Origin of the sequence: Segatella copri DSM 18205 (genome assembly GCF_025151535.1) — a bacterium.
GTDB lineage: Bacteria > Bacteroidota > Bacteroidia > Bacteroidales > Bacteroidaceae > Prevotella > Prevotella copri.
Map to the genome: position 1 here is coordinate 1,856,201 of NZ_CP102288.1, position 57,671 is coordinate 1,913,871.

Genomic DNA, 57,671 nt, shown 5'->3' on the forward strand with positions numbered 1-57,671 from the left:
AAGGATGCTAATGGTAATGAATATCTCTGGGATGGCGACGAGAAATACTGGAACCGCCACTCTCCTATCCTCTTCCCTATCGTATGCGGATTGTGGAAAGACACTTATCGCACAGAGGGCAAGGAGTATCACCTTCCTCGCCATGGTTTCGCACGCGATACAGAGTTCAAACTCGTTGGCAAGACTGCCGACCGCCTCACCTTCGCGCTCATCGACAACGAAGAGACTCAGAAGAACTATCCTTACCACTTCAACCTTGCCATCTCTTACCGCCTGCAGGGCAACGAGATTCATGTCATCTGGCACGTAGAGAATACCGACGACAAGGAAATCTTCTTCCAGATTGGCGGTCACCCAGCATTCATGGTTCCTGGCTGCAAGAAGGGCGAAGAAATGAAGGCTACCCTGAAACTCGACAACGAGGCTCCTGTTCGTCTCTATGGTAACGTAGGCGGATGCATCGACCGTCAGGCTAAGGAAACCGTAGAAACCGACAAGGGTATCTGGGAAGTAAACGAGGAGACTTTCGCTGAAGATGCTGTTATCTTCGACAAGAGTCAGGTTAAGCAGGTGAGCATTCTCAACGAGCAGGGCGAACCTCATGTAACCCTCGAGTTCAAGACTCCAGCCGTAGGTATCTGGAACCCAGCAGGCAAGCACGCTCCATTCATCTGCATCGAGCCATGGTATGGTTTGAACGACTGGGCTGAATATGATGGCGAGTTTAAGGACAAGTATCTGATGAACCGTCTGCAGCCAGGTGCAAGTTTCATGAGTGAGTATATCATCAGAATTGAGAAATAATGGAAGAAAAAGACAATTTGCAACTCCCCGAGAACGCATTCCGCGAACTGAAAGACGGGGAGGAATATAAGCCGCTGATGTCGCCTGACAAGGTTTATCCTGAGGTGAACGGATGGTCAGTTACATGGGGAATCGTGATGGCAGTCATCTTCTCTGCCGCCGCAGCCTATCTGGGCTTGAAGGTGGGTCAGGTGTTCGAAGCAGCCATCCCTATCGCCATCATCGCCGTGGGCGTAAGTACCGCTACCAAGCGTAGCAAGGCGCTGGGCGAGAATGTCATTATCCAGAGCATCGGAGCCTGTTCGGGTGCTGTGGTGGCAGGAGCCATCTTTACCCTGCCAGCCATCTACATCCTGCAGGCTAAATATCCGGAGATGACTACTTCGTTTATGAAGATCTTCATGGCTTCGGCCTTGGGAGGAGTCTTGGGAATTCTTTTCCTTATTCCTTTCCGCAAGTACTTCGTAAGCGATATGCACGGCAAATATCCGTTCCCTGAGGCTACGGCTACCACGCAGGTACTGGTGAGCGGAGCCAAGGGAGGCGACCAGGCTAAGCCGCTGCTCATAGCCGGACTGGTGGGTGGTCTTTACGACTTTATCGTAGCCAGCCTGGGATGGTGGAACGAGAATTTCACATCGCGTGTGGTAAGTCTGGGATGCGACCTGGCTGACAAGGCTAAACTCGTATTCAAGGTAAACACAGGTGCAGCCGTATTAGGTCTGGGTTACATCATCGGTCTGAAGTATGCCTTCTTCACCTGTCTGGGGTCGCTCGTAGTATGGTGGCTGATTGTTCCGGGCATGAGCGTTATCTTCCATGATAGCGTGCTGAGCGCCTGGGATCCTAGCATCGTGAAGACCGTGGGTGCGATGAGTCCGGAGGAAATCTTCCGTGCCTACGCCCGCAGCATCGGTATCGGCGGTATCGCCATGGCAGGTATCATCGGCATCATCAAGAGCTGGGGCATCATCAAGAGTGCCGTAGGTCTGGCTGCCAAGGAGCTGAAGGGCAAGAGCGATGTGGATGAGAACGTGAAGCGCACCCAGCGCGACATCTCTTTCAAGATTATCGCTATCGGTTCGCTTGTTACCATCCTCGTAACCTTCCTCTTCTTCTGGTTTGGCGTGATGGAGGGCAACCTTCTCTTCGCCATTATCGCCATTCTGCTCGTGGCTGCCATCGCCTTCCTCTTTACTACCGTAGCGGCTAATGCCATCGCTATCGTGGGTTCAAACCCTGTTTCGGGAATGACCCTGATGACGCTCATCTTCGCCTCTGTGGTGATGGTGGCTGTCGGTCTGAAAGGTCCTGGCGGCATGCTGGCTGCCCTGATTATGGGTGGTGTGGTTTGTACAGCCCTCTCGGTAGCAGGTTCGTTTATTACCGACCTGAAGATTGGTTACTGGCTGGGAACAACTCCTAAGAAACAGGAGGGATGGAAATTCCTCGGTACCCTGGTGAGTGCGGCTACCGTGGGCGGCGTGATGATGCTGCTCAACGAGACTTACGGTTTCGCATCGGGTTCGCTTGCAGCTCCTCAGGCTAATGCGATGGCTGCGGTTATCGACCCTTTGATGAATGGCGTGGGAGCTCCTTGGGTGCTCTATGGCATCGGAGCCGTAATAGCCATCGTGCTGACTTATTTCAAAATTCCTGCCCTGGCTTTCGCTCTGGGTATGTTTATTCCGCTGGAACTGAACGTTCCTCTGCTCGTGGGTGGAGCCATCAACTGGTATGTTACTTCGCGCAGCAAGGATGCCAAGGTGAACAGCGAACGTGGTGAGAAGGGAACGCTCATCGCCAGCGGCTTCATCGCCGGTGGAGCCCTGATGGGTGTGGTTAGCGCCCTTCTGAAGTTTGGCGGCATCGAGGTAAGTATCGCCGACAGCTGGTGGGTTAATCCGATGTCTGAGGTTTGTTCGCTCCTGGCTTACATCTGCCTCATAGGTTTCTTTATCAGAGCCACAAAGAAATAAAGAATAGGCTTTTTACAAATAAGACAATCGCCTGGATGCATCTGAGCACCCAGGCGATTTTTTATTCTATCCGAATATTTTTTCTATCCTACGATTCCGCAGCTACGAAATCCATCGGCTTGACGCCAAACTGCTTCTGGAAGCACTTGGCAAAATAGCTAGGACTGCTGAAACCTACCATATAGCTGATTTCGCTGATGCGGTAGTTTCCTTCTTTCAGGAGCTTTGCGCCCTTCTTAAGTTTCACGAGCTGGATCATCTCGTTTGGCGTAACATCGGCAAGACCGCGAATCTTATTAAAGAGCGAAGAGCGGCTTATGCCCATCTTCTCAGCAAGGAACGCCACGTTGAGTTCCGGATTCGCCACATTCTCTTCGATGATGCGAGACATTCGTTCCAGGAACGCATTATCAACCTGAGTTGGAGCAATCTCTGCTATCGGCTCAAGCGGAGTATGAGAGAACTTACTCCTCAACAGACGGCGCATCTCAAGAAGCTGTCTTACGCTTGCCTCAAGATACTTCATCGAGAACGGCTTTTCTATGTAGACATCGGCTCCACAGTTCATACTCTCCGTCTTCGCCGCATCATCGGTCTTTGCCGTGAGCATCACGAACGGGAGATGAGAATATTCAGAATTTTCACGCACCCTACGGCAGAACTCCGGACCGTCCATCTCCGGCATCATCCAGTCGCTTATGATGAGCGAAACCGGATGTTTCTCCAGTTTACGGAGCGCATCCTTTCCGTTGTCGGCGGTATAAACCGTATACATCTTTTCGAAATGAGCCTTCACAAACTGGCGCATGTCTTCATCATCATCCACAATCAGCATCGTCGGTTTTGCCGGTTCACGAAGCGGACTGGCAACAGCAACGCCTGCCTTTTGAGAACCTTGCGCAACTGTAGTTTCATCTGTCAGCAGATTTTCCTCAGCAACAGTTTCTTCTTCCTTCACCATCTCATCCGCCTTCTCAACCACAGCATCCAACTGGTTGAGCGGCAAGGTTACGATAAAGGTAGATCCCTTACCTACTGCAGATTCTACTTCAACCATACCATGATGAGCCTCAACGAGATTCTTCACGATGTTGAGACCGATTCCGGTTCCCGGTTTGTTGTCGCGTGCCTGATAGAAGGCTCCGAAAATTTTCTCCTTTTCGTCAGGACTGATTCCCAATCCGTTGTCTTCCACCTCTATGCGGAAATGGTTTCCATCCTCCAGCAAGCGGCAGGACAAGCGTACATAATCCTCGGTATATTTTAAGGCGTTGGTCATCAGATTGCTGATAACCTTGGTAATGGCCTCCTGGTCAATCATCGCCACGAGCTCATCGGCTGGATAATCTACATCAAGACGGATGCTTTTCTGCTCGAAGGTAGGAGCAAAGCGCTCTGCCACAGCATGCATCAGCTTCGAAATGTTATTCAAACGGAAATGAACCTGCATGCCCTTCTGCTGCACTTTGTTGAAATCGAGCAGCTGATTTACTAGCAGGAGCAAACGCTGGGCGTTACGGTCGATAACAGAAAGCGTCTGCGTGATAGTCTCACCATCGGAAAGTTTTCCGGCAACCTGTTTCCAATACTCTTTCAGGCTCTCCAAAGGTCCGATGATAAGCGTTACCGGCGTACGGATTTCATGGGCAATCATCGTGAAGAACTGCAGGCGGGCATCTCTCATCTCCTGATCCTGCTTGAGTTCCAACTGGTCGAGTTCTTCCTGATGACGGCGTTTCTCACGTTTCAACCGGCTCTGCATGAACCAGTAGATTGCGTAACCGATGAGCAGAAGATACAGAATCTTGGCTGGCAAAGACCACCAGAACGGCGGATGAACCACAATCTTCAGTTTTGCCTCATTCTTCGACCATACACCATCATTATTGGTTGCCTTAACCAGGAAGGTATAGGTTCCGGCAGGAAGATTGGTATAGTTGGCACGATGCTCGTGGGTATAAATCCAATCCTTGTCTACTCCCTCAAGTTTGTAAGCATACTGGTTCTTCTCAGGCGATACATAGCTCAGGGCGGCAAACGAGATATTGATGGTATTCTCGTTATGAGACAGATTGAGTTCTGCTGCATGACTCAGAGATTTCTCCAACTGGTCGCTCCCCGCCTCTATCGGCTTTCCGAAGAGTTCTACCGAGGTGATTGCTACAGGAGGAGCTACCTGGTTGATCTTGACGAGATATGGATAGAAGCAGTTGAAACCTCTTGTAGAACCGAAATAGATTCTGCCATCAGAAGCCAGGAGTCCGGCGTTTGGCATAAACTGGTCGCAAGTGAGTCCGTCATATTTATTGAACAGCTGGACAGGTTCACCCGGCGTATATTTCACAATTCCCTTGCTGGTAGAAATCCACATTACTCCCTGCGAAATGACAAGACTCGTGAAATCCTGACTAGGCGCATCGATGGAGATGCGTCGGAATATACCTTTCGAAGGCAGAAATTCGCAAAGTCCTTCGCCGGTTGCGGCATAGAGCTGCCCCTTTTCGCCAATAACCAGACAGTTTATCTGATCACTCACCAGCGAAGTAGAATCATTCTCTACATGTTTATACTGTTTCCAGGCATTATTCTTGTCCAAGCGCCACAAGCCGCCTCCCTGGGTAGCAAACCATACGTTGCCCTGAGGATCTTCCTTGATATCGATGGTAAGCGACTTGAACAACTTGATTTTGCTGAACTTCTGCTGTCCTTCATCGAAGAGGTTGGCACCATCCATCGTAGCCGCCCAGAGCCGGTTCTTCCGGTCGCGATAAATACAATAGGCATTACTGCCAGAAACCATTCCATCGGTAGAGAAAACCTGCTGCGCTCCGGTAGCCATATTCATTCTGATGACACCATTGCCATAGGTTCCTACCCACAGATCATTTTCATCAGCAAAGAGCGCATGAACATTATACTTGCCCATATCCGCCTTGCCCGGATAAGAAACAAAACTGTTGGTCTGGGGATTAAAGCAGTCGAGTCCCGCATCATCCGTAGCTATCCAGATGCGATGCTGACGGTCTTCGAAGAATCTTCCTACCACATTACCGCGCAATCCGCCCAGACGGGCAGAATAAGCATGGAAACGCTCTTCAAAACTCGTAGAAGGAAGATAATTCACACCACCATAGAAAGTAGTTACCCAAATGCCACCTTCATTATCATCCGCAATACCATAAACAAAGCGCTCGCTCGTACTCCGGCTCGGATTGTTGACTTCCGACAACATGTGCCAGATACGGTTCTGGATATCATACTGCACCAATCCATCATCGCTGGCTATGAGAAGAGACTTGTTGTCGTTGCAGTAAAGCTGATGGATATGATGAACAGCATTACTCAAGGTTCCGCTGATGAGCTGCTCGGCACTACCATCGGCGTTGAGCTTGTAAAGTCCGTTTTCCCAGGTTCCGACATAAACATTGCCATCGGGAGTAGCCAGCATCGCCATGCCGTGAAACATGGTTGCATCGCCCTTCAGAGGGAATGCTTCAAACTGGTCGGTCGACTTGTTGAGATGATAGATGCTGGCTTCACCCTGGTTACAGAGCATCCATACCTGGTTGTTGGCATCAACCAGCGTACTTTGCACTTTACCCTGAATATTCTTCATCGGATACTGATGCAGTTCGTGAGTAGTCCGATTGTATCTGAACACGCCCTGTCCGTTGGTAGAAATCCAAACATTCTGATCGCCGTCAAGCGAAAAATTAAGGACAGGTGCCGTAATCTTATCACTCAGTTTCTGGAATCGGTCGGTTGCATTACAGAACAGATAGGCTCCATTATTGCAACCTACCAGCAGTCCTTCTTCGCAAGCAGTAAGGGCGCTCACAAACTGGTCTACAGTCGTAAAGGGATTATAATAGGTTTTGACATCGTATCCGTCAAAACGGCACAATCCGTTGTCTGTACCAAACCACATGTATCCCTTGGAACCTTGAACCACGCTACGCACAGCATTACTCGGCAAACCATTATCCATCGTGATAGAGCGCACCATAGGGTCGATAGCAGCCAATTGTGCACCCGAGTTGGTTTGCGTTACCGAATGTGGCTGCGCCTGAATATCCGTAGCCCCCTTCGAGACGAAGGCTGTCGGCACCTGCGCCTCAGCCCCTACAGGCATCATCATGCAGAGCACAGAAACCATTAGAGTAGATATCTTTCTCATTATATGAGTCTTTATTTTCTGTTGTTAGATAATTTAATGCCGCAAAATTACAAAAATATAACGAGAAATACAACAAAAAGAACAAAAAAAGCCCCGAAACAAGCAAATAGCTACTTTTTTAAAGTCCTTAATTCCGCAACACTATAATTTAATATTTTTTATAAGCACCTGAGCAACAAAAAGTTGCTCAGGATTTTGCCATGTCAGAAATTTCACTTATCTTAGTGTTGCAAATAAAAAACAAATAAAACTCTGAATGACATGGCAAAAGTACAAATAAAATCTGAGAAACTCACTCCTTTTGGAGGAATTTTTTCTATTATGGAGCAATTTGATGCTCTTTTAGCTCAAACCATAGATTCCACCTTGGGATTGAGATGCACTATGTTTGGTTATCAATATAGCGAAATTCTACGCTCTCTGATGTGCGTATATCTTTGTGGCGGCTCATGTATTGAGGATGTTACAACTCACTTGATGAAACATTTGTCTCTTCATCCAACTCTTCGCACTTGCAGCGCAGACACCATATTGCGTGCTATCGAAGAACTGACTTGTAAGAACATCACCTATAAATCTGCTTCTGGCAACTCCTATGATTTCAATACTGCAGACAAGATGAACTGCTTATTGATCAAAGCCCTGCTTGCTACTGGTCAATTGAAATCCGGTCAAGAGTATGATTTTGACTTTGACCATCAGTTCATTGAAACAGAGAAGCATGATGCAAAACCAACCTACAAGAAGTTCCTGGGCTATAGTCCAGGTGTGGCAGTCATTAACGACATGATTGTCGGTATTGAAAATAGAGACGGCAACACAAACGTGCGCTTCAACCAAAGAGAGACTTTGGAAAGAATCTTCAAGCGACTGGAGGCATCAGAAGTATATATATCCCGTGCCCGCATGGATTGCGGCTCATGCTCGGAGGAAATCGTAGATATGGTAGAGGCTCATTGCAGGCATTTTTATATTCGTGCCAACAGATGCTCTTCCTTCTACGATTCCATGTTTGCCTTGACTGGATGGAAAACTGTTGAAATCAACGGTATTGAATTTGAGCTGAATTCCATCCTTGTTGAGAAATGGAAAGGAAAACCGTATCGTCTTGTCATACAGAGACAAAGGCGAATAGAGGGAGACCTTGACATTTGGGAAGGCGAATATACCTACAGATGTATACTGACTAACGATTACAAGTCGAGTGCAAGAGACATTGTGGAATTCTACAATCTTCGTGGTGGCAAGGAACGCATCTTCGATGACATGAACAATGGCTTTGGCTGGAATCGGTTGCCAAAATCGTTCATGGCACAGAATACTGTATTCCTGCTTATGACAGCTCTCATCAGAAACTTCTACAAAGCTATTATGCAGAGATTGAAAACCCATGAATTTGGATTGCGTGCCACCAGCAGAATCAAGACCTTTGTGTTCAAGTTCATCTCTGTTCCTGCAAAATGGATTAAGACGTCACGTAGGCATGTATTGAACATTTATTCAGACAACTATGCTTATGCCAACCTGTTCAAGACAGACTTTGGTTAAAGGCAATGCTTTTCTGGTTAAACCGGTGTATTACCTCAAGTCGCTTTATGGGGTAAGGGAATTTTGTGTTTACGACGTTTCTGTTATGCCCAAGGAATATGTACAATAAAAGAATTTTTGTCGTTTTACAAGTAAATTCCCACGAAACCCTATAGGTTGCGGATTTGAGGTATAAATGGAATAGCTAATAACCCAAAAGTATTTGCAAATTACTTTTGCTTTTCGGACGAACATCCTAACAAAATCGTCTTCCGTTTGAATTCCTTTAAGGATAATATGCCAATAGATTCTGTTGTCATCGAGGATCCGCAAAAAGAAGGCAAAGCTTTCCTGAACAACTTTGCGTATGATTTAAATAATGACAATGCTGTCTTGGCGTACCAATATAAAGACAAATTTGAGGTTTACAAAATCTTATCCAACAACAAGTTAGATTTAATATGCTCAGTTCAAGGAAATGAACTAGTTAATGAAAATGAAATTATGTATTTTTCAGATGCAACTATTGTCGGAAATAGAATATACCTTCTTTCACAACGTCATGTAGACCTAGCTCAAGAAAAAGGATATTCTTCTGTTGAAGTATACGATTTAGCAGGAAAAGCATTGAAAAATTACAAGTTAAACTTTATTGCTTCTCAAATGAGGATAGATAAATCTAACGAAACAATATATTTGCTGTCTGCTACAGATGGGATGTTAGAAAAAATTAGGGTTCCACAATCTGCTTCATTTTAATATTTTTCTTTCAAGAATTGCCATATTGCCATGCCAGCCAGTAATCTATCTGATTACAAAGCTGTTAGGGGTATGGCAATTCTTTATTTTAAGGGATTATCTGCTATATATTGCTATGAAATCTGCCATATTCGGGCGTTTTTGAGGCATTTTTGGGGAAAAACACAGAAAGTATTGAGCAAAAAAGCATTTTTTCGGTTCAAAGTTTGGGGATTTCAATCTTTTTTCGTAACTTCGCCATCGATGCGGAAGAAATTACGTCCCGACGTAGCATCAGATACGTCCCGACGTAACAACAACTGCGTCGCGACGCAGCATCAGATACGTCGCGACGCAATTTCAGATACATCCTGGCTTAGCAAGTAATGCTTTCCGAAATCCAAGTGAGCCTCTTTTGAACTCCAAGTAAGCCCTACTCAAACATTACGTAAGCCTCACTCGAAAAAGACATAACTTTAATAACAGGACAGATGAGAATAACAGTCATCAGAACCAACCGGCAACACCAGCTTTGCGTTACCAACAGAAGTATCGGACACCTTTTGGAGCGTATGCTCAAAGATGATTCCAAGTTTACCATCCAGAAATTCAGAGATATGGTTCCTTCCATGAATTTCGGTTACGATGGGTATAAAGACATGCCCACCTGGCACAGGGTATACCCTGCCGCCGAGTTTCAGAAAGATGAGAACGGGAATCTCAGGATGAAGGCATTCAACGGCCTCTTGCTCCTATCGTTCAGAAACATACTGAAACCAGAAGACGTTCAGCTCGTGAAGAAACAAGCTGCCTTCCTCCCCTCCACTCTCATCGCCGTGACCGGAGCGGATGGCAGAAGCGTGGAAATACTGGTGAAATTCTCCGATGAAAAGGGTGAACTGCCTACAGATGAAGAACATGCCGACCGACTCTACCAAAGTGCCTACCGACACATCCTGCCCATCTACCAGTCTGTCATCCATGCCGAGATAGCCAGCCAAAAGCCTTCGATAAGAAGCTATTTCCTCCTTACGCTCGATACCCTGCCTTATTATAATCCTCAGGCTGTCGCCATGAAAGTAGATGAGAAACTGATGCTTCAGGAACCAACCCCATCCATACCTGAGGCTAAAAGCGACCCGACTGACAAGAAAGAAAAAGGCATGAAAGGCTCGAAAGAGAACATCGAGAAAATGATGAAATATCTGAACGAGAAGTATGACCTGAGATACAACATGGTGATGAAATATACCGAATATGTACCAAAGGACAAGGAATGGATTGGATTTCAAGCCGTGGAACCGAGAGTGCAGAAGAGTCTGACGCTAGAAGTGCAACTGGCAGGTATCAACGTCAGCATCAAGGACGTCAGAAATTTCCTGGAATCCAATTTCATCAAGAACTATAATCCCGTAGAGGAATTCCTGTTCACCTGTTATGACAACTGGGACGGCAAGGACCATATACGCGCCTTGGCACGTACCGTGCCTACCAACAACCCTCACTGGGAGGACTGGTTCTACACCTGGTTTCTAGCCATGGTGGAGCAATGGCACAACCGCACCGGCAGACAGTATGGCAACAGCGTGGCTCCTCTGCTCATTTCCAAACAGGGCTACAACAAGAGTACTTTCTGCCGCCGGCTGATTCCACCCCAACTGCAATGGGGCTACACCGACAATCTGATTCTCTCGGAGAAGAGACAGGTGTTGCAGGCTATGAGCCAGTGCCTGCTCATCAATCTGGATGAATTCAACCAGATTTCAGCCAGGGGACAACAGGGATTCCTGAAAAATCTCATCCAGTTGCCAAACGTGAAATACAAGCCACCCTATGGCAGCCATGTACAGGAGTTCCCCCGCACCGCCTCCTTCATCGCCACAAGCAATATGGATGACATCCTGACCGACCCTTCCGGCAACCGCCGATTCATCGGCATTGAACTGACGGGTCCTATCGATGTAAGTGTGCGCCCCAACTATCAGCAACTCTTTGCTCAAGCAGAAAAGGCAATCTGGAATGGAGAAAAGACCTATTTTGATGCAGAACAGACGGCTCTCATCATGGAAAACAACAGGCGATACCAGCAAATAGATCCAGTCATGCAATGCTTCAGCGAGAGTTTTACGCCAACAGAAGACGAAAATGAGGGTACTTTCATGACTGCCGCCGCCATTTTTAGCGAATTAAAGGCAAAATATGGGGCATCACTGGAAGCAAAAAGCCTACTTTCGTTCGGTCGATGCCTGAAGAATATTGATGGATTGAAGAGAAAAAGAACGATGAAAGGTACTGATTATCTGGTTATTAGGCGAAAATAGCATTAAATTCTCACTATGGCTATATATGGCAATTCCCGGCGCTTTTCCGAGAATTGCCATACGTACTTTTACGCTGAGTATCAACCATTTGCACATACAATATGGCAATATGGCAATTAAAACAACGCATTCAAACTTTTTTTATTTTCTGAGTCCACTTTAAAAAGGGGCATATTTTAAATTCAGCATGACCAGTGTGGTCATTCTGAGTGAAACATAGCAATCGGCTCCGCTGGTGAATATCTTTCGAGAAATCGCCTTGAAAGAGCCGAAAGCTTCTCTGATAGGCCCGAAAAGGGCAAATATCGATCTTTGTCATCCTTTAGTAATTTTATTCACAGAAGTGCATTCTTACTCATCTATAGTATCGTCAATTAGTTATATCGTGTTAAAGAATCAACCAACATGACTTCTTTTTCGAAATAAATCATTATATTTGCATTAAAATCAATAAATTGATAGAATGGAAGATTTCGTATTTGCCAATACAGGTACCAATGTGTCCGTGCTATTCTTTGACGACTCAAAGAAAAGGGTTACAGTCTTCCAGCCGGTCAATATTTTGACATCAAGATAGACTATGTTGACATCACGGAAGAGGAGTTCAATAAGCGAATGACTGATTACAAGAATACATTGGCAGAGCAATTCGAGGAAAGCCATCGCTTAGAGAATGAGATTATGCGACAGCTTAACAGCATCAACTTTAATGATAACGCAAAAAAGGAATAACAAGATGAGTAACGAAATACAATTTTTACTGTATAGTATGCCTGACTCTGAAGGCAAGGTACAGGTGGTTATCAAGAACGAGACGATTTGGTGTACACAAAAAGCTATGGCACAGCTATTTGGTGTTGGTGTACCAGCTATCAGTAAGCACTTGAAGAATATTTTTGAGGAAGGGGAATTGGATAAAGAAGTGGTTGTTTCCAAAATGGAAATAACCACTCAGCATGGAGCCATGGCCAATAAGTCGCAGACACATAGTGTGGACTTCTATCACCTCGATGCCATCATTGCGGTTGGCTATCGTGTTTCTTCATTAAAGGCTACTCGCTTCCGCCAATGGGCAACAAAGATTCTCAACGAATATATCACCAAGGGATTTGCTATGGACGATGAGCGATTGAAGCAAGGCACGGCAGTGTTCGGAAAGGACTATTTCCGTGAGTTACTCGAACGTGTACGCTCTATTCGAGCAAGCGAACGCCGTATCTGGCAGCAAATAACAGATATTTATGCAGAATGTAGTACCGACTATGACAAGAACTCGCCAACCACACGCGAATTCTATGCAATGGTTCAAAACCGCTTCCATTATGCTATCACTGGACATACAGCAGCAGAGATTATATACTCCAAGGCTGACCATACTAAGGACCACATGGGACTTACCACTTGGAAAAATGCACCAGATGGTCGTGTTCTAAAATCGGATGTAAGCATCGCCAAGAACTATCTGCAAGAGAAAGAAATCCGCCAATTAGAACGTGCCGTCACAGGTTTCTTCGACTATATCGAGGATCTTATTGAGCGTGAAAACACGTTTAATATGCAACAGTTCTCGGCAAGCGTAAATGAATTCCTCTCTTTCCGACGCTACCAAATTTTACCAGACAAAGGTAAAATTTCTGCGGAACAAGCCAAGAGGAAAGCGGAACAAGAATACGAAATTTTCAATAAGACCCAACGTATTGACTCTGACTTCGACCAGGAAATAAGAGGATTGTTGGGAGATGAGTAGAGGCAACAATAACAATATATGGCAATTCCCAGCGCTTTTCCGAGAATTGCCATATGTACTTTTACGCTGAGTATCAACCATTTGCACATACAACATGGCAATATGGCAATTAAAACAACGCATTCAAACTTTTTTTTTATTTCTTCTTCACCAGTCTAATGACATACCCTGACCAAAGACACCATACGGCAAATATTCCCATCACGAAGATAAATATATATGTAGCAATACTACCTATGAAGATTCTACCGCTATGAGCCTCCAGAGCCACATTCCATAATGACATGGGCAGTTGGTTCATATAAGCGGGTTGTGGCGCAAAGTCGGTTCCTTCATTATACTCAGCAATGACAGGCGTATCAGAGAAATCCTGGCTCATACCTGCTATCGCCTTTTTTCCGAATGGTGCGCCAGCGTTCTTTAAAGCAGCTTTCCCGGTAGAATAATCAACGGTTGTCCCCTTTACTCTATCCCAAACAAAGAGACCACTAAACGAACCGCAATACCATTTACCATCTTTGTTTTGCTGAAGGACATTCAATCCCATAACACTGACTGGTGGAGTATTGGAGATGGACTCCAACTTTCCGGTCTGGAAATTCACGGAAAAGAAACCATCCGAAGTTGACAAGAGCCAGTCACCGAACTTTTCATCATAACGCACCACACGGAGTTTGTCATTCCAAGGGTTCTTGCTATGAAGCGTCGTCCCAGGAATAGACGGCATCTTGTTCAACACCAAGGCTATCATCACAGGTGGACGAAGGCACCAACCTGTCAGGGCTATCAACAAAGTAAGCATGATGGTGTATCGGCCTATTTTGTCATGCCATTGTAGCGAAAAGCGAAGCACCCTCTTCTGTTTAGGCTTTAACCAGAAGATAAGACCTGAGATGCAGAGCAACACCAGGATGATGGCAATGCCATCTACGATGAGTTTACCAATGCTGCCAAACAACTCTCCACTGTGAAGCAGCCATATCGTACGAAAGACTGTAACCTTCCCATCATACTCCTTTGGCATAGGCAATTCTATCCGTTGGAAGTTCTGATAAGGTGGCAAGGAAACATAAGCATAGGAGCGGCTGAGAACCAAAAGCGTATCTCCATGAGCAGAAATGTCGCTCAACTTCTCTTCCGGCTCTGTTGGAAGAGTTACGCTTTTCCAGATTTTGTGACTCCCCAACCGGTAGAGTGAAAATGGAGATACCGACCAGACAGAACCATCATCCGTTCTGATAACATTTCTTATCTGTCGGCAGTCTGCTCCTGCTGGAATCCCCTTATTAAAGTCCCTGAATGTGGATGCTGTAGAATCCGTTTGCCAGATTCCCCCGTTTCCATACAGCAATATGGCATCATCCAAAGCAAGCGTTCCCCTCATCAACCCGCCATTCCAATTCTTGAATTCATAGCGGCTTGGCAGATATTTCCTGCTCACATCCACATCTTTGATAAGCGAACGGTGGTTGAGCAAAATACCCGACAAGCAGAACATCAGCATGAAAAAGCTCATACCGATGCCTAACCATTTATGTTGTTTTCTCCAAGTTATTTTCTTATTTAGCATATTCATAATCATTATTACTATCTTGAATCAGGCTGCAAAGGTACATATTTCTAAGAAGGTATGCAATACCTAAAAATAATGATAATGAGGATGCTATTACAGCCATTGCATTAAGAGTTTGGTTAGCATGTTTCAGGCAAGAACTCATAAAACGCTCATTTTAAGCTATTTGGAATCTTTAGTATGATTTTTTCCTTAAAAAATTTGGTAATTTCAAATTTTCGCCTTATCTTTGCACCCAATATCAGAAAATTCTCGGGGTTGACTGGATTTGACGGCGAGATGAAATGGTACGTAAGCATGCGGAGGCTCGTTGGCTACCTCCTAAATCCTAGTGAACAAAAAATTAATTGGCGAAAATAACTACGCTCTCGCTGCCTAGTCGAAGTATAGTAAACTAGCTTTATTCCAGCACAGGGTGCTGGAACGAGACATCGCTCAACGGATGTTGTTCCGAATCTTGTTGATCAAGCGGTGCAGGTAAATCGGAAATAGTTCATGTACGCCTCGTTGCATGGATGAAATTTTAGAGGATAAGGGTATGATTGGTGGTCCAGGTCCTGTCATGCCTCGAAAACCGAAGGCTGGAATAAGCATGTAGAAAGCGTATGGTTTCCTTGTGCGGACGAGGGTTCGAATCCCTCCAGCTCCACCCTATTTGATAGAAACAAAAAACTCGCAGATTCTTTCTTTAGAATTTGCGAGTTTTTATTTTGCAGTTATTGTTTTCTCAAACTTTCACGATACTTCAGAGGTGACATATGCAGATGCTCTCTTACATATTTACCGAAGAATGAGGTATTGGAGAAGCCCAGTATACCAGAAATCTCCTTGATTGTTTTCGTTGTAGAACGGAGATAATAGGTGATATCAGCAAGCGTATACTCCGTAATCCACTCGATGGCAGTCTTGCCGGAATGGCGCTTGCAGATGATGGAGAGATATTTTGGCGTGATGCAAAGCTGCTGCGCAAAATATTCTACAGGCTGATGCTTGATTTCGCTCTGCTGCAACATCTCCAGGAACTTATCAAAGAAATCGCTGGCACTGGTTCCCAACGTTTCTTTGGGGAGATCTGTCAGCAAAAGATTGCTCACGGCAAGAAGAGCACTCTTCAAGAGCGTCTCCACAATCTCACGGCGATATGGTTTCCACGAACTGCGATCGTTGAACTTCGGATCCAGACAGAGGCGCACCAAGTCGGTAAACTTAGAATAGAATACCATATCCACCTCGTCCATCTTCAACACCGAAACCTTGCTCACATACATGGCACGGTTCCATACCGAGATATGAGAACGAAGAATACCAAGCAAGCCGTGATTGCTGACACACATGGCTGTGCATGCAAAATCTTCCGACACCTCTTTGATGTCGAGAATAGAGTTAGGCGGACTGATAAATATATCGCCCTTCTCCACGGTGATTTCCCGCCCGTTAAGTTCAGCTCTCAGGCTGCCTCTCTGACAGGATGCAATCATGTTCATCTGGAATCTCATAGGGTCGGGGTTCTGCAACACCTTGACATTATCTATAATCAAGATGTCCTCATCCAGATAGCTCGCACGGATTTCTGCACTCTGTGCGAACTCACCTTCTTCGATACGCTGCCTGACGTCCTTCTGTTCTTTCATTAATATGTTTTTTAAATTTCTTCTCTCTTCGTTCTTCACTCTTCACTATCAAAAAGCCTCCCTGTATTTATTTTCGTCCTTATCCTCCAACATAGAGAGATAACTCTGATAGCGGCTAGCTGCAATATAATGTTCCTCAACCGCCTTGATTACCGCGCACCCCGGTTCGTGGGTATGGGTACAGTCGGAGAACTTACAATCCTGAGAGAACTTGAAGATTTCCTTAAAATAGCTGGTCAGCTCTTCCTTTTCGATATCAAAGGTACCAAAGCCCTTGATGCCCGGAGTATCAATGAGGTAACCACCTTCCGGCAGTTCCAGCATCTCACTGAAGGTTGTGGTATGCATTCCGCTATTATGCGCCTCGCTGATTTCGGCGGTACGCTGCTCCGCATCAGGAATGAGCTGGTTGATGAGGGTTGACTTTCCTACCCCGCTGTTGCCGCTCAACAAAGATTTCTTATCCTTGATAAGAGGTCGCAACAGTTCAACACCTTCGCCTGTAGCTGCCGACAATTCGATACATTTATATCCGATGGTCTCATAGAGCGTGCACATCATCTTCTCGTAATGCAATTCTTCTTCTGAAAGTATGTCACTTTTATTGAAGATGATGATAACAGGTACTCTATAGGCCTCAGCGCCAGCCAGGAATCGGTCGATGAAGGTAGTAGAAGTCTGCGGATAATTCACCGTTACCACAAGCAGTGCCTGGTCTACATTAGCAGCCAGAATATGACTCTGCTTACTGAGGTTAGGTGATTTACGAATGATATAGTTTTGGCGGTCTTCGATAGAAGAGATAAATGCCGTACCCTCCTGATTGGTAATAAGCTGCACATAATCGCCTACAGCCACAGGATTGGTGCTGCGGATGCCCTTCAATCTGAAATTGCCCTTGATTTTACTTTCAATCAGCTGGCCATCGTCTGTCTTGACGGTGTACCAGCTGCCTGTATTTTTAATAACGAGTCCTCTCATTATCACTTATTAAATAATGTAAGTCCAGAATGATTTAGACTGTCATGATTTCCTTCTCCTTCTCGTCCATCAGGTTTTCGAGCTGCTTGATGTACTTGTCGTGGAGTTTCTGCAAATCGTTCTCAGCATCCTTCTCCAAGTCTTCAGAAAGTCCATCCTTGATAGCTTTCTTCAACTTCTCCTTGATTTCCTGGCGCACGTTGCGCACCTCAATCTTAGCACGCTCAGCAATCTTGTTACACTGCTTTACGAGTTCCTTACGGCGCTCACCTGTTGGCTGAGGAATACCCAGACGTACGATTTCGCCATTGTTCTCAGGAGTGATACCTACACCACTATCCATAATAGCTTTTTCGATATCCTTGATAGCCTTTTTGTCCCAAGGGCGGATAGCGATAGTACGGGCATCAGGGGTTGTAACTGTAGCTACCTGGTTCAGAGGAACCATACTGCCATAACTATTTACACGCACACCATCGAGGATGGCAACATTAGCACGACCAGCACGAACATGAGAGAGTTCCTCTGCGAGATACATTGCTGCCATCTCCATACGCTCTGCTGCAGAATTCAAAGTTTCTTTAACGTCTATCATAATTATTTCAATTTATAATTTACAATTTATAGTTTATAAGGCATTCTAGCTATATAGCGTAGCCCCCTATCAACTTTTAACTATTATCTATTAACTCTTAACTATCCCCAATCTCTTGAGTTCTTCGCCCACATAGTTGGTGAGTTCTACAAACTGTTGGATAGTGAGCTGCTCAGGGCGCTTGGTCATGATGTCGGTGGTGAAGAACTCCTCGCGTGGGGTTACACCTGGGAACATCTGCTTAAGGCTTACACGGAGCATCTTGCGACGCTGGTTGAAGACCGTCTTAACCAGACGCTTAAACAGTTTTTCATCACAGCCAAGGTCAGTCACCTTGTTGCGAGTCATGCGGATTACCGCACTCTTTACCTTTGGAGGTGGGTTGAACACATTCTCATCTACCGTAAAGAGATATTCCACATCATACCATGCCTGGATGAGCACACTGAGGATACCATAGGCTTTGTTACCTGGTTCTGAAGCCATACGCAATGCCACCTCGCGCTGGATCATTCCGGTACAGCAAGGAATGAGGTCTTTGTAATCAAGCATCTTGAAGAATATCTGCGATGAGATATCGTATGGATAATTGCCTGTCAGTACAAACTGCTTTCCATCGAATATCTGGTTCAAATCCATTCTCAGGAAGTCTTCACCGATAATATTATCCTTGAGTGTCGGGAAATTCTCATGAAGATACGCCACCGACTCCGAGTCGATTTCCACTGCCTTGACGACTCTTGGTTTCTCTACGAGATATTGGGTAAGAACGCCCATACCTGGTCCTATTTCGAGAACAGGTATATCCGGGCAGGCATCCACCGTATCGGCGATGCGCTTTGCTATATTGAGGTCGGTCAAGAAGTGCTGACCGAGATTCTTCTTAGGCTTTACAGCTTTCATATCTTATCTTTATATTATATATTTTGCAAAAATACGATTATTTTTTGAGAATCCACACGAAGTATGCGATTTTTTTTATCTTTTTGGATAAAAAAAGGGAAAGAGCCACTTGTTTCTTTAAAAAAAGGCTATACTTTTAGCCATAAATGGCGCCCAAGCGTTTATTTATGCTAAAAATATGCAGATTCGAACGATATTGTCAATAAAAGTATTATCTTTGCATCTAATTATGGATATAAAGAAGATAGCAAACAACATATGGAAGGTGGCTTTGTCGCTCATTCTGGGTGGCGCCATCCTTTATTGGATGTATCGCGGATTCGACTTCAAGCAAGTAGAAGATGTTCTGCTTCACAAGATGAGTTGGACCTGGATGCTGCTGTCGTTCCCTTTTGGCATCTCTGCCCAGGTGTTCAGAGGATGGAGATGGAAACAGTCGCTGGAACCATTAGGCGAGAAGGCCCGCTCCAGTATCAGCATCTACTCCATCTTCCTGTCCTATGCTCTGAGTCTTGTAATTCCTCGTGCGGGCGAGTTTGCCAGATGCGGCGTATTGAAGAAATGGGATGATGTTTCGTTTCCGAAAGCCTTGGGTACCGTCGTTACAGAAAGAGCCATCGATTCACTCCTCGTGCTGCTGATTACGGCGCTGGTCTTTGTGATGCAGATTCCGGTATTCCTCAATTTCTTTGAGAAAACAGGTACGAGCATGGACAGTTTACTCTGCCAGTTTACAGCCACAGGTTACATTGTGACCGCTATCTGTGGCATAGCAGTACTCATCCTGGCTCACTATCTGCTCAAGCGACTCGCTATATATAATAAGGTGAAAGCAACACTGGGAGGACTCTGGCAAGGTATCATCTCGCTGAAAGGTGTCAGAAATGTACCGCTCTACATCGCCCTTACACTGGGCATCTGGTTGAGCTATTTCTTCCACTACTATCTCACCTTCCAATGCTTCGAGGCAACCTCCCATCTCAATCTGATGTGCGGTTTGGTGACATTCATCGTGGGCAGCATAGCGGTCATCGTACCAACTCCTAACGGAGCCGGACCTTGGCATTTTGCTGTCAAGACAATGCTCATACTCTATGGCATTCAGGCAAACGATGCCCTCTTCTTCGTTCTCATCGTACACTCCGTACAAACCCTGCTTGTAGTCCTTTTGGGAATCTATGCCTGGATAGCACTGGCGTTTACCGGGAAAGTTAAAAGATAAAAGTTAAGAGTTAAAAGTTAATAGTTGATAGCGGCTACGCCGTATAGCGAGAATGCCCTATAAACTATTAACTATAAATTTTAAATTAAATAAATATGGCTGACATTAAGAATTTGAACCCAGTTGAAATCTGGCGTAACTTTGACAAGTTAACACAAGTTCCACGTCCATCTGGACATTTGGAAAAAATTCAGGCTTATTTGCTCGATTGGGCAAAAGAAGCAGGTGTAGAGGCTTTCCAAGACCCAGCAGGCAACATCGTGATGCGCAAACCTGCAACTCCAGGTATGGAGAACCGCAAAGGCGTTATTATGCAGGCGCACATGGACATGGTTCCACAGAAAGCACCAGACAGCAAGCATAATTTCGAAACTGACCCTATCGAAACCATCATCGATGGCGACTGGGTACGTGCTAATCATACAACACTCGGTAGCGACGACGGACTTGGCGTAGCTACAATCATGGCTGTAATGGAATCAAAAGATTTGCAGCATGGTCCTATCGAGGGCTTGATTACCGCCGATGAAGAGACAGGCATGTATGGTGCCAACGATCTCCCAGCAGGCGAACTGAACGGTGACATTCTCTTGAACTTCGATACCGAGGTTTGGGGCGAGTTCGTTATCGGTAGCGCTGGCGGTATCGACATCACAGCAACTCTCGATTATAAAGAGGTAGAAACCGACAAGGAAGATGCTGCCGTTAAGGTAACCCTCAAGGGATTGAAAGGCGGTCACTCCGGTATCGAAATCAACGAAGGCAGAGCGAATGCCAACAAGTGCATGGTTCGTTTTGTGCGTGAAGCTATTTCAGAACTCGATGCCCGTCTAGCTTCATGGCAGGGTGGCAACATGCGCAATGCCATCCCATTCCAGGCTGAGGTTGTTCTGACCCTGCCTAAGGAGAACATTGAAGCTTTGAATGACCTGGTAGCAGACTGGAAGGACGAAATCTGTGATGAGTTCGAAGGCATTGAAACAACTGAGAACATCGAGTTCTTCGCTGAGAATGTAGAGACTCCAAAGATGCAGGTTCCTGCCGAAATCCAGGATAATCTTGTAGATGCAATCTACGCTTGCCACGATGGCGTATTGCGTATGGCTCCATCTATGCCAGAAATCGTAGAGACCTCTTCAAACCTCGCAATCGTTGAGATTGGTGACGGCAAGGCTGCCATCAAGATTCTGGCCCGTTCCAGCCACGAATACTACAAGATGTATCTTGCCACAATGGTAGAGAGCTGTTTCAACATGGCAGGCATGAAGGTTGAATTCAGCGGCAGCTATATGGGATGGAATCCTAACCCTAAGAGCGACATTCTGGAACACGTATTGAAGGTTTACAAAGAGCAGAACGGCACAGACGGTAAGGTACAGGCTGTTCACGCAGGTCTGGAGTGCTCTATCATCCTGAGCAAGTATCCTAACCTCGATGTCGTATCATTCGGTCCTACTCTTCTTAGTCCTCACACAGCCAATGAGCGTTGCCAGATCAGTTGCGTTGCTCCTTTCTGGAACCTTGTCAAGCAGCTCCTGACAGAGATTCCAGCAAAGTAAAAAATGGGGAACGAAATTACAAAAAGATTAAAAAAGAAAGCCGAGAGTGAAAATTCTCGGCTTTTTTGTTCCAGTTTTCAAAAGAAATCATTACCTTTGCAGTCGATTTCGCAAGTCTTGTAAAATCTCTGTAGCAGATCATACAAATTCACTTGCATAAGTTTCATTAAAATAACACCAAAATGGACGATTATCACGCGGAGAACAATAATGAATTGTAAGGCGTGGAGATTCAGCAACGATGAAGCCTTTCAGTAGGCCGTACCCAAGCGCTAGTCTCCATACCCCAAACTTTTATTATGTGGAGATTAGCAAACTATGAAGACTTATTGGAATATAGACAAGAATCTGACTGTACTCAATGAGTGGCAGCCAAACTGCTGGATACAAGTAACATGTCCAACTGATGAAGACCAGCGCTTGCTGGAAGAAGAATTCAAGATCCCTGATTATTTCCTCTCGGATATCAGCGATACCGATGAGCGTGCCCGCTATGAATATGACGATGGCTGGATGCTCATCATCCTCCGTATCCCTTATGTCAAGGAAATACGCAGCCGTACCCCATACACCACAGTGCCTCTGGGTATCATCCATAAGCGCGATGTTACCATCACCGTATGCTATTACGAAACCAACATGATGATTGATTTCGTAAGCTACCAGCAGAAGCGCAGCGAGGGGTTCACCGACTATGTAGACATGACCTTCCGTCTCTTCCTTTCATCAGCGGTTTGGTATCTGAAGCGATTGAAACAGATCAATTCGCTCATAGAAAAAGCAAAACGAAACCTCGATCATGGTGTGAACAATGAGAGCCTGATTGGCCTGAGCCGCCTGCAGGACTCCCTTACCTACTTCATCACCTCTATCCGAGGCAACGAGAATCTCCTGTCTAAGTTGAAGTTCAAGCTGCAGGTAGACGAACTTGATGCCGACCTCATTGAAGACGTAAACATCGAGATGACACAGGCACGCGAAACCACAAGCATCTACTCCGACATTCTGGAGTCGACGATGGATACCTATTCGAGCATCATCAACAACAACATGAATACCACGATGCGTACCTTGACCAGTATCAGTATCGTCATGATGTTGCCTACGCTGATTTCCTCATTGTTCGGTATGAACTTAATCAACGGTATGGAAGACAGCCATTACGGATTTGCCATTGCCCTGGTTATCTCCGTGATCGTTTCTGCACTTTCATGGGGCTTCCTCAGATACAAGCGCCTGCTCTAAGCATATTCCACTCTGATATGCATTAAGTAGCCCGAAAGAGCACATAAAACGATGATTAGCAAGAAAAAGGCAATTATAAATACAAAAAAAATTAAAAAATCGAATATCATGGCAAGATATTCGATTTTTTTTTTTAAGTTTGCAACTTATTAATAATATAATTTTGTATGGGGTCGAATTGCGGATAAGCGACTACCGGCCCAAGAAACTCGAATCATAAACTAAACAAAGTGACATGATGGACTCTCAAGAAAAAGCTCTGTTGCAGCAGAGCACCCTGGAAGACCCTGCCAAGAAGGCTTATGCCACCAAGCAGGAAGTGCTCGAAAGAGTAAAGGAAATCGCTCATAGCAGCGAAAATCCAAACAAGGAGGAACTCGACCTACTCAAGACTACTTTCTACAAGATTCATCTCGCAGAAAGAGACGCACAGATGAAAGAGTATCTCGCAAAAGGCGGTGACCCAGAGAAGTATATCCTTCTACCGGATGACACCGAAGAAGCCTTCAAGGCTGAGATGCAACTCATCAAGGAGAAAAGAGCCAAGATCTTCCTGGCCCAAGAAGAAGAAAAACAAGATAATCTCCGCAAAAAAGAGGAAATTATCGAAAAGATAAAGGCCATGACCACCTCACCGGAAGAGGCCAACAAATCATATCAGGACTTCAAGGCCTTGCAGCAGGAATGGAAGGAAATCAAGAACATCCCTGCAGACAAGGCAAACGAGGTATGGAAGAACTACCAGCTCTATGTAGAGCAGTTCTACGACATGCTCAAGTTGAACAGCGAAGCCCGCGAATATGATTTCAAGAAGAATCTTGAAGCCAAGACCAAACTCTGCGAGGCTGCAGAGAAGCTCAATGAGGAAGAGGATGTTATTTCTGCCTTCCACCAGCTTCAGGACCTCCACCAGCAATATCGTGAGATTGGTCCTGTTGCCAAGGAGTTGAGAGAACAGATTTGGGAGCGTTTCAAGGCTGCCAGCACTGTTATCAACAAGAAGCACCAGCAGCACTTCGAAGACCTGCGTGCCAAGGAAGAGGAAAACCTCGCCAAGAAAACTGCCCTCTGCGAAAAGGTAGAGGCTGCCAACCAAGAAGAATACAAGACTGCTAAGGACTGGGAGAAGGTTACTCAGGAAATCATAGAGATTCAGAAAGAGTGGCGCACTATCGGTTTTGCCCCTCAGAAGATGAACGTCAAGATTTTCGAGCGTTTCCGCATCGCCAACGATGAATTCTTCAACAAAAAGGCAGAATTCTTCAAAGGATTGAAAGATACCTACTCTGCCAATCTCGAAAAGAAACAGCAACTCGTAAACAAGGCAAAGGAACTGGCTGACAGTACAGACTGGAAGAAGACTGGCGACAAGTTCATCGCTCTTCAGAAAGAATGGAAGAAGGTGGGTACCGTACCTCATAAACAAGGCGAATTGCTCTGGAAGGAATTTCTGGATACCTGCAACAAGTTCTTCGAAGCCCGCAACAAGCAAAATGCCGGTTCACGCAGCGAGGAACATGCCAATCTGGACAAGAAGCGCAACATTATTGCCCAGCTCAAGGAACTTGTAGTTGCAGAGATTTCAGACAACGATTTCCAAAAGAAGCTCAAAGATCTTGCTAAGCAATACAGTGCAATCGGACACGTTCCTTTCAAAGAGAAAGACAAGGTCTATAAAGAGTATCATGAGGCTATCGATGCAGCCTACGAGAAACTTCATGCCACCAACGCAAAGCGCCACTTCGACAACTTCAAGAACAACTTGAAGAATGTTGCCAAGGAAGGCGGCAATGCACTCGGCAATGAGCGTGGCAAACTCTTGCGCCGCTACGACCAGTTGCGCAGCGAGATTACTACCTACGAGAACAACCTCGGTTTCTTCAATACGGCCAGCAAGAAGGGCAATAGTCTGGTAGAAGAAATGAACCGTAAGATTGAGAAACTCAAGGCTGACCTCGAAATGGTAAAGCAGAAAATCAAGGCTATTGATGCCGAGAAGAAATAAATGCAATACCCCCAGGGCGAAAGCTCTAGGGGTTATTGTTATGAATACTCCATAAAACAGAATTTCTATAAACAAAAAAAAACATCTTTCATTACTGAAAGATGCCTTACCATATGAGTTGGGATACCCGGACTCGAACCAGGAATGACAGGACCAGAATCTGTAGTGTTACCATTACACCATATCCCAAACTTAAAATAGAACTTTTTGATTGTTGGGATACCCGGACTCGAACCAGGAATGACAGGACCAGAATCTGTAGTGTTACCATTACACCATATCCCAATATCAGCAAACGAAATGTTCTTTTCTCGATTGCGAGTGCAAAGGTACTAGTTTTTTTTGAACCTACAAAATTTTTCGGCACTTTTTTCTAAAAAAAGCGCAATTTCTTTAATTTTCCACATTTTTTTTGCCTTTTAAGTCGATTTTCCATTATAATAATGTATCTTTGCAGAAAAATAGAGAATATAAATTAAGTAAGAAAGAAAAGATAAATGAACACAGTTAAACAACTCGTAGAGACTATTAAAGAAGGTATACAAGAAAAGAAAGGTCAAGACATTGTTATCGCCGACCTGACAGAAATCGATGGAAGCATTGCCAAGTACTTCATCATCTGCCAGGGAGGAAGCCCTACTCAGGTTGAAGCTATCGCAGGTTCTGTGGGAGATATCGTGCGCAAGAATCTGAAAGAAAAACCTGTAAATGTAGCAGGTCTCGGCAACGACCAGTGGGTGGCAATGGACTTTGTTGACGTATTAGTACACATCTTCCTTCCGGAAGTACGTGCTTATTACGACCTCGAACATTTATGGGAGGATGCAAAGCTTACCCATATACCTGATCTCGACTAGTCAGTCTCTCCCATCCTACATGATGGATCAGACATTGTTTTTCGACTAAAAGTTATACATATAAAATAAAATGGAACAAAGCAATAATATGAAGCCTCGTGGCAATGGCGGACCAAAGATGCCACGATTTAATATGACCTGGCTTTTCACCATCTGCCTCATCACCATGATCATCCTCTTCTTTACAGGAGGAGGCGATGCGATTGGAGGCAGCGCTGCCAAGGAAGCCACATACACCCAGTTCAAACAGTATGTAGACAAGGGTTATGTGCTCAGTGTTGTGGCCAATAAAACAGAAAGCACCCTCAAGATATACATCAACCCGAAATATACGCGCGATGTATACAATATGCCGGCAAAGTCTGTAGGTCCTAACCCATACGTAAAAGTACAGTTCGGCTCGGTTGACGAAGTGGAACGCTATGCCAACCAGATGTTGAAGGAAAAGAAGATACGCTCCTTCAGCTACGACAACCAGAAGGATAACGACTTCTTAAGCACGCTCTTCAATCTGGCACCTCTGCTCTTCTTCGTATTCTTCATCCTTTGGATGTCTGGAAGATTCAGCGGCGGTATGGGCAGCGGCGGTATGGGCGGCATCTTCAGCGTGGGCAAAAGCAAAGCTAAGATGTACGAAAAGGGAAATGCCATCGGCATCACCTTTAAGGATGTGGCCGGACAGGAAGGTGCCAAGCAGGAAGTGAAGGAAATTGTAGACTTCCTGAAAAACCCACAAAAATATACCGACTTGGGTGGTAAAATTCCAAAGGGAGCCCTTCTCGTAGGCCCTCCGGGAACTGGTAAGACCCTCTTGGCTAAGGCTGTTGCCGGCGAGGCTGGCGTACCTTTCTTCTCCATGAGCGGTTCCGACTTCGTTGAAATGTTCGTAGGTGTAGGTGCCTCACGTGTACGCGACCTGTTCCGCCAGGCTAAAGAGAAATCACCTTGTATCATCTTTATCGATGAGATTGATGCTGTAGGCCGTGCCCGCAGCAAGAACCCAGCCATGGGTGGTAATGATGAGCGCGAGAACACCTTGAACGCTCTCCTTACAGAGATGGATGGTTTCGGTACCAACAGTGGTGTCATCATCCTTGCAGCTACCAACCGTGTAGACATGCTCGACAGCGCCTTGCTCCGTGCCGGACGTTTCGACCGCGAAATTCACGTAGATCTCCCTGGTTTGAACGAACGTAAGGCTATCTTCCTGGTTCATCTCAAACCTATCAAGATAGACGAAACAGTAGATGTTGATCTACTGGCCCGTCAGACTCCAGGGTTCTCGGGTGCAGATATTGCCAACGTTTGTAACGAGGCAGCCCTCATTGCTGCACGCCACGACAAGAAGGCTGTTTGCAAACAGGATTTCCTCGATGCAGTAGACCGTATTGTAGGCGGTCTGGAGAAGAAGACTAAGGTGATGACTGCCGACGAGAAGCGTAGCATCGCTCTCCACGAAGCAGGCCACGCAACCATCTCATGGTTCTGCCAGTATGCCAACCCTCTCATCAAGGTTACCATCGTGCCTCGTGGTCAGGCTCTCGGTGCTGCATGGTATCTGCCAGAAGAGCGCCAGATAACCACCAAGGAACAGATGCTCGACGAGATGTGTTCATTAATGGGTGGACGTGCCGCAGAAGAACTCTTCACCGGTCATATTTCGTCAGGAGCCATGAACGACCTGGAGCGCGCCACAAAGAGTGCTTATGGTATGGTAGCTTATCTCGGTATGAGCAAGACGTTGCCAAACATCTGCTTTTACAACCGGAACGAATATGCATTCCAGCGTCCGTACTCTGAGTCTACAGCCCGCGAGATAGACCAGGAAGTTCTGAAGATTGTTAACGAACAGTATACCCGTGCCAAGAACATCCTGATGGAGCACAAGGAAGGCCACAATGCCTTAGCAGAACTTCTGATCAAGAAAGAGGTGATTATGGCAGAAGACGTAGAACATATCTTTGGCAAGCGCCCTTGGTTGAGCCGTTCGCAGGAAATCATGGAAGACGAACAGCCTAAGATAGACGATGACGCCGTAAAGGAACTTCCTGAAGTTCAGGCTGCCATCAAGGAGCATGAAGAGAACCAGAAGAAGAATGCTGATTCTGATGAGACTTCCAAGAAGGATGAAGGTTCGGAAGAAAACAAGAACGAATAAAACAAACCGATATGACTGACAAACAGAAAAATCTAGTGATAAGATCCATCACAGGCGTATTTTTCGTGGTGTGCATGGTATCTTGCTTTCTCAATCCCAGGGCAATGGTTATCCTGTTCGCCCTCATTACAGGATTGAGCATCTGGGAGTATTGCGGATTAGTTAACCAGAAGGAGAATGTTACGGTAAACCGTTTCATCTGCACCGTGGCGGGTGTTTACTTCTTCCTTGCCGTGGCTGGTTTCCGCATGGGCATTGTGGGCAATTTCGTGGTTTTCGTACCTTATCTGCTCACCATCCTCTATCTCTTCATCAGCGAACTGTATACAGGCAACAAGGATGCCATCAACGATTGGGCTTACACTATGCTCTCTCAGTTGTACATCGCCTTGCCTTTCTCGATGATCAATGTATTGAGTTTCGAGACATCAGCTTTCGATGGTCAGATACATTACGACATGCTGCTGCCTTTGAGCATTTTCATTTTCCTCTGGACCAATGATACCGGTGCCTATTGCAGCGGTTCGCTTTTCGGCAAGCATAAGCTCTTTCCACGCATCAGTCCAGCCAAGAGTTGGGAAGGCAGCATAGGCGGAGGCATATTCGTACTGATAGCAGCAGGTATCATCGGCTATATCGCCAACGATGGCGAAGCCCACCGTCTCAGCATTCTCGGTTGGGAAGGTTTAGGTCTGGTTGTGGTATTCTTCGGCACATGGGGCGATTTGGTAGAAAGCCTCTTCAAGCGTACCCTCGGCGTAAAGGATAGCGGCAACATCTTGCCAGGACATGGAGGCATGCTCGACCGCTTCGACTCTTCGCTCATGGCGATACCGGCAGCAGTAATCTACCTATACACCATCCAGTTGTTTGGATAATACATCTTTTATGAGATAAAGGCCAAACCTGCAGTTTGGCCAAGCACAAAGAAAGGCAGGGATTCCTCAAAGAACCCCTGCCTTTTTTTTCATATCACCATAAAAAACACAAGTAGCTTCGTTGGCTCACGAAAGTAGTTGCGATAAACTATGCTGTTATCTGTTATATTTCTTCAGTGCCTGCTTCACCATCTTGCCCCATGGCTGCTCTGATGATGTTGGCATGCCAGTCTTGCACAAGCCATTTCACCGCATTTTTGTTGTAGAACCGAGGCTAGATGTTGTGCCATCCCAGACTCACGCCTCTCAACACTACAGGATTACCACTCTGGTCGCAAAGCTGCGCACCTTTTACCTGCAACTGTCCCCATTGCTTTACAGGGTTTGCTGCACACACTTGTGCCATACAAAAGAGGGCACAAATGAGAGTCAGTAGTTTTTTCATTTTTTTTTAGGGTTTAAAATTAAATATATATTTTTGGGTTTGTTTTTTTAGGATAGCTAATACTCCTACATAGGTAGCAGATTACAAATCTGCCTTAGTCAGCAGTTCTGCAGCGGATTGATATCCGCCACAGAACTGAAAGAGATTGCTTTTTATCAAAACATTTCACCTTTTTCCTGTTCTTCTTCAAAGCGTTCACCCTTCTGGGCTTCCTGCGCCTCATACTGTGCCTGGGCAACACGCTGCTGAGCCTCACGTGCCTTAGCCTCAGCCGCCAGTCGGGCTTTTTCTGCTCTTATTCTTGCCAGTTCAGCCTCTTCTTCTGCTCGCTTCTGCGCCGCCAAAGCTTCCTCTTCGGCACGTTTCTTAGCAGCCTCGGCTTCAGCTATCGCCTTCTGTCGCGCACGTTCTGCAGCCTCAGCTGCAGCTTTGGCTTCAGCTTCAGCACGTTCACGAGCCATACGGAGAAGCATTTCCCTACGCTTAACCAGAAGATCAAACATGATGCCCGCAGCCTCATCCGGCGCAACCTTATCGCCTAACTGAGTTCGAACTTCCTGATATTCTGCCAACATCTTATCCCTGCCAGGTTCTCCCGGAAGAATCTGATAAAGTTCGTTGGCAATACCATCAACCGAAAAGCGGTCGGCAAGCATCTCCGGCACAATCTCCTTATTGGCGATAAGATTCACCAGCGAGATAAACTTCACCTTGATGATATGCTTGAAACAGAAACGGATGAGATGAGGTACAGGTGTTTCATAACATACCACCTGAGGCACATCGAAAAGAGCCGTCTCTAAAGTTGCAGTACCACTGGTAACAAGAGCTGCCGTAGCATGCGACAAGAGCGGATAAGTCTTGTTACGCACCAGTTTGACAGGTGTACCTTTGATAAACTTCTCATAATAAGCATCGTCTATCGAAGGAGCACCGGCAAGCACCATCTGATAATCTTCAAAACGCTCAGCCACCTCAATCATCGCCGGCAGATTGTCTTTGATTTCCTGCAGACGGCTTCCTGCCAGCAAAGCGATAACAGGACGATAGGTGTCAAGATTATTCTCCTGACAGAACTCCGTAAAACTCTGATGATATCCCGACCTGAACTCCCCTACTTCCTGAGCCGTAGGATTACCTACATAGTGAATAGGATAACGGTGCTTCTTTTCGAAGAACGGCACCTCGAATGGCAAGATAGAGAAGAGTTCAGCGATATCACGTTTAATGCTGCGGATCCGCCACTCCTTCCATGCCCATATCTTAGGAGAAATGTAATAATAGGCAGGGATATTGGTGTTCTTTTTCAAGAACTTAGCTATCTTGAGATTAAATCCCGGATAATCTACCAGTATCACTACATCCGGTTTCCATTTCACAATATCTTCCTTGCATCTCTTCAGGTTCGAAAAGATGGTACCTAAATGTAGCAGTACAGGCACAAAACCCATATAAGCCAACTCCTTAAAATGCTTGACGCGAGTGCCACCTTCAGCAGCCATCAAATCACCGCCGAAGAAACGGAATTCAGCAAACTCGTCTATTTTTTTCAACGAGCGCATCAATCTGCTGGCATGCAAATCTCCACTAGCCTCGCCTACTATCAGGTAATACTTCATAATTCAAAATTCTTTAACCAATCATAATCCGTTACATCAATCTTAGTTGGGGTAATAGCGATGTAACCATGATTCACAGCCCACTGGTCGGTATCCGTTGCCTCCGGTTCGTCATTACGGTATTCACCCACCATCCAATAATAATCATATCCATGCGGATGAGTGCGATGATCCACCTCATTGATCCAGGAGCCATGAGTCATCCGGCAACCCTTGAAACCCTTGAACGGAGGCAAAGCCGGGAAGTTGACATTCAGACAGGTATATTCTGGCAATCCCTTCTCCAGCACCATCTTCACAACCTTCAGTACCCCATCGCGCAAAGGGGTGAGATCAGCATTTTCATCATAATTGCAACTGCTGAAGGCTATGCTTGGAATATGCTGCATACAGCCCTCCTTAGCTACACCCATAGTTCCCGAATAATGATTATTCACGCTCGAATTGTCACCATGATTGATACCGCCGATAATCAGATCAGGCTTGCGATCAGCAAGAAACTGATCCAACGCCAGTTTCACACAGTCAACCGGTGTGCCGCTACATGACCAAACCTCCACATCATTCCCCATATTGTGGCGACGCTTCAGGCGCAAGGGAGTAGTAGCCGAGAAGGCACAGGCGAATCCAGAACGGGCACTTTCCGGTGCTACAACCAGCAGGTCGCACCAGTCTTTCAGAAAGCTCACCAGGGTCTTGATTCCATTGGCATGATAGCCATCATCATTCGAAATTAATACTAACGGTTTCTTATTTTCCATAAAAATATCTTTCTTTTTGGTGCAAAAGTACGAAAAAACCTTTAAAGATAGCGACTTTCTCACAATATTTTTGTATCTTTGCCGAAAATTTACTAAGAAAATGGGAATAATCATCGCATTAGCTAACCAAAAAGGCGGTGTAGGAAAGACTACTACCACCATTAACTTGGCAGCATCGCTTGCCACGCTAGAGAAAACGGTACTCGTAGTGGACGCCGACCCACAGGCAAACGCTTCCAGTGGATTGGGCGTGGATATCAGCGAGGTAGACTGCTCGCTCTACGAATGCATCATCAACCATGCAGACGTGTGCGATGCCATCTACACCACCGACATTGATGGACTCGACATCATACCTAGTCATATCGACCTGGTAGGTGCCGAGATAGAGATGCTGAATCTAAAAAATCGCGAAAAGGTGATTAAGACTTTACTGCAGCCTATCCGTGACGAATACGACTACATCCTGATAGACTGTTCGCCTTCGCTCGGCCTCATCACCGTCAATTCGTTGACAGCAGCCGACAGTGTCATCATCCCAGTTCAATGTGAATATTTCGCTCTTGAAGGTATCAGCAAATTGCTCAATACCATCAAGATCATCAAGAGTAAGCTGAATCCGAAACTCGAGATAGAAGGTTTCCTGCTCACCATGTATGATAGTCGTCTACGCCTTGCCAACCAGATATACGACGAGGTGAAACGCCACTTCCAGGAATTGGTGTTCAAGACCGTTATCCAGCGCAACGTGAAGCTGAGCGAGAGTCCGAGCCATGGTCTCCCAGTTATCCTTTACGATGCAGAAAGCAATGGAGCCAAGAACCATCTGGCCTTGGCAAAGGAGATTATCAACAAGAATAGTTAAGATTTGGAAATTGAACCCTCTTAGAAAGTTCAATGTTCAAAATTAAAAGTAAAAAAATGGCAGTACACAAGAAATACAACAACGGTACAAAGAGCAACGCTTTAGGACGCGGACTCGATGCCCTCATTTCTACCGAGGGAGTGCGCACCCAGGGCAGCAGTACCATCAATGAAATTTCTCTCGACCAGATTGAGGCGAATCCCAATCAGCCACGCCGAGAGTTTGACGACGAAGCCCTACATGAGCTCGCCGAAAGCATCAAGGCCATAGGCATCATCCAGCCTATCACCTTAAGACAGGTTTCAGAAAACAGATTCCAGATTATCGCCGGTGAACGCCGCTGGCGCGCTTCACAACTTGCGGGGCTGACAGCTATCCCTGCATACATCCGCACCATCAGCGATGAGAACGTAATGGAAATGGCGCTCGTAGAAAATATCCAGCGCCAAGACCTCAACGCCATAGAAATAGCACTCGCCTACGAACACCTTCTGGAAAACGAGGGTATGACACAGGAGAAAATTTCAGAACGTGTGGGCAAGAGCCGTGCAGCTATCGCCAACTATCTGCGACTGCTCAAACTTCCTGCCCAGGTGCAGATGGCACTACAGAAGAAAGAAATCGACATGGGTCATTGCCGTGCCCTACTGGCCCTCGACTCACCTTCGCTGCAAATCAAGTTGTTCAAGGAGATACAGAAGAACGGCTACTCAGTAAGAAAGGTTGAAGAGATGGTACAGCGACTCAAGAGCGGAGAAGACATCGAGAGCGGTAAGAAAACCATCACGGCTAAGGCTCAGATGCCTGAGGAATTTACACAACTCAAAAACCGCCTGTCACAGTTTCTCAATACCAAAGTGCAGTTCACCTGCTCTGCTAAAGGCAAGGGAAAAATCAGCATTCCATTCGCCAACGAAGAGGAGCTGGAGCACATCATGAATGTTTTCGATCAGTTAAAGCAAGAATAAAAGTGAAACTCAGTATATCACAAATCTGTTTGGCAACCCTGCTGCTTCTGGCACCGATGGGCGCACAGGCACAGAAGTCGAAACAAAAAAAACAAGTGACCGATGTGCCAACCATTGCATCAGCCGACTCGGCAAAAATAGCCATAGACTCGATGCTTACCGCACAAGACAGCAGCAAACTGGCAAGCCTCACCCAACCAGCAAAGCCTGTACGCAAAAAGCGCAACTGGGCAACCTGGCGACCTGATACCAAGCGTGCCATGTGGTTGGCACTTGTATTACCTGGTGCCGGACAGATATACAATCGCAAATATTGGAAACTGCCCTTCATCTATGGCGGTTTCGTAGGCTGTACATACGCCATCACCTGGAACAACCAGATGTATCACGACTATTCGCAAGCCTACATGGATATTATGGACGATGACCCAAACACCCAGAGCTACAATCAATTTCTGCACTTGGGTGCCCAGATCAACGAATCGAACATAGAACGCTATAAGGAAATCTTCCGCAAGCGAAAAGATAAATATCGCCGTTGGAGAGACTTGGGAACCTTCGTCATGATAGGCATCTATGCCTTCTCAGTGATTGATGCCTACGTAGATGCATCGCTCTCGGAATTTGACATCTCCGATGATCTCTCGCTCAGAATAGAGCCTACCATGCTGAATAACGGCAACAAGACTGCCAATCCGCTGCGGTCTGGAAACCTCGGCGTAAGCTGCTCACTCACATTTTAATGCTTGAGGAGTTAGAATACACCTATATATATTATAACGTAAAATAGAAATTAGAAACATAGACGAGATAAAACATCAATATGAAGAAAATACTAGTCATGGCAGCAGCGATGCTGTTCAGCTTACAAGGCATTCATGCCCAAACCGACGTTAAAGAAGAAACAGATAACGATGATATCATCACCGTTACCGACAAAGACGGAAAGCAGGAGGAAATCGAAGTACCAGAGGGATTGGAAGATAACCTCGACAGCCTGCTCCACCTTTACAATGCACAGACTTACATGATGGCAGATACAACCTGCAAATACCGCGATGTAAACCCTGTCTTCGAGAAGGAAGTGTATATCGACCGTCTGAAGAGAATGCCTACCATCATCGAAATGCCATACAATGAGGTAGTACAGAAATTCATAGACCGTTACAGCGGAAAACTACGCCGTTCAGTAAGTTTTATATTGGGAGCAAGTAACTTCTACATGCCTATTTTCGAAGAGGCATTAGAGGCTTACAACCTGCCACTGGAATTGAAATATCTGCCAGTTATTGAATCGGCACTCAACCCTAAAGCTGTATCACGCGTTGGTGCCACAGGTTTATGGCAGTTTATGCTGCCTACCGGCAAGCGATATGGACTGGAAGTAAACTCACTCATCGATGAACGCCGCGACCCGGTAAAAGCATCCTATGCAGCCGCTCACTATCTGAGCGACCTGTACAAGATATTCGACGATTGGAGCCTCGTGATTGCAGCTTACAACTGCGGTCCAACCAATGTCAACAAGGCCATCCATCGTGCAAAAGGCAACGCCGACTACTGGAACATCTATCCATATCTGCCAAAGGAAACACGTGGATATGTACCAGCTTTCATCGCTGCCAACTACATCATGAACTACTACTGCGATCATAACATCTGCCCTATGGTAAGCGAACTGCCAGTAAAGACAGACACTATCGTAGTATCAAAAGATATCCACCTGGAGCAGATTTCCAAAGTGCTGAACATCAACATCGAGCACCTGCGCAATCTGAATCCACAGTATCGTCATGATATCATCAACGGATTGAACCATCCGATGGTATTGCGTCTTCCATCTACCCTCATCGGTAGTTTCATCGACCAGCAGGACAGCATCTGTGCTTACAGAGCCGATGAACTCTTCCTGAAGCGCGCTACCGTAGATATCAACGATGCACAGCCTACCTATAGCCGCCCACGAAGCAGCTACAGTCGCCACAGCGCTTCTTCACGCAGCAAGAAGAGCAGCAAGCGAGACAGAAACAGAAAACAAGGCAGCAAGAGTGTTACCATCAAGAATGGTGATACCCTTTCTGAAATAGCAGCACGCCACGGAACAACCGTTAAGAAACTGCGCAAACTGAACGGCATCAAGGGTAGCAGTATCCGTGCCGGAAAGAAAATCAAAGTGAAATAAAAGAACTACGTACGCTGTAGTTTTTTCAGTCTAATTAAGAACATTATTTATTGGAGGAACCCACTATGGATGACCAGAACTTGAAAGACCTCGAAAGAGAGCAGGCTGATAACCAGTTGATTGGCGATGCCTTTCAACACCTGCTTGACACCTACCTGAGTTCACGACACCGCAAGAAGGTAGATATAGTGACCAAGGCATTCAACTTCGCCAGACAGGCGCACAAAGGTGTGCGCCGCCTCTCGGGCGAACCATATATCATGCACCCTATCGCCGTGGCTCAGATAGCCTGCGAGGAGATGGGGCTCGGCTCAACGAGCATCTGTGCCGCACTGCTTCATGATGTGGTAGAAGATACCGACTACACCGTAGAAGATATCTCAAACATCTTTGGAGCTAAAGTGGCACAAATCGTTGATGGACTCACCAAAATCAGTGGTGGAATCTTCGGCGATAAGGCATCAGCACAGGCAGAAAACTTCAAAAAACTGTTGCTCACTATGAGCGATGACATCCGTGTTATCCTTATCAAGATTTGCGACCGCCTGCACAACATGCGCACGCTGGAATCGCAACCGGCCAACAAACAATACAAGATTGCGGGCGAAACCTTGTATATTTATGCACCTCTCGCCAACCGATTGGGCTTGAACAAAATCAAGACCGAACTCGAAAACCTCAGCTTCCGCTACGACCATCCACAGGAGTATGCCAACATAGAGCATAAGCTTGCCGATACCGAATCGCAGCGCGATACCCTCTTCGAGAGTTTTACTGCACCTATCCGCGAAGAACTCGACAAGTTAGGCGTAGAATACAAAATCAAAGCACGTGTGAAGAGCCCTTATTCTATTTGGAACAAGATGCAGAACAAGCACGTTACCTTCGATGAGATTTACGACATTCTTGCTGTGCGCATCATCTTTACGCCAAAGGTGAGAGCAAACGAAGTAAACGAATGTTTCAATATCTACGTAGCCATCAGCAAAATCTACAAGAGCCATCCAGACCGTCTGCGCGACTGGTTGAACCATCCGAAAGCAAATGGTTATCAGGCACTCCACGTTACCCTGATGAGTAAGCAGGGAAGATGGATAGAAGTGCAGATCCGTTCCGACCGTATGGACGAGGTAGCAGAAAAGGGGTTTGCTGCCCACTGGAAATACAAAGAAGGAAACGAAGGTGAATATACAGAAGATGAGAACGAACTGAACGACTGGCTCAGCACCATCAAGGAGATTCTGGACGATCCGCAGCCGGATGCCATGGACTTCCTCGATGCCATCAAGCTGAACCTCTATGCTTCAGAAATCTTCGTCTTCACACCAAAGGGAGAAATCAAGACGATGCCGGCAGGCTGTACTGCCCTCGACTTCGCCTTCCAGATTCATACCTTCCTGGGCAGCCACTGTATCGGAGCCAAGGTAAACCATAAGCTGGTTCCGCTGAGCCATAAGCTGCAAAGTGGCGACCAGGTTGAGATTCTTACTTCCAAGAGCCAGCATGTACAGGAAGAATGGGTAAACTTCGTCAGTTCGGCCAAGGCAAAGAGCAAGATTCTTGCCATCCTGCGCCGCGATTCACGAGAGGTTCAGAAGAAGGGAGAAAACATACTCACCGAATGGCTCAAGAAGAACAGCATCGAGATGAGTGCATCGGTGGTAGACCGCCTATGCGATTTTCATAATATCCAGAAGCCTGAAACCCTCTTCCAGTCATTGGGAGACCATCAGATTATCCTAGGCGATAAAGACTTCGATGAGTTGCAGGGCAAGCCTAAAAAACAGCAGACCAGCAGCTGGCGCAATTATATCCCATTCCTGGGCAAGAGTAAGGAGAAGGCTCAAGAAAAAGGCATCGTGAAGCCTCAGGATCTTTTCGTGGTGGGCAAAGACTTCAACAAGAAGAAGCCACTCATCCTGACCGAGGAGAACATCAACCAGTTTATCTTCCCTAGCTGCTGCCATGCGATTCCTGGCGATGACGTTATGGGCTTTATCGACAACAAGAACCGCATCGAAATCCATAAGCGCTCTTGCAGCATAGCAGCCAAACTGAAGTCCAGTTTCGGCAACCGCATCGTAGATGCCAAATGGGATATGCACAAGCAGATACTCTTCGATGCTACCATCGAAATCAAGGGTATCGACCGTAAGGGCATGCTGCTGGATGTAAGTAAGGTGATTAGCGACCAGTTGGGTATCAATATCCATAAGGTAACTATCAGTAGCGACAACGGCATCTTCGACGGTACCATCGAACTCCGTGTTCACGACCGCGAAGAAGTTAAGACCATTATGAACCAACTCCGAAATATTGATGATCTGCAAGAAGTACAGAGAATCCTGTAACTTAGGAGTTTATGATAATAAAGAAAAGATAAATAATAGAGAATCGCCGGATTTAAAATCTGGCGATTCTCTATGAAATCATACAGATTTCAACATCTTTATAGAAATCGATTCAAAACAAAAAACTTAAAAACAATATGAAAAAATTATTCTTATCATTTTTTATAATGTTGACCCTGTTGCCTCTGGCAGCAGCCAACAAGTATGACAACCCCGACACGATTGTAGTATCCCGTGATGGTACCGGCGAATTCCGCACCATCGACGAAGCCATCGAAGTATGTCGTGCTTTCATGGATTACAGCAAGGTAATCTACGTAAAGAAAGGCGTGTACAAGGAGAAACTCATCCTCCCTTCATGGCTCACCAACATCACCATCTGTGGTGAAGACCGTGATAACACCATCATCACATGGGACGATCATGCCAACATCAAGATGCCTGTAGGTGGACTCGATTCAGAAGCTGCAGTAAAGGGCAAACCGATGGGCACATTCCGCACTTATACCCTGAAAGTACAGGGCAGTTACATCACCATCGAGAACATCACCATCGAGAACAATGCAGCCAAACTGGGACAAGCAGTCTCCCTGCATCTTGAAGGCGATCATATCCTGGTTCTGAACTGCCGTCTGCGGGGCAATCAGGATACCGTTTATACAGGTATAGCCAACAACCGTTCAGCCTTCTATGATTGCTACATCGAAGGAACCACCGATTTCATCTTTGGTCCGGGAAGAGCATGGTTTGAGAATTGTGAGATTCACAGCAAGGCCAACAGCTACATCACAGCCGCATCCAGTCCTGCCGGTCAGGAATATGGCTATGTATTCAACAAGTGCAAGCTTACCGCCGAGCCAGGTGTAGACAAGGTTTATCTGGGCCGTCCATGGCGCCCTTATGCAGCTACCCTCTTCATGAATTGCGAAATGGGCAGCCACATCCGTCCAGAAGGATGGCACAACTGGGGCAAGCAGAGCAACGAACAGACAGCCCGCTACAGCGAATATAACAACCACGGTGCAGGTGCTGCAACCAAGGCACGCGTAGCCTGGAGCCGCCAGCTCACCAAGAAAGAAGCAGCTAAAGTTACCATCAAGAATGTCTTCGGCGAAGAAGCGTGGTAACCCTAGCTAATCATAAAGCCAAAGTTACTAAACCAGTCCATCGAGCTGCTTTTTGAGTTCTTTGAGCTGGTCTCTTACAGAAATAAGGGTGTCGAGAACTTCAGAAGATTTCTCGGCACCCGTTCTGTTTTGGTTCAGATACTTACGGGCAGCCGCAATCTTCAATCCCTTCACCTTGATAAGGTTGTAGATGAGCCTTACCTGCTCAATATCCTTATCGGTATACTGACGCACTTTATTGCCAGCAACCTTCGGTTTGAGAAAAGGAAACTCCTTTTCCCAATATCTCAACGTAGAGTCGTTTAGACTAAACATTTCACCTACTTCCTTGATTGAATAGTACAATTTCGTTGTTTTATCTGGAATTATTGCCATTTTTTCCGTCTTTAATTTCAAAAATAATTAATTTAGTTGCAAAATTAAACAATTCTTCTTATCTTTGCAAAGATTTTCGGAAGAAAATGCCCTAAAGGGCAAAAATATTTTCTGAGAGGACTCTCAATCCCCTCTCCAAAACAGGAAAAAGAAATTAAAGATAAATATAAAAAAGATATGATGACAGCTAATGAAGTGCGCGAATCCTTCAAGAAATTCTTCGAAGGTAAAGGCCACAAGATTGTTCCATCAGCACCTATGGTTATCAAGGATGACCCAACGCTGATGTTTACAAACGCTGGTATGAACCAGTGGAAAGACATCATCCTCGGTACAAAAGACCCAGGCAAGGATGTTCGTCGTGTTGATACTCAGAAATGTCTCCGTGTAAGCGGTAAGCACAACGACCTCGAAGAGGTGGGTCACGATACTTACCACCACACCATGTTCGAGATGCTCGGTAACTGGAGCTTCGGCGACTACTTTAAGGAGGGTGCCATTGATATGGCATGGGAGTATCTTACTGAAATTTTGAAGCTCAACCCTGCCGATCTCTACGTTACCGTATTCGAGGGTAGCAAGGAGGAAGGTCTGGAACGCGACAACGAGGCTGCAGGTTACTGGGCTAAGCACGTGCCAGCCGACCATATCATCAATGGTAACAAGCACGACAACTTCTGGGAGATGGGCGATACAGGTCCTTGCGGTCCTTGCTCAGAGATTCACGTGGATTCTCGTACTCCAGAGGAGAAGGCTCAGGTGCCAGGCCGTGAGTTGGTAAACAAGGATAACCCACAGGTCATCGAAATCTGGAACATCGTGTTCATGCAGTACAACCGTAAGGCTGATGGTTCTCTCGAACCACTCCCAATGCACGTTATCGATACAGGTATGGGCTTCGAGCGCTTGGTTCGCATGTTGCAGGACAAGCACTCTAACTATGATACTGATATCTTCCAGCCAATCATCAAGGAAATCGAGGCTATCTCTGGCAAGAAGTATGGCTTCACTACTCCTACTGGTGAGAATGGTGAGGGTAAGGATGAGCAGGAGAAGATTGATATCGCTATGCGTGTCTGCGCCGACCACCTCCGTGCCGTAGCCTTCTCTATCGCCGACGGTCAGTTGCCAAGCAACGCCAAGGCAGGTTACGTAATCCGACGCATCTTGCGCCGTGCCGTACGTTACGCTTACACATTCCTCGGTCAGAAGCAGGCATTCATGTACAAGCTCGTCAATGTATTGGTAGAGCAGATGGGTGCAGCCTTCCCAGAGTTGCCAGCTCAGCAGGAGCTCATCACCCGCGTGATGAAAGAGGAAGAGGATTCATTCCTCCGCACCTTGGAGAAGGGTATCAACCTCCTCAATGGCGATATGGACGAGCTCAAGGCTCATGGCAAGACTCAGCTTGATGGCGTAAGCGCATTCCGCCTCTTCGATACCTATGGTTTCCCTCTCGACCTGACAGAGCTTATCTGCCGTGAGAATGGTTACACCGTAGATGCTGCAGGCTTCAACGAGGAGATGAAGAAGCAGAAGGAACGTGCCCGCAATGCTGCTGCCGTAGAGAACGGCGACTGGGAGGTTTTGAAAGAAGGCGACCAGAACTTCGTGGGTTACGACTATACAGAATATGAGTGCCACATCCTGCGCTACCGCAAGGTGACTCAGAAGAAGAACTCTTTCTATGAGCTGGTACTCGACAACACTCCATTCTATGGTGAGATGGGTGGACAGGTTGGCGACAAGGGTGTACTCGTTAGCGAGAACGAGACCATCCAGGTTATCGACACCAAGCGCGAGAACAACCAGAGCATCCACATCGTAAAGGAGTTGCCAAAGGATGTAAACGCAGATTTCATGGCTTGCGTAGATATCGAGAACCGCGAGGGAAGTGCTGCCAACCATACAGCTACCCACTTGCTCGACTACTGTCTGAAGCAGGTTTTGGGCGACCACGTAGAACAGAAGGGTTCTTATGTAGATAAGGACACCTTGCGTTTCGACTTCTCTCACTTCCAGAAGGTAACTGATGAGGAGCTCCGCAAGGTAGAGCACATGGTAAACGAGATGATCCGTGCCGACTATCCATTGGATGAGCACCGCGATACTCCTATCGAGGAGGCTAAGGAACTTGGCGCTATCGCCCTCTTCGGCGAGAAGTATGGCGACAAGGTTCGTGTAGTTCGCTTCGGTCCATCTGCCGAGTTCTGTGGTGGTATTCACGCCAAGGGCACAGGTAAGATTGGTTTCTTCAAGATTATCTCTGAGAGCAGCGTAGCAGCCGGCATCCGCCGTATCGAGGCTTTGACAGGCAAGGCTTGCGAGGAGGCTATCTACGGTTTGCAGGATACCATCGTAGCCTTGAAGGGCTTGTTCAACAACGCCAAGGATCTCGAAGGTGTCATCAGAAAGTACATCGACGAGCACGATGCCTTGAAGAAGGATGTTGAGAAGTTCCAGGCTCAGGCTGTAGAGCGTGCCAAGGATAAGCTTGTAGAGAATGCAAAAGAAATCAATGGTGTGAAGGTTGTTACAGCCGTATTACCAATGGAGCCAGCAGCTGCCAAGGATTTGGTATTCAAGGTTCGCGAGGCATTGCCAGAGAACATGATCTGCGTGGTAGGTTCTGTTTATAACGACAAGCCTATGCTCAGCGTAATGTTCAGCGATGATATGGTTAAGGATCACGGTTTGAACGCTGGTAAGATGATTCGCGAAGCTGCCAAGTTGATTCAGGGTGGCGGTGGCGGTCAGCCTCACTATGCTCAGGCTGGCGGTAAGAACAAGGACGGCTTGAGCGCTGCAGTAGATAAGGTTGTAGAATTAGCTCAGCTGTAATCTGCTTCCACAAATGAATATTTGATAGAGTTATCTTAACTCTTATATATAAAAGGTATAAAGGGTTGCAATCCATCTTTTCGAGAATTGCAACCCTTTTTCTGTTGACATTAAAGGGGTCTCCATATCATAATTATCAATTTATGATAATCATCAAATGATAAAATTTCTTATTTCATTATCATTTTATGATAATCACTTTATGATAATCGGAATAAAAGTTGTATCTTTGCAGCCGTAAAATATATAATAAGGTATAGATATGGTAATGAAGAATCCTTTTGTCACAAATGGTTACGCCGGTCCGGAATACTTCTGCGACCGTATGGAAGAAACCCAGCATATCACAGAGATGCTGACCAATGAGAATAACATGGCTCTGATTTCCCCTCGACGCATCGGAAAGACAGAGTTGATTCACCATTGCTTTGCCCAGCCAGTCATCCAAAAAGATTATTATACTTTTATCATAGACATCTATTCAACCAATTCCGTCAGCGATTTGGTCAATATGTTCGGCAAAGCCATTATTGATGAACTTCGCCCTAAAGGCAGAAGCGCTTGGGAGAAATTCCTGATAGCACTCTCTTCTCTCCGTTCAGAAATCTCTTTCGATATCAACGGGGCTCCAGTTTGGGGAATAGGCATCGGCAACATAGTAAATCCCGAAATTACGCTTGATGAGATATTCTCTTATCTCAACCAAGCCGACAAGCCATGTCTTGTTGCCATCGACGAGTTTCAGCAAATCACCAACTATGCCGACAACCGCATAGAAGCTTTACTTCGCACCTACATTCAGCGTTGCACCAATGCCCACTTCATCTTCTCGGGCTCTCACCGCCATCTGATGGCAGAAATGTTCACATCTCCTGCCCGCCCATTCTATCAGAGCGTAACGCTGATGAACCTGAAGCCTCTGGATGTGGAGAAATACAAGGAGTTTGCCACAGCCAAGTTCGAGGAGAGCAACAAACATCTAGATACTGCCATTATCGGAGAACTCTTCGCCCGTTTCGGTGGTGTCACTTCATACATCCAGCGAGTAATGAATGTTCTCTTCCTCAAGACTCCCGAACAGGGTACCTGCACTCTGGATATGGTAGATGACGCCATCAACTACAATCTCAACATGGCATCAGACACCTACGAGACCCTTCTGCGCCAGATGCCGGAAAAGCAGCGCAATGTCTTCATTGCCATCTCTGCAGAGGGCGAAGCCAGAAGCGTAAAGAGCGGAGCCTTCGCAAAGAAATATCATCTCCCGTCGCCAAGCTCTGTAAATTCCGCCCTGAAGGGATTGCTGGAGAAGGATTTCATCACCCAGCAGGATGATGCCTACGTGGTATATGACAAGTTCTTCGATTTGTGGCTGAAGAAGTATCTGAAATAGTATAAGGTGATTCCAATATTTTTTGCTACCTTTGCACCCAAATTTAAATATATATTCAATATGGCTATTATAAAGACAGTAGAGGGAAAGACTCCTCAATGGGGAAAGAATTGTTTTATCGCTGAGAATGCCGTACTGACCGGTGACTGTATTCTTGGTGATGACTGTAGCATCTGGTATAGTGCGGTATTGCGCTCTGACGTGGATGCCATCAGATGTGGAAACAGGGTAAATGTGCAGGATTGCGCCTGCATCCATCAAACCGGTACGATGCCTTGCATCCTGGAGGATGATGTATCTGTGGGACATGGGGCCATCGTCCACGGAGCCACAGTCAGAAAAGGCGCACTCATCGGAATGAATGCCACTGTGCTTGACAAGGCTGACATTGGAGAAGGGGCTATTATTGCAGCAGGTGCTGTAGTTACCCATGGCACCAAGGTTCCTGCACATGAGATTTGGGCGGGTATTCCAGCCAAGAAGGTGAAAGCTTGCGCTCCCGGACAAGCCGAAGAATTTGCCAAGCATTATTCCGGATACATCAAAGACTGGTATCTGAAGGAAGATTAATTGTTACAACGAGCATTTAATATCATCGAAACGATACCATCTATAAGTTATAAAAACTAAAAATAGATAAGTTTTATCACTTATAAGTGAAACTTTTCGTATATTTGCAAAAAGTTTCATTTATAAGTGATAAAAATATGGCAACTATTATTCGTCAATCATATATCGACAAGATAGAAAGGTATCTTGGAAAGGAGACAGTCATCGTATCCTCAGATTGGACACACAGTGTGTTCCCGATCTGAGGATTCTTTTATTCCTCCCCATTCAGGCATTCGCCGGTTTCATAACTCTTCGCCATATCCTTTAAGATATCAATCATCTCCTGCCTCAAGCTCTCAGGCTTCAGTACAATGATATTTCTGCCATGCCACAACAGTTCCTGAAGGAAATCACGGCTGGGGCGAATGGTGAGGGTATATTCCCGATACATTCCGTCTTTCGACTCCTTCACTTTCTGCTGACTCTCGTGCAGCGGAACCTCCTCGATGTAATTGTATTCCGGATAGAAGGCACGGATGCGGATTTTCTCCACGGGCACATCTTCCATCCGATAGATGCCAAAGCAATCTTCATAATAATTCTCTGGAGTCAGGAACTTCTTCATCTTTGCCGACAACGGATGCTTCTCGCAAATAAGCTTCAGAAAACTGATGCGGTCAAAAGGAAGACAGCGAACGAGTTTTCTCACATCTTCCTCTGCACTTGAATTGGCTTTCCCTTCGGACGCCGAACGTTGTTTCTTAACTCCCACAACGTACCATCTCTGCTTGTAGTATCTCACGAAAGCCGGTTGTAGCACGATATCGCTCTCTGCCCCGAACCCAGAAACATACTTAAACTTCAGCAGATATTGCTTATCAATCGCTGCAAGAATATCATCCAGATATTCCGTGTTGTATGGCGGCGTATCAAGCATCACCTTGTTATGAAATTTCAGCATATCACCAAGCGAAGCCAACCGCAGGGAACTCAGCATCCATTCCGTTACATCATCATTAGCGATCGGATCACGCTTCAGATAATACCGATAGCCGTCGCTCTTGTCGCATTCCACAGTAATGCCAAACTGCGACTGGATATTTTCACGATAACGATGAAAGGTACGCTTGTCCAACTCATCCTCATCCTGATTAGCGTTGGCATCACGCCACTCATTAGCAATCTCCTCAAAGGTAAGATGCTTACGATCCAAGAGGCCTATCAGCCAACTATAGAATTTTACACGATTGTCCATAATCTCTAAAAATCTAGTGAATATTTACGAGAAATGCCTAAAAAGAAAAGGAGAAAAGATAGCCAACAAAATGGTAATGCTAAATGCTGGCGTTTCTGACTTTTGTCATATACCAATGCGCGATACACTTGTGCCCGATGCTTGAAATGAACTGTGAACAAACTCGTCTCTTTGCATGAAACACATGAATTTTTAATAATGCTAACACAGACCTATTGCCTGATGTCAGTTTCTTGCTGCCTCTATCTTTTCTCCGAAAATTTTAATCTACTCAATGAAAATTTCAATCCTCGCTCCATTATCGGGGCAAGTCTTGCAAATCCACCAAATCTACAGTCCAGTTCAAACTCTGAATTTTCAGGTCGAGCTCCCGATACTGCTTGGCATAGGTATCAGCCTCCTTACGAAGAGCCTTTATATCTATGGTTCTAACATATTTCAGTTCGTTTCTGCCAAAGCGAGTATCGTTGGCAGCTACGTAGTTCACCACCTCTTTCAATGCCTTGACACGCATCGACAAGACGTCTCTCTTGGCTATCAATCGAGTCAAGGACTCTCCGTCCTGAACTATCTGAACGTTGGTGATGTTAATACGATAAACCAGATCTTCCAACTGAACGAGTACGTCATCCAGTTCCTTGTACAGTTCCTCCACGTTATCGCAAGGTTCATCGCCCTCCTGTACCTTGGCGCTTTCCTTGATACGTTCTTTCAGTTGAGCCACTCTCTTCTGCAAGTCGGCTCTGATGCTCAATGCTTCTGCTAACTTCATAATCTTCTATTTTTATATATGACGTTCTAATTTTATTTTTATTGCATTACAAATTATTTTTCACCTTTCCAAGCAAGGCACATCCTCAGGCCAATGAGGGTCAGTTTCATTTCCATCATCAGCATAACGAATATCTCGCTGCTCTGACACGCTGCGCTCATAATTCAATTTCACATTGATAGTGAAATCATCCATGCGGAGAATATCTGGCAGGCACCAAGGCTCATGAGTATGCAAGGCATGCATCGCATAACAGATACACAAATGGTCGTACGCCTTGTTGTGCAGATAGCCTTCCGCCCACGACGTGCCATCGTCGAGCGTATCAGTCAACTCTCTCAACGTATCCTCTTCGTTGCCGAAAAAGTCGGCAGACGCACCATTCACGATGGTATCCATCTTGCCATGCTTGGTACTGATCAATTCATCCGTCAAGTGAATCATATAGTCGAAATCAGAACCGTAATAGTCATCATTCTCCAGATGCAAGACCGAGTCTTTGTCAGCATACTCGAATCGAAGCGTACTGTCCAAGTCGTAGCAGAAACGGTCGTCCACCTTGTATGGCGAACGGTAGAGCGTAAGCCAAAGGTTACGGCACTGCTCAAAACACTCCAAGGTGAGTTTGTAGAGTTTGTCGTTCAACTTGCTCAATCGTTCCACCTCGGCAGCAGTAGGATGAAGCATCATCTCATCGAGCGTCACCTCACGAAGCCCGAGCAAATCGTCCAGCAAATCCCGCTCCGTATCACTGAAGTTACGGAAGAACCAACCTGGATTATTATCCTCACAATTCACCACCTTCTTGATACGACGCTCCACCTCTTGCACGATGGCACGCTTGTCCTCTATCGTTGACTTTTCTCTTATAAAGTCTACAAATTTGAAGTTAGGCTCCGAACTACAGCTACGGTTGTTCTCAACTTCATCAATCAGTTTTTTCCATTCCTTTTCCATTTACTTCCTCTTTAAAGATTACGTTTCCTTTTTTCCATTGATACACCTCTCGCTCATACTGCAGCCAGACATGTACATAGAAGTCATCCATACGGAGAATGTCTGGCAACGAGTAATATTCATGACTATGTAACGAGTGCATGAGATGGCAGATACAAAATCTGTCGAAAGCCTGATTGTCGAGATAATCCAAATTCCAGTTGGTCCCATCATCAGCCACTAGAGGTTCCCCATACGAATACCGCCCACTATCCCTAAAATTGCAATGAAAATGGAGCATATACTCGAAGTCTGAGCCATAATAGTCATCATTATCCATCTTGAGGACGGAATCCTCATCATTATAACAGAAACCTACGTGTTCTTCTACATCATAGCGGTCGTCGTCAGCTTTCAGATGAGGAGAATGCAGTAAAGACTGCCATAGGTTGCGCCCTTGCGCAAAAGCATCCTTCGACAACTCACGGAGTTTGTCATTCTGATGTCCCAGTCGTGCGATTTCAGCATCTGTAGGATGAAGCATCATCACATTGAGAATCTTTACCCGAGTACTCCAAAGGGAATCAAGCACCTCCCGCTCCTGTTCACTGAACTTACGGAAGCGGAAACTCTTGTCCGCATCATAACGGGCAATCATCTTGATGCGACGCTCTACTTCTTGTACAACTCTGCGTTTGTCCTCATCCGACGCTTCGCCCACATACTCCATCAAAGCGAAGAAAGCCTCCGTTTCAAACGGATCTTTCTCAATTATATCGATAAGTTGAATCCAATTTTCCTTCATCTTCACCTACGATTTCACCATTACTAACTTCTATTATCTTATCATCGCCGAAACTTCCGCCCCGTACCTTGTAAGGAGAGTTTCGCTTCAACGTCTTCTCCAAATACTCCAAGTCCTTGGGACGGAGATGAGTGAGAGCGAAATCCACCTCATTCAGTTGTGACTGATTGCTCAGGGCAAGATGCTGAAGATTATAACACATGAAGATGTCCAAGCGACGCAACTTGTCGTTCTTGCTCAAATTCAAAGATACCAAGTCCTTGGCACCCTTGATATGCAACTCCTCCAAGAGAGGATTGGCAGAGAAATCCAACTTCTCGTTTCTTATCTCGTGGAAGTCGATGAACTCCAGCAAAGGATTCTTGCTCACGTCGAGTTTCTCCTCGCCATACCCAGAATAGCCCAAGATACGCAAGTTAGGACATTCCGTGAGAATCACATCTAAGGTTTTCACCTCGAACATGCCACATCCATTAAATCCTATAATGGCATCCTCCTCTTCCGAACAGATGGTAATGGTGTAGTACATGCCCTTCTCAGGATAGGAATGACCTGCCTCTACCCAAGCCAACTTTTCGGAAGCTGGTTTCTGTTTACCTGTCACGACCTGTACCTTTCCATCGCCCCAAGCGATTCTTGCCTTACTACCTTTCTTCAGCATCAAGTGCAAGCCTACGGTTTCCCCCATTGTCCAGTCCAAAGTCTGGATATTGATTGTAATCTGTGCCATAATTCCTTGTTTTATGTTTACAGCTGCAAAGGTACAGGTTGGGTGTGTCAAATCGTGACGCAAGCGAGAAAATTATCTCAAAAATCTTTGTATCACCTTGTTCCAATAGTCCCAGGAGTAGCCTACGGAAGGATGATTCACCGCCATCACTTTCACCTGCTTGCCATTACTCAGAAGGTAAGCACCTGTAGCAACAGGATAACCATCCACTACGATGTCATCGCCATCCTGCCAGCCTACATTAGGAAGATTATCCCAAAGCCTCTTGCCCCATACGATGACATACTCAGGTTGGTACTTTTCGATGACCTCGAAGAAAGCCTTGCCAGCCTGGTGATATTGTTCGGCAGTGCCAGCCTCGCGAGGACCACCCATCGCCACTTGCAGATAGTTGAAGAAGATGACCGAGTTCCAAATCTTCAGCCTCATTGCTTGATTGGTCTCCTCACCCACTAACGAACGCTCAAACTTCAGGAAAGTCCGCATCCAGTTTTGCCGTTCCTTGTTCTCATTGAGATAATCATCAAGCACCTGCTGCGTAAAGTTCATACACTCCCGATGCAGACGACAATCACCACAATCCGCACAACTCTCATCACAATAATGACTCTCGCCCAATATCATGATTCGCTTGCCAAATATCCCCCCGTTGGCATAATCCTTGCCAACGAAAGGCTGAAAGAAAATGTTGCTATTCATATTTTAAAATAATGAAACAATCCAATTTCCCAAGCGAATGGCCCATGAAATCACCACATAAATCAACCAGCAAAGCACGACGATGAACACAGCCGTCCAGAATGCCTTCTTATTCACCTTATTGATAATCTCCTTATCATCCTCGATATAGCCTGTAATCAGCTTCAAGTTTTCTACATACGAACGCTTGAATACATCCAGCACATCACCTATATAGAAAGGTATGGCACCAATCAGCACATCCATCAAGATATTATAGATGACAGCCAAAGTCAGCGGAATAGACTTAACCACGCAAAGACTGTAATAGATAAATGGGAATGCAAACACGCTCGTCAAAGCATCACCGATACCGGCAGGAAGGATGAAGCCAAGGATAGGATCCAAGAACCACTTGTCCATATACTTTGCCGTACCTACCATCAGACGATAAGATGGCATGTTCATCATCTTCTCACGCTTTGCTGCTTTTTTATCAGCCCTCGCCTGTTCTTTGGCAAGAGCCGCCTCTCGCTTTTGATCTTCTTTTGCGAAATCCATGCCCAAATCAGCCTGGGCCTGCTGTCTTCTTGAACTTTCCATACGCCTTATAATTCTATTTGTTTTTTACCATTTATAAATTCTGTGAACTCCTGTTCCGAAAGAGAGAAACCGCTCAAGTCGCTCATCAACTCCATAGCTTGCTTACGTTCCTCCTCACTACCAGCCAGATTGATACGCTTGAACACCTCACGAAGATAAGCACTCTTGTTGTCTATCTTAGCCATTTCACGCTTAAACTCATCAGCATGTTTCTTCAACTCCTTATCGTATGCAGCCGAAGCCAAGCTACCACTGAGCTGCTGCGCTTTGAGCTTAGCGAAACTATCAAACAGAGCGATACCTTTCTGTAAGGATTGTTCCATCGCACCAGTTACCTGCGCCAAGTCTTCCTCGCTATACTCAGCAGGTTTGTTCTGTTGTGCGGTCTTACCCTCTATCTTCTTATGGTCTTTCGTATATGCTTCCACCCCGTCAAGCAAATTCTTAGCCATATCCTTGTCGGCATGAAGATTGTCTGCCAACATTCCTGTAAACAGAGAAAGGTTCTGCTCCACATCAGCAGGAAGTTTGGCAGCCTCCCTATAATCAGGAATATCGACCGTATGCACCAACTTCTCATCTATCTTGCTCTCCATGATTTCACGTCCAAGTTTCAGCATGGCAACCATATCACGGAGATGTTTCAGCATCTTCAGCTTCAATTCATCAGAGCAAACTATCTTGCTTCTGATTTCCTGAGAAACCTTATCCAGTTCACTGGAGAGTTTGGCATACGCATTTTTGATGCGGGTTTGTTCCTCACGATGCGATTCCAATTCCTCCTTATCCAACTTCAAATCTACCTGATAGCTCTCGTATTCTCTCACAAGAGGGAAGCATACCGCATTCCATTCAGCAAAGTCACGATAGTAGTTCTTGTTGGCCATACCAAAGGTGATCCAGTTGACGAGGAAGAAAGGCTTGGAAGGCTTCTTCGCCTTCGCTTCCATATAGCTTCCCTGCTTAGACTCCAAGGTAGCGGTGATGTCATTAATCAGCGAGGTATAGACATCGATGTTCTGAAGATGGTCGTTCATTTCCATGTCCAGCGCCTTCATCTGCTGAAGCAGACATTTTCGTTGCTCCTCCAATGGACGAATAGTCTCATCCGCATACAAAGCATCAAGTGTCGCCTTCAAGTCAGAATCTAACAGCTTTTCTCCATAACGCAAGAACACATTCGCCTTCGGGATTACCACATCATTGAGCGTTTTGCAGATTACCAACAATCGTCCCATATCAGCCTTGATGCGAGTGGCATCATGCTTCACGCTCATCTGGAAAACTGATAAATCAGACTTCAAACGATTAGCGCGTTCACTTGCTCCCATATAGTGTTCGAGCATGGTCAGTCCTGCCATCGCCAAGCCCAAGGACTTGTTGCCGTTCGACAAAGACTTATAAGCCTGCAAAGAACCCTGCAAGGAAGTACGGAAACTAACAGAAATCTCACCAATCAAAGCTGCACATTTCTCCGTGAGCTTGTTATATTCCAGCTCCACATACTTAAGCATCTCGTCCACATCCAGCCACTCTATTCGCTTGAAGTCGAACAAGTCTGGTGAAACCATCTTGATAGAGTCGCCATAGATATCAATCAGTTTCAGGGCATAATCACGATAAACCGTCCCGATATCACTACGCAAGGAGGTAAAATCTTCGATGTTTCCACGAACGCTATCCTCAGCATAGTGATAAGCCTCCACCATCTTGGTATATTTATCAAACATGGTAGACGCCTTACTTCTCACATCTTTCACGCCATTCGTACCCATGACAATATCAGCCATCTTCGATGTTCCCTTAGCAAGAACCAGGTTAAGGTTCAATTCCACTTGCTCTTTCAACTGCTCCAAAGCAGATGAAGACAACGCCAGTTCCGTCTCGGCAATCTTCAAAGCCTCCTCCTTGTTGCCCTGTTCCAGGCTGTCATTCAACTTGTATTCAGCCACAAGGGTTGTACGTGAATTATTGGAAACAAAAGCAATGGCGATATTGCCATTATCATGGAAATATCTGTAGGCATCAAATACCAGCTTACTCACCTCCGAGGAATCGGAAGCTATACCATACTTTTTCAGTTCAAAAGCCAAATCTGCACGAAGATACGTCTTGTTCTCCTTGCAGAGTTCATCAGCAATCGTCTTGATTGCCTGATATACTTTTTGATTATCAGCCATACTGTTCATCGTATTTATATTTATTTATTCTTTATCACTTCCTACAAATGCCGATGCCTTCATAAAAGAGAAGGTTGCATCAACGAGCCAACCGATGCACGAACCAACTGTAGCTATCCACCAGGCAACATGATAACCTGTAGTACAATTGGTAGCCTTGAAAAGGACATCGCCGTCAAAGAGATGCCTCACCAGATTAGGCAGGAAGAACAATCCATGCGCCAAACCAGCTTGCCATCCATACAATTCCGTACCATCGATGTTGACAAACAATACTGCTGCCACTATAGCAACGATTGGTCGCCAGGGTAGGAACATAAAAACCATTACAAGAAGCCCTATAATTTTATTCATTTTTCGTTATACTTTATTTATGCTATGATTTCATCTATACAGTCAATTATCTTTTAGATATTCAAGTTTCGCAAGCTCAGAAGTTAAAGGAGTTAAAGGAGTTATCGCTCCCTACGGTCGCTGAGGAGTTAAGACAACAGTCTTTTTGGCGTTGTTTTTAAGCAGCAAGACATACGTCTTAACTCCTTAACTTCCTTAACTCCTTTAACTTCCTGATATGCGAAAGTTCAGTTAGATACATTTTGTTGTTTCTAATCTCAGTTGGAGTAAGTTTCTCTTTACGATAATCCTTCAAGGAATCCTTCTGCACCTGAAATCTACTCGTTTCCACAAAGATCAGGCTCTTGTGAATCCTCGTCTTGGCACGTTCCTCCATCCATTCTCTGCCTTTAGCGAGAGAAGACATATACCAATATCTCGTCTCAGCCCAAGCATTCCTTGTAGGTTGTGCAGTACCATGAATGAAGTCACGATAAACGGGAAGCGAGAGACCAGTTAGCCAACAAACCAGGACCGAATCCCCCTTAGCCATTAGCGTCATGTCCGACAACATCTGTTGCATGGTCATCTTCTCCGACTTCCGCCAAAGCATTTGCTTTTCCATGTATTCATTTTTTTCAGCTTCTTTCTGCTTCTGCCAATAGCCATGAGGGTTCAAGAAGAACCAATAGCCAAATAATACTACCAGCACGGCACTCAATACCGCAGCCAACCTACATACTCTTTTCTTGATGTTCTTTTCCATTGTTACATTACCTTATATAGTTATACATTTGATTTCGGCTGCGAAGTAACTATACAGAAATGTCAAATGGTGACAGAACACCAAGAAAAAAGTATTAAACGCATAGATTACTGCTATTCATTCTATTTTTCCAATATCTTTCGTCCTTTTTCTGTTAGCATATACTTCTGCTTTGGGTGCTTTGGATTATCAGGATATTTCATGGAAACCAATCCTTCTTCCAATGCTGGTGTTAAGTATTTATACAAGAAATTCACCCTATCCTTCAACATTAAAAAAGACATGATTTCTCTAACAGAATACTCTCCATCCTTCAATATTCCGACAAGTTCCAATACTTGTTGGGTACTTGTTGGGTACTTGTTGGGTACTTGTTGGGTACTTGTTGGATTGCTATTTACCAACTGTAGGTTAACACCATCACGGTTATATTTAAAGACTACAGTCACGAAATTACCATCTGTTTTGAATTCTGGCGCAGGTAATCCAACACGTTTACATTCATCTACCATCGTACCAATACCACGTCCCCAACTTTCAAGAATCTTGCTCTTATAAAGCACATTGGCAATGATTGGATTTTGAGGTTTGGAATCATGCTCTTGCATCAATCGCTCAACGGGTAAATCTGCCGGAACTTTTTTATCTGCAAAGACCAAAATATGACAGAAAATTAAAAAATACTACCAGCACGGCACTCAATACCGCAGCCAACCAACACACTCTTTTCTTGATGTTCTTTTCCATTGTTACATTACCTTATATAGTTATACATTTGATTTCGGCTGCGAAGTAACTATACAGGTGTGTCAAATGATGACAGAACATCAAGAAAAAAGTAAGAGTGCTCTATTTTCAGCGAATATAGCCCCCTATCGCCCATAACGAATCTATAGGCTAATGACATATCTACCACATTTCTTGTCTTAGAAACCTATAATCACCTTACTTCATTTTTATCTCCCAATGATTTGCATTAAGCCAACAACTATTTGTCGGTAAAACAATACCTTGGGCATATAACTGACGAACAATACTTTCTCTATTTCGTAAATTTCCAAAAAGGCTCCCTGGAACGGTGTTTGGAATTGTGATATTTATATTAAAAGAATCTCCTTTATGCACCCAGTTTCCTTGTCCCAAAGACATTTCATGACGTGCACTTATTTCAAATCTAGGCATAATGTTTACTTTTTTAATTTCAAACTTTTCAAAGCCATAGCATGCTCTTTCATGATCCAATCAAATTTTAGCAATACTCCAGAATACGTCATTGCTCGTTCTTTTATGAGACAGATAACAATAATCACCAACGACAACATCTCTCGAAGTCGCATCATTTATCCAATTCTTAAGACATTTGCTTAATGGTTCTTGCAATTTCACCAATGCATTTGTAACAAAAGAAGCTGATTTTTCATCATACCATCTTTGCATAAGCGTTTTTACTAATTTATCCATTATAATTCATTTTTTCGTAAGACTTATCCGTAACATCAGCAGAAATATTCCTATCATCTATTTCTATGGATGTTGCTCGGATACTATTTGGGCCTTTAATTACGATGCTTGCAAACCACTTTCTACCATTATAGAATTGTCAAAGCTCAACGTTTGTTGATTTTCCGTACATATTATAAAATCACACTCTACAGAAGCAGGACGTTTTGACTCACCTTCATAATAAAAAGTATGTTCTACTACAGATGTATTTCCTTCATCTGTAGCATTTACTAACTCCCGTTCACAATCAGCCCATTTAGAACCTTCACCATGATTAATATCCTTAAGCATAGGCGTTTGGTTTATAGCTTCATTGGGGCCTCCCAAACATTTAGGAACAGTATGCGAACTTTCATCATTTTCCATACCATCCTTTCCGTTTCTTATCATTGCCTGATTATCGCTAGCCCTTTCCAATTTTACATCATAATCCGGTGAATATACAGTACTTTCTTTATGAATTCTTCCTTGACTATCAGTTTCATATAAGGAACGACCATCTATAACATATAATGTATCAGACTGCAAAATAGGCGTGTTTATAAACTCATTAAGATTACTATCTCCATTTTTACTTCCACCTGATTTTGCATAAACAACCCCTTCGGAATAAACCATTCTTGAGTTAGAATACGCTTTGATATTATTATAGGCTACAAAATCCCCATTTTCCAATAGAGCATATTGCATTGTATTCATAATGCCATCAGGATTATTATTTCCAAGTCGAGAATTCATTCTCTGTACTTGATTATATAATTCTGGACATTCTAATTTAAGTACCTCTATACTTAGAGGTGTCGCTTTTTCCAAATCATTTAGTTGATTCAACTTTTCTTTGAAAACTTGTTGTCTAAACTCACCTAAAATTTCAGAACAGCATGTATCTTTTATAGCCTTATCTTGTGCCATAACACTATAAACTTCGATTTCTTCCAATCTATCCCTAATATCATGACAAAGATCTTCTTTTTGACCATCTGACATCTCTTTAAATTCTTCTGGCGAAACATTCAACTCGGTAAGATACTCTTTCTGAGATTTTGACAATTCATAGTTTGAAGCAACATCATCTAATGATGTTTTTGCTCCAGTTTCATCAATATAATTATAATCTAATCCAACCATTGCTATTTTACTTTATTTACTTGAACCCAATATTTATCCGTATTCAATGATGTCGAGACAAGACACTGCCCCACCAACAACTTAGGAATTATCATACGTTGCTCTTTGCTTATTCCCATACTCTCTGCTATAGCTTTACAATCATCTTCTGCTACCAAACGATGTGTAATTTTTGTATTAGTGTTCTTTATTGCATCAGGTATCAAACGAGTAGGAACCTGATCTACTAAAAACATACCCTCGCCATAAGCCCTTATTTCAGAAAGCATATTGGAAAACATCAAGGCCGACTTATATTGTGGCATATCAGGATTGTCGCATTTCATCATCACCCGATGTGCCTCCTCTATAACTGTTAAGTGCTGACAATCGTTGTTGTTAAAGTCCACAAGTCCTACTTCTGCTAAAGCTTGACGATATTCATAAAGTTGTTGCAAAATAACGGCCATGAAGAAAGCCTTATCTGTATCATCACCCACATATGAGAGATTGATAACAACTGGTCGTTCATATAACTCTTCACAAGAAGTCGACTTTGTGCAATTGAGAGTCTCGCCTCGCCATCCACGTTTTAGAGAATTGATACGAGTGTTGAGACAAGCCTTCATATTGCTTGCAATACGCTCCTCATAATGGCAGTGATCTATTACTTTATCCACACACACACTCATACTATTAAGTGTTGGTGATTTGGTCTTTCCAAATACAGGAACATCACTTAACCAGTCGGTAGTTTTTTGCTGATAGATAGTATAAATCAAGTCTTCCATCAATACTGGCAAAATATCGTACATAGGGAATGCTGCTGCAAACGTGGATTTCAAACGATCAATATGGGAAAGCACATTAGGGTCCTGGGTTGCATCTAGCCATACCGGTTCAAACGGATTGACACGCAAAGGCTTAGGAACGAACACACCACGATATTTTTTGCATCCTGGCATATAGATGTCTATTGGAGTATCTTTGTGAACTTTATTATATTCTATTGCCCAATCCACATATTCGGTCTTGGCAGGCTCGATAATCAAGAAAGGAATCTTGTCTTTCAAACCATTTAAAATTGCCTGCACAGTATTTGTTTTTCCCGTTCCATTTATTCCAGCCAATAGGGTGTGTCTTGCAAGGACAGCCAAAGGCAATTTATATTCTATCTCTGTCATTGACCCACCATACAAGAGTTTACCAAAGGCTATACATTCCCTGTTAGTCTCTGTTTGATTCAGACTAAACTCAGGCGAACTATCAACCACACTTATACCAGGAACAGTACGCAGAGGGAAATTTATAAGATAAGACAACTCCTTCGTGGTCAGGACGGTCTTTAATTCCTTGTAGTTCTTTCCCATAGGATGTTCAAAACGTTGTTCGTGTTGATTATCAATCATCAAAATAGGAGAGCACAACCGAGCAAGGCTGTTTTTGCGTATATCGTCTACGGCAATGGTTATGTCATGTATACGGATTGGCTCGAATATGGATTCTTGTCCGCTTAGAATAGATCTCAACTGCATAGCACCGCCTTGTATATCTGACTTTTTATCGGCCATTAGATATACGCCAACTTTCCACAGACCAATGGCTTTGCCACTTTCAAATCTCT

General features: G+C 45.1%; 46 protein-coding genes, 2 tRNA genes, 1 other RNA gene and 2 pseudogenes (2 of these 51 running past the window's edge). 24 read left to right on the plus strand and 27 right to left on the minus strand.

Annotated elements, in window-relative coordinates; genetic code table 11:
* Both NQ544_RS07905 and NQ544_RS07910 read left to right on the plus strand, forming a co-directional pair.
* Positions 1-804: the 3' portion of an aldose 1-epimerase family protein gene (locus tag NQ544_RS07905; protein WP_006847169.1), read on the plus strand. 69 nt of this gene lie to the left of the window's left edge; 804 of the gene's 873 nt are visible here — the last part of the coding sequence; the start codon falls outside the window, past its left edge; it ends in the stop codon at positions 802-804.
* Positions 804-2,783, plus strand: a complete 1,980-nt coding sequence (locus NQ544_RS07910; protein WP_006847168.1) for an OPT family oligopeptide transporter — start codon at positions 804-806, stop codon at positions 2,781-2,783. Before NQ544_RS07905 ends, NQ544_RS07910 begins: the two co-directional genes overlap by 1 nt.
* Positions 2,784-2,871: 88 nt before the next feature.
* On the opposite strand, the gene NQ544_RS07915 is transcribed toward NQ544_RS07910, so the two are convergent.
* Complete coding sequence (locus NQ544_RS07915; RefSeq protein WP_228023687.1) at positions 2,872-6,960, minus strand: hybrid sensor histidine kinase/response regulator transcription factor; 4,089 nt, start codon at positions 6,958-6,960, stop codon at positions 2,872-2,874.
* Positions 6,961-7,221: 261 nt separating this feature from the next.
* Between NQ544_RS07915 and NQ544_RS07920 the strand changes: the two genes are divergently transcribed.
* The 5 genes and pseudogenes from NQ544_RS07920 (at position 7,222) to NQ544_RS07940 (ending at position 13,293) form a co-directional block, all read left to right on the plus strand.
* Positions 7,222-8,508, plus strand: coding sequence for an IS1380-like element IS942 family transposase (locus NQ544_RS07920; protein WP_006847166.1), 1,287 nt, complete (start codon positions 7,222-7,224; stop codon positions 8,506-8,508).
* A 276-nt stretch (positions 8,509-8,784) separates the two neighbouring features.
* On the plus strand, positions 8,785-9,246 hold the full coding sequence (locus tag NQ544_RS07925; protein ID WP_006847165.1) for a hypothetical protein: 462 nt from the start codon (positions 8,785-8,787) through the stop codon (positions 9,244-9,246).
* Positions 9,247-9,716: 470 nt separating this feature from the next.
* On the plus strand, positions 9,717-11,546 hold the full coding sequence (locus NQ544_RS07930) for a VapE domain-containing protein (protein ID WP_153134017.1): 1,830 nt from the start codon (positions 9,717-9,719) through the stop codon (positions 11,544-11,546).
* Between the two features lie 522 nt (positions 11,547-12,068).
* Positions 12,069-12,278 (plus strand): annotated as a pseudogene (locus NQ544_RS07935) (SAM-dependent DNA methyltransferase); the annotation flags it as partial.
* Between the two features lie 4 nt (positions 12,279-12,282).
* On the plus strand, positions 12,283-13,293 hold the full coding sequence (locus tag NQ544_RS07940; RefSeq protein ID WP_040552966.1) for a virulence RhuM family protein: 1,011 nt from the start codon (positions 12,283-12,285) through the stop codon (positions 13,291-13,293).
* A 136-nt stretch (positions 13,294-13,429) separates the two neighbouring features.
* Here NQ544_RS07940 and NQ544_RS07945 read toward each other — a convergent pair whose 3' ends face one another.
* Positions 13,430-14,875, minus strand: coding sequence for a PepSY domain-containing protein (locus NQ544_RS07945; RefSeq protein WP_006847162.1), 1,446 nt, complete (start codon positions 14,873-14,875; stop codon positions 13,430-13,432).
* Positions 14,876-15,120: 245 nt separating this feature from the next.
* On the opposite strand from NQ544_RS07945, the gene ssrA reads away from it, so the two are divergent.
* Positions 15,121-15,518, plus strand: a transfer-messenger RNA (tmRNA) gene (ssrA, locus tag NQ544_RS07950).
* A 64-nt stretch (positions 15,519-15,582) separates the two neighbouring features.
* Here the strand turns inward: ssrA and NQ544_RS07955 are convergent.
* The 4 genes from NQ544_RS07955 to rsmA form a co-directional block, all read right to left on the minus strand.
* Positions 15,583-16,497, minus strand: a complete 915-nt coding sequence (locus NQ544_RS07955; protein ID WP_050758588.1) for a helix-turn-helix domain-containing protein — start codon at positions 16,495-16,497, stop codon at positions 15,583-15,585.
* A gap of 48 nt (positions 16,498-16,545) precedes the next feature.
* The gene (gene rsgA, locus NQ544_RS07960; protein ID WP_006847160.1) at positions 16,546-17,478 is read right to left on the minus strand and encodes a ribosome small subunit-dependent GTPase A; all 933 of its coding nucleotides are present in this window, start codon (positions 17,476-17,478) and stop codon (positions 16,546-16,548) included.
* Positions 17,479-17,512: 34 nt separating this feature from the next.
* Positions 17,513-18,073: a ribosome recycling factor gene (gene frr, locus NQ544_RS07965; RefSeq protein ID WP_006847159.1), complete on the minus strand. Its 561-nt coding sequence runs from the start codon at positions 18,071-18,073 to the stop codon at positions 17,513-17,515.
* A 90-nt stretch (positions 18,074-18,163) separates the two neighbouring features.
* Entirely contained in the window at positions 18,164-18,976 is an 813-nt protein-coding gene (gene rsmA / locus NQ544_RS07970; RefSeq protein ID WP_006847158.1) for a 16S rRNA (adenine(1518)-N(6)/adenine(1519)-N(6))-dimethyltransferase RsmA, read from the minus strand.
* A 229-nt stretch (positions 18,977-19,205) separates the two neighbouring features.
* Between rsmA and NQ544_RS07975 the strand changes: the two genes are divergently transcribed.
* The 4 genes from NQ544_RS07975 (at position 19,206) to NQ544_RS07990 (ending at position 25,007) form a co-directional block, all read left to right on the plus strand.
* Positions 19,206-20,198, plus strand: coding sequence for a lysylphosphatidylglycerol synthase transmembrane domain-containing protein (locus NQ544_RS07975; protein ID WP_006847157.1), 993 nt, complete (start codon positions 19,206-19,208; stop codon positions 20,196-20,198).
* Between the two features lie 95 nt (positions 20,199-20,293).
* Positions 20,294-21,757 (plus strand): aminoacyl-histidine dipeptidase, encoded by a 1,464-nt coding sequence (locus tag NQ544_RS07980; protein WP_006847156.1) that lies wholly within the window; start codon positions 20,294-20,296, stop codon positions 21,755-21,757.
* Positions 21,758-22,075: 318 nt separating this feature from the next.
* Positions 22,076-23,002 carry a magnesium transporter CorA family protein gene (locus tag NQ544_RS07985; RefSeq protein ID WP_006847154.1) on the plus strand — a complete coding sequence of 309 codons (927 nt, stop codon included), beginning with the start codon at positions 22,076-22,078 and terminating at the stop codon, positions 23,000-23,002.
* 235 nt (positions 23,003-23,237) lie between these two features.
* Positions 23,238-25,007, plus strand: coding sequence for a DUF349 domain-containing protein (locus NQ544_RS07990; protein ID WP_006847153.1), 1,770 nt, complete (start codon positions 23,238-23,240; stop codon positions 25,005-25,007).
* A gap of 118 nt (positions 25,008-25,125) precedes the next feature.
* Here NQ544_RS07990 and NQ544_RS07995 read toward each other — a convergent pair.
* Positions 25,126-25,196: transfer RNA gene (locus tag NQ544_RS07995), tRNA-Gln, on the minus strand.
* Between the two features lie 25 nt (positions 25,197-25,221).
* A tRNA-Gln gene (locus NQ544_RS08000) sits at positions 25,222-25,292 on the minus strand.
* Positions 25,293-25,504: 212 nt separating this feature from the next.
* Between NQ544_RS08000 and rsfS the strand changes: the two genes are divergently transcribed.
* The 3 genes from rsfS to NQ544_RS08015 all read left to right on the plus strand — a co-directional run bounded on the left by rsfS (position 25,505) and on the right by NQ544_RS08015 (position 28,900).
* Positions 25,505-25,864 (plus strand): ribosome silencing factor, encoded by a 360-nt coding sequence (gene rsfS, locus NQ544_RS08005; RefSeq protein WP_006847152.1) that lies wholly within the window; start codon positions 25,505-25,507, stop codon positions 25,862-25,864.
* A 70-nt stretch (positions 25,865-25,934) separates the two neighbouring features.
* Positions 25,935-28,022: an ATP-dependent zinc metalloprotease FtsH gene (gene ftsH, locus NQ544_RS08010; protein ID WP_006847151.1), complete on the plus strand. Its 2,088-nt coding sequence runs from the start codon at positions 25,935-25,937 to the stop codon at positions 28,020-28,022.
* A gap of 11 nt (positions 28,023-28,033) precedes the next feature.
* Complete coding sequence (locus tag NQ544_RS08015) at positions 28,034-28,900, plus strand: phosphatidate cytidylyltransferase (protein WP_006847150.1); 867 nt, start codon at positions 28,034-28,036, stop codon at positions 28,898-28,900.
* A gap of 274 nt (positions 28,901-29,174) precedes the next feature.
* On the opposite strand, the gene NQ544_RS08020 is transcribed toward NQ544_RS08015, so the two are convergent.
* From NQ544_RS08020 to surE, 3 genes and pseudogenes are all read right to left on the minus strand, one after another.
* Entirely contained in the window at positions 29,175-29,345 is a 171-nt protein-coding gene (locus NQ544_RS08020) for a hypothetical protein (RefSeq protein ID WP_006847149.1), read from the minus strand.
* 476 nt (positions 29,346-29,821) lie between these two features.
* A pseudogene (lpxB, locus tag NQ544_RS08025) lies at positions 29,822-30,964 on the minus strand (lipid-A-disaccharide synthase); the annotation flags it as partial.
* On the minus strand, positions 30,961-31,725 hold the full coding sequence (gene surE, locus NQ544_RS08030) for a 5'/3'-nucleotidase SurE (protein WP_050758587.1): 765 nt from the start codon (positions 31,723-31,725) through the stop codon (positions 30,961-30,963). The gene surE and the pseudogene lpxB, both read right to left, overlap by 4 nt.
* 100 nt (positions 31,726-31,825) lie before the next feature.
* Between surE and NQ544_RS08035 the strand changes: the two genes are divergently transcribed.
* The 6 genes from NQ544_RS08035 (at position 31,826) to NQ544_RS08060 (ending at position 39,218) form a co-directional block, all read left to right on the plus strand.
* On the plus strand, positions 31,826-32,590 hold the full coding sequence (locus tag NQ544_RS08035; RefSeq protein WP_006847146.1) for a ParA family protein: 765 nt from the start codon (positions 31,826-31,828) through the stop codon (positions 32,588-32,590).
* Positions 32,591-32,646: 56 nt separating this feature from the next.
* Complete coding sequence (locus NQ544_RS08040; RefSeq protein WP_040552855.1) at positions 32,647-33,558, plus strand: ParB/RepB/Spo0J family partition protein; 912 nt, start codon at positions 32,647-32,649, stop codon at positions 33,556-33,558.
* A gap of 56 nt (positions 33,559-33,614) precedes the next feature.
* A complete protein-coding gene (locus tag NQ544_RS08045) occupies positions 33,615-34,301 on the plus strand; it encodes a DUF5683 domain-containing protein (protein WP_006847144.1) in 687 nt (228 codons plus the stop codon).
* An 80-nt stretch (positions 34,302-34,381) separates the two neighbouring features.
* Positions 34,382-35,740, plus strand: coding sequence for a lytic transglycosylase domain-containing protein (locus NQ544_RS08050; RefSeq protein WP_006847143.1), 1,359 nt, complete (start codon positions 34,382-34,384; stop codon positions 35,738-35,740).
* A 65-nt stretch (positions 35,741-35,805) separates the two neighbouring features.
* Entirely contained in the window at positions 35,806-38,091 is a 2,286-nt protein-coding gene (locus NQ544_RS08055) for a RelA/SpoT family protein (RefSeq protein ID WP_006847142.1), read from the plus strand.
* A gap of 137 nt (positions 38,092-38,228) precedes the next feature.
* Positions 38,229-39,218 (plus strand): pectinesterase family protein, encoded by a 990-nt coding sequence (locus NQ544_RS08060; protein ID WP_006847141.1) that lies wholly within the window; start codon positions 38,229-38,231, stop codon positions 39,216-39,218.
* Positions 39,219-39,245: 27 nt separating this feature from the next.
* Here NQ544_RS08060 and NQ544_RS08065 read toward each other — a convergent pair whose 3' ends face one another.
* Positions 39,246-39,593, minus strand: a complete 348-nt coding sequence (locus NQ544_RS08065) for a MerR family transcriptional regulator (protein ID WP_006847140.1) — start codon at positions 39,591-39,593, stop codon at positions 39,246-39,248.
* A 177-nt stretch (positions 39,594-39,770) separates the two neighbouring features.
* Here NQ544_RS08065 and alaS point away from each other — a divergent pair, with 177 nt between their 5' ends.
* The 3 genes from alaS to NQ544_RS08080 all read left to right on the plus strand — a co-directional run bounded on the left by alaS (position 39,771) and on the right by NQ544_RS08080 (position 44,397).
* Entirely contained in the window at positions 39,771-42,434 is a 2,664-nt protein-coding gene (alaS, locus tag NQ544_RS08070; RefSeq protein ID WP_006847138.1) for an alanine--tRNA ligase, read from the plus strand.
* A gap of 268 nt (positions 42,435-42,702) precedes the next feature.
* Positions 42,703-43,827 carry an AAA family ATPase gene (locus NQ544_RS08075; protein ID WP_040552955.1) on the plus strand — a complete coding sequence of 375 codons (1,125 nt, stop codon included), beginning with the start codon at positions 42,703-42,705 and terminating at the stop codon, positions 43,825-43,827.
* A 60-nt stretch (positions 43,828-43,887) separates the two neighbouring features.
* Positions 43,888-44,397: a gamma carbonic anhydrase family protein gene (locus NQ544_RS08080; protein WP_040552853.1), complete on the plus strand. Its 510-nt coding sequence runs from the start codon at positions 43,888-43,890 to the stop codon at positions 44,395-44,397.
* 253 nt (positions 44,398-44,650) lie between these two features.
* On the opposite strand, the gene NQ544_RS08085 is transcribed toward NQ544_RS08080, so the two are convergent.
* The 15 genes from NQ544_RS08085 to NQ544_RS08155 form a co-directional block, all read right to left on the minus strand.
* Positions 44,651-45,634: a helix-turn-helix transcriptional regulator gene (locus NQ544_RS08085; RefSeq protein ID WP_006847135.1), complete on the minus strand. Its 984-nt coding sequence runs from the start codon at positions 45,632-45,634 to the stop codon at positions 44,651-44,653.
* A 298-nt stretch (positions 45,635-45,932) separates the two neighbouring features.
* Positions 45,933-46,406, minus strand: coding sequence for a DIP1984 family protein (locus NQ544_RS08090; protein WP_006847133.1), 474 nt, complete (start codon positions 46,404-46,406; stop codon positions 45,933-45,935).
* 60 nt (positions 46,407-46,466) lie between these two features.
* Entirely contained in the window at positions 46,467-47,363 is an 897-nt protein-coding gene (locus NQ544_RS08095) for a hypothetical protein (RefSeq protein ID WP_006847132.1), read from the minus strand.
* Positions 47,335-48,147 carry a hypothetical protein gene (locus NQ544_RS08100; RefSeq protein ID WP_006847131.1) on the minus strand — a complete coding sequence of 271 codons (813 nt, stop codon included), beginning with the start codon at positions 48,145-48,147 and terminating at the stop codon, positions 47,335-47,337. Before NQ544_RS08100 ends, NQ544_RS08095 begins: the two co-directional genes overlap by 29 nt.
* Entirely contained in the window at positions 48,110-48,877 is a 768-nt protein-coding gene (locus tag NQ544_RS08105) for a hypothetical protein (RefSeq protein ID WP_006847130.1), read from the minus strand. The genes NQ544_RS08100 and NQ544_RS08105 overlap by 38 nt, the downstream gene beginning before the upstream one ends.
* Before the next feature lie 72 nt (positions 48,878-48,949).
* Positions 48,950-49,576 (minus strand): hypothetical protein, encoded by a 627-nt coding sequence (locus NQ544_RS08110; protein ID WP_006847129.1) that lies wholly within the window; start codon positions 49,574-49,576, stop codon positions 48,950-48,952.
* A 3-nt stretch (positions 49,577-49,579) separates the two neighbouring features.
* The gene (locus NQ544_RS08115) at positions 49,580-50,158 is read right to left on the minus strand and encodes a DUF4112 domain-containing protein (protein ID WP_006847128.1); all 579 of its coding nucleotides are present in this window, start codon (positions 50,156-50,158) and stop codon (positions 49,580-49,582) included.
* Positions 50,159-50,163: 5 nt separating this feature from the next.
* On the minus strand, positions 50,164-52,338 hold the full coding sequence (locus tag NQ544_RS08120; protein WP_153134018.1) for a coiled-coil domain-containing protein: 2,175 nt from the start codon (positions 52,336-52,338) through the stop codon (positions 50,164-50,166).
* A 24-nt stretch (positions 52,339-52,362) separates the two neighbouring features.
* On the minus strand, positions 52,363-52,692 hold the full coding sequence (locus tag NQ544_RS08125) for a hypothetical protein (RefSeq protein WP_006847126.1): 330 nt from the start codon (positions 52,690-52,692) through the stop codon (positions 52,363-52,365).
* 178 nt (positions 52,693-52,870) lie between these two features.
* A complete protein-coding gene (locus tag NQ544_RS08130) occupies positions 52,871-53,437 on the minus strand; it encodes a hypothetical protein (protein WP_006847125.1) in 567 nt (188 codons plus the stop codon).
* Between the two features lie 122 nt (positions 53,438-53,559).
* Entirely contained in the window at positions 53,560-54,096 is a 537-nt protein-coding gene (locus NQ544_RS08135) for a Fic family protein (RefSeq protein WP_006847124.1), read from the minus strand.
* A gap of 286 nt (positions 54,097-54,382) precedes the next feature.
* Entirely contained in the window at positions 54,383-54,619 is a 237-nt protein-coding gene (locus tag NQ544_RS08140) for a hypothetical protein (RefSeq protein WP_040552852.1), read from the minus strand.
* Positions 54,620-54,679: 60 nt separating this feature from the next.
* On the minus strand, positions 54,680-54,898 hold the full coding sequence (locus tag NQ544_RS08145) for a hypothetical protein (RefSeq protein WP_006847122.1): 219 nt from the start codon (positions 54,896-54,898) through the stop codon (positions 54,680-54,682).
* Between the two features lie 99 nt (positions 54,899-54,997).
* On the minus strand, positions 54,998-56,068 hold the full coding sequence (locus NQ544_RS08150; RefSeq protein ID WP_006847121.1) for a DNA/RNA non-specific endonuclease: 1,071 nt from the start codon (positions 56,066-56,068) through the stop codon (positions 54,998-55,000).
* Positions 56,069-56,070: 2 nt separating this feature from the next.
* Positions 56,071-57,671, minus strand: the 3' portion of a protein-coding gene (locus NQ544_RS08155; protein WP_040552850.1) for an ATP-binding protein. 1,162 nt of this gene lie beyond the right edge of the window; 1,601 of the gene's 2,763 nt are visible here — the last part of the coding sequence; the start codon falls outside the window, past its right edge; its stop codon occupies positions 56,071-56,073.

What these genes read in the sequence shown, in the direction of transcription:
- NQ544_RS07910 (WP_006847168.1), top strand. Translation starts at nt 804, where the DNA reads ATGGAAGAAAAAGACAATTTGCAACTCCCCGAGAACGCATTCCGCGAA.
- NQ544_RS07915 (WP_228023687.1), bottom strand. Translation starts at nt 6,960, where the DNA reads ATGAGAAAGATATCTACTCTAATGGTTTCTGTGCTCTGCATGATGATG.
- NQ544_RS07920 (WP_006847166.1), top strand. Translation starts at nt 7,222, where the DNA reads ATGGCAAAAGTACAAATAAAATCTGAGAAACTCACTCCTTTTGGAGGA.
- NQ544_RS07925 (WP_006847165.1), top strand. Translation starts at nt 8,785, where the DNA reads ATGCCAATAGATTCTGTTGTCATCGAGGATCCGCAAAAAGAAGGCAAA.
- NQ544_RS07930 (WP_153134017.1), top strand. Translation starts at nt 9,717, where the DNA reads ATGAGAATAACAGTCATCAGAACCAACCGGCAACACCAGCTTTGCGTT.
- NQ544_RS07940 (WP_040552966.1), top strand. Translation starts at nt 12,283, where the DNA reads ATGAGTAACGAAATACAATTTTTACTGTATAGTATGCCTGACTCTGAA.
- NQ544_RS07945 (WP_006847162.1), bottom strand. Translation starts at nt 14,875, where the DNA reads ATGATTATGAATATGCTAAATAAGAAAATAACTTGGAGAAAACAACAT.
- NQ544_RS07955 (WP_050758588.1), bottom strand. Translation starts at nt 16,497, where the DNA reads ATGAAAGAACAGAAGGACGTCAGGCAGCGTATCGAAGAAGGTGAGTTC.
- rsgA (WP_006847160.1), bottom strand. Translation starts at nt 17,478, where the DNA reads ATGAGAGGACTCGTTATTAAAAATACAGGCAGCTGGTACACCGTCAAG.
- frr (WP_006847159.1), bottom strand. Translation starts at nt 18,073, where the DNA reads ATGATAGACGTTAAAGAAACTTTGAATTCTGCAGCAGAGCGTATGGAG.
- rsmA (WP_006847158.1), bottom strand. Translation starts at nt 18,976, where the DNA reads ATGAAAGCTGTAAAGCCTAAGAAGAATCTCGGTCAGCACTTCTTGACC.
- NQ544_RS07975 (WP_006847157.1), top strand. Translation starts at nt 19,206, where the DNA reads ATGGATATAAAGAAGATAGCAAACAACATATGGAAGGTGGCTTTGTCG.
- NQ544_RS07980 (WP_006847156.1), top strand. Translation starts at nt 20,294, where the DNA reads ATGGCTGACATTAAGAATTTGAACCCAGTTGAAATCTGGCGTAACTTT.
- NQ544_RS07985 (WP_006847154.1), top strand. Translation starts at nt 22,076, where the DNA reads ATGAAGACTTATTGGAATATAGACAAGAATCTGACTGTACTCAATGAG.
- NQ544_RS07990 (WP_006847153.1), top strand. Translation starts at nt 23,238, where the DNA reads ATGATGGACTCTCAAGAAAAAGCTCTGTTGCAGCAGAGCACCCTGGAA.
- rsfS (WP_006847152.1), top strand. Translation starts at nt 25,505, where the DNA reads ATGAACACAGTTAAACAACTCGTAGAGACTATTAAAGAAGGTATACAA.
- ftsH (WP_006847151.1), top strand. Translation starts at nt 25,935, where the DNA reads ATGGAACAAAGCAATAATATGAAGCCTCGTGGCAATGGCGGACCAAAG.
- NQ544_RS08015 (WP_006847150.1), top strand. Translation starts at nt 28,034, where the DNA reads ATGACTGACAAACAGAAAAATCTAGTGATAAGATCCATCACAGGCGTA.
- NQ544_RS08020 (WP_006847149.1), bottom strand. Translation starts at nt 29,345, where the DNA reads ATGAAAAAACTACTGACTCTCATTTGTGCCCTCTTTTGTATGGCACAA.
- surE (WP_050758587.1), bottom strand. Translation starts at nt 31,725, where the DNA reads ATGGAAAATAAGAAACCGTTAGTATTAATTTCGAATGATGATGGCTAT.
- NQ544_RS08035 (WP_006847146.1), top strand. Translation starts at nt 31,826, where the DNA reads ATGGGAATAATCATCGCATTAGCTAACCAAAAAGGCGGTGTAGGAAAG.
- NQ544_RS08040 (WP_040552855.1), top strand. Translation starts at nt 32,647, where the DNA reads ATGGCAGTACACAAGAAATACAACAACGGTACAAAGAGCAACGCTTTA.
- NQ544_RS08045 (WP_006847144.1), top strand. Translation starts at nt 33,615, where the DNA reads ATGGGCGCACAGGCACAGAAGTCGAAACAAAAAAAACAAGTGACCGAT.
- NQ544_RS08050 (WP_006847143.1), top strand. Translation starts at nt 34,382, where the DNA reads ATGAAGAAAATACTAGTCATGGCAGCAGCGATGCTGTTCAGCTTACAA.
- NQ544_RS08055 (WP_006847142.1), top strand. Translation starts at nt 35,806, where the DNA reads ATGGATGACCAGAACTTGAAAGACCTCGAAAGAGAGCAGGCTGATAAC.
- NQ544_RS08060 (WP_006847141.1), top strand. Translation starts at nt 38,229, where the DNA reads ATGAAAAAATTATTCTTATCATTTTTTATAATGTTGACCCTGTTGCCT.
- NQ544_RS08065 (WP_006847140.1), bottom strand. Translation starts at nt 39,593, where the DNA reads ATGGCAATAATTCCAGATAAAACAACGAAATTGTACTATTCAATCAAG.
- alaS (WP_006847138.1), top strand. Translation starts at nt 39,771, where the DNA reads ATGATGACAGCTAATGAAGTGCGCGAATCCTTCAAGAAATTCTTCGAA.
- NQ544_RS08075 (WP_040552955.1), top strand. Translation starts at nt 42,703, where the DNA reads ATGAAGAATCCTTTTGTCACAAATGGTTACGCCGGTCCGGAATACTTC.
- NQ544_RS08080 (WP_040552853.1), top strand. Translation starts at nt 43,888, where the DNA reads ATGGCTATTATAAAGACAGTAGAGGGAAAGACTCCTCAATGGGGAAAG.
- NQ544_RS08085 (WP_006847135.1), bottom strand. Translation starts at nt 45,634, where the DNA reads ATGGACAATCGTGTAAAATTCTATAGTTGGCTGATAGGCCTCTTGGAT.
- NQ544_RS08090 (WP_006847133.1), bottom strand. Translation starts at nt 46,406, where the DNA reads ATGAAGTTAGCAGAAGCATTGAGCATCAGAGCCGACTTGCAGAAGAGA.
- NQ544_RS08095 (WP_006847132.1), bottom strand. Translation starts at nt 47,363, where the DNA reads ATGGAAAAGGAATGGAAAAAACTGATTGATGAAGTTGAGAACAACCGT.
- NQ544_RS08100 (WP_006847131.1), bottom strand. Translation starts at nt 48,147, where the DNA reads ATGAAGGAAAATTGGATTCAACTTATCGATATAATTGAGAAAGATCCG.
- NQ544_RS08105 (WP_006847130.1), bottom strand. Translation starts at nt 48,877, where the DNA reads ATGGCACAGATTACAATCAATATCCAGACTTTGGACTGGACAATGGGG.
- NQ544_RS08110 (WP_006847129.1), bottom strand. Translation starts at nt 49,576, where the DNA reads ATGAATAGCAACATTTTCTTTCAGCCTTTCGTTGGCAAGGATTATGCC.
- NQ544_RS08115 (WP_006847128.1), bottom strand. Translation starts at nt 50,158, where the DNA reads ATGGAAAGTTCAAGAAGACAGCAGGCCCAGGCTGATTTGGGCATGGAT.
- NQ544_RS08120 (WP_153134018.1), bottom strand. Translation starts at nt 52,338, where the DNA reads ATGGCTGATAATCAAAAAGTATATCAGGCAATCAAGACGATTGCTGAT.
- NQ544_RS08125 (WP_006847126.1), bottom strand. Translation starts at nt 52,692, where the DNA reads ATGAATAAAATTATAGGGCTTCTTGTAATGGTTTTTATGTTCCTACCC.
- NQ544_RS08130 (WP_006847125.1), bottom strand. Translation starts at nt 53,437, where the DNA reads ATGGAAAAGAACATCAAGAAAAGAGTATGTAGGTTGGCTGCGGTATTG.
- NQ544_RS08140 (WP_040552852.1), bottom strand. Translation starts at nt 54,619, where the DNA reads ATGCCTAGATTTGAAATAAGTGCACGTCATGAAATGTCTTTGGGACAA.
- NQ544_RS08145 (WP_006847122.1), bottom strand. Translation starts at nt 54,898, where the DNA reads ATGGATAAATTAGTAAAAACGCTTATGCAAAGATGGTATGATGAAAAA.
- NQ544_RS08150 (WP_006847121.1), bottom strand. Translation starts at nt 56,068, where the DNA reads ATGGTTGGATTAGATTATAATTATATTGATGAAACTGGAGCAAAAACA.